This is a genomic window from Pandoraea pnomenusa (assembly GCF_040391475.1).
Lineage (GTDB): Bacteria > Pseudomonadota > Gammaproteobacteria > Burkholderiales > Burkholderiaceae > Pandoraea > Pandoraea pnomenusa_C.
This window is the reverse complement of the sequence record NZ_JBEBXS010000005.1, coordinates 226,137-267,071: the sequence shown is the minus strand read 5'-3', so window position 1 is coordinate 267,071 and position 40,935 is coordinate 226,137. Positions and strand designations below refer to the sequence as shown.

33 protein-coding genes and 1 pseudogene are annotated in these 40,935 nt (G+C 64.5%); 20 read left to right on the top strand and 14 right to left on the bottom strand.

All coding sequences use genetic code 11. The features are described from left to right. Positions 1-490: 490 nt before the first annotated feature. Positions 491-2,563 (bottom strand): OPT family oligopeptide transporter, encoded by a 2,073-nt coding sequence (locus ABWO90_RS08340; protein WP_353190736.1) that lies wholly within the window; start codon positions 2,561-2,563, stop codon positions 491-493. 332 nt (positions 2,564-2,895) lie between these two features. On the opposite strand from ABWO90_RS08340, the gene ABWO90_RS08335 reads away from it, so the two are divergent. Beyond that, positions 2,896-4,416 (top strand): MFS transporter, encoded by a 1,521-nt coding sequence (locus tag ABWO90_RS08335; protein ID WP_353190735.1) that lies wholly within the window; start codon positions 2,896-2,898, stop codon positions 4,414-4,416. Here ABWO90_RS08335 and ABWO90_RS08330 read toward each other — a convergent pair. Both ABWO90_RS08330 and ABWO90_RS08325 read right to left on the bottom strand, forming a co-directional pair. Continuing rightward, on the bottom strand, positions 4,370-4,849 hold the full coding sequence (locus ABWO90_RS08330) for a type II 3-dehydroquinate dehydratase (RefSeq protein WP_353190734.1): 480 nt from the start codon (positions 4,847-4,849) through the stop codon (positions 4,370-4,372). The genes ABWO90_RS08335 and ABWO90_RS08330 overlap by 47 nt on opposite strands. Before the next feature lie 33 nt (positions 4,850-4,882). Then, entirely contained in the window at positions 4,883-6,271 is a 1,389-nt protein-coding gene (locus tag ABWO90_RS08325) for an MFS transporter (protein WP_353190733.1), read from the bottom strand. Between the two features lie 231 nt (positions 6,272-6,502). On the opposite strand from ABWO90_RS08325, the gene ABWO90_RS08320 reads away from it, so the two are divergent. Further along, entirely contained in the window at positions 6,503-7,285 is a 783-nt protein-coding gene (locus ABWO90_RS08320) for an IclR family transcriptional regulator (protein WP_353190732.1), read from the top strand. A gap of 46 nt (positions 7,286-7,331) precedes the next feature. Here the strand turns inward: ABWO90_RS08320 and ABWO90_RS08315 are convergent, their stop codons facing one another. Then, positions 7,332-8,609 (bottom strand): serine hydrolase, encoded by a 1,278-nt coding sequence (locus tag ABWO90_RS08315; protein WP_353190750.1) that lies wholly within the window; start codon positions 8,607-8,609, stop codon positions 7,332-7,334. Positions 8,610-8,943: 334 nt separating this feature from the next. On the opposite strand from ABWO90_RS08315, the gene ABWO90_RS08310 reads away from it, so the two are divergent. The 3 genes and pseudogenes from ABWO90_RS08310 to ABWO90_RS08300 all read left to right on the top strand — a co-directional run bounded on the left by ABWO90_RS08310 (position 8,944) and on the right by ABWO90_RS08300 (position 11,321). Beyond that, the gene (locus ABWO90_RS08310) at positions 8,944-9,765 is read left to right on the top strand and encodes a MetQ/NlpA family ABC transporter substrate-binding protein (protein ID WP_353190731.1); all 822 of its coding nucleotides are present in this window, start codon (positions 8,944-8,946) and stop codon (positions 9,763-9,765) included. Positions 9,766-9,805: 40 nt separating this feature from the next. Continuing rightward, positions 9,806-10,603: pseudogene (locus ABWO90_RS08305) on the top strand (methionine ABC transporter ATP-binding protein); the annotation flags it as partial. Between the two features lie 73 nt (positions 10,604-10,676). Then, the gene (locus ABWO90_RS08300; protein WP_353190730.1) at positions 10,677-11,321 is read left to right on the top strand and encodes a methionine ABC transporter permease; all 645 of its coding nucleotides are present in this window, start codon (positions 10,677-10,679) and stop codon (positions 11,319-11,321) included. A gap of 111 nt (positions 11,322-11,432) precedes the next feature. Here ABWO90_RS08300 and ggt read toward each other — a convergent pair whose 3' ends face one another. Both ggt and ABWO90_RS08290 read right to left on the bottom strand, forming a co-directional pair. Then, positions 11,433-13,055 (bottom strand): gamma-glutamyltransferase, encoded by a 1,623-nt coding sequence (gene ggt, locus ABWO90_RS08295; RefSeq protein WP_502922573.1) that lies wholly within the window; start codon positions 13,053-13,055, stop codon positions 11,433-11,435. Between the two features lie 545 nt (positions 13,056-13,600). Continuing rightward, entirely contained in the window at positions 13,601-14,260 is a 660-nt protein-coding gene (locus ABWO90_RS08290) for a M24 family metallopeptidase (protein WP_353190728.1), read from the bottom strand. Positions 14,261-14,461: 201 nt separating this feature from the next. Between ABWO90_RS08290 and pdxR the strand changes: the two genes are divergently transcribed. After that, positions 14,462-15,934, top strand: a complete 1,473-nt coding sequence (gene pdxR / locus ABWO90_RS08285; protein WP_353190727.1) for a MocR-like pyridoxine biosynthesis transcription factor PdxR — start codon at positions 14,462-14,464, stop codon at positions 15,932-15,934. 51 nt (positions 15,935-15,985) lie between these two features. Here pdxR and ABWO90_RS08280 read toward each other — a convergent pair whose 3' ends face one another. The 5 genes from ABWO90_RS08280 to cyoA form a co-directional block, all read right to left on the bottom strand. Next, the gene (locus ABWO90_RS08280) at positions 15,986-16,843 is read right to left on the bottom strand and encodes an SURF1 family protein (RefSeq protein WP_502922567.1); all 858 of its coding nucleotides are present in this window, start codon (positions 16,841-16,843) and stop codon (positions 15,986-15,988) included. 12 nt (positions 16,844-16,855) lie between these two features. Continuing rightward, positions 16,856-17,260: a cytochrome o ubiquinol oxidase subunit IV gene (gene cyoD / locus ABWO90_RS08275; RefSeq protein WP_353190726.1), complete on the bottom strand. Its 405-nt coding sequence runs from the start codon at positions 17,258-17,260 to the stop codon at positions 16,856-16,858. Then, positions 17,257-17,925, bottom strand: coding sequence for a cytochrome o ubiquinol oxidase subunit III (gene cyoC, locus ABWO90_RS08270; protein ID WP_353190725.1), 669 nt, complete (start codon positions 17,923-17,925; stop codon positions 17,257-17,259). The genes cyoD and cyoC overlap by 4 nt, the downstream gene beginning before the upstream one ends. Beyond that, the gene (cyoB, locus tag ABWO90_RS08265; protein WP_353190724.1) at positions 17,918-19,909 is read right to left on the bottom strand and encodes a cytochrome o ubiquinol oxidase subunit I; all 1,992 of its coding nucleotides are present in this window, start codon (positions 19,907-19,909) and stop codon (positions 17,918-17,920) included. The genes cyoC and cyoB overlap by 8 nt, the downstream gene beginning before the upstream one ends. 65 nt (positions 19,910-19,974) lie before the next feature. After that, positions 19,975-21,024 carry a ubiquinol oxidase subunit II gene (gene cyoA / locus ABWO90_RS08260; protein ID WP_353190723.1) on the bottom strand — a complete coding sequence of 350 codons (1,050 nt, stop codon included), beginning with the start codon at positions 21,022-21,024 and terminating at the stop codon, positions 19,975-19,977. A 159-nt stretch (positions 21,025-21,183) separates the two neighbouring features. Between cyoA and ABWO90_RS08255 the strand changes: the two genes are divergently transcribed. After that, a complete protein-coding gene (locus ABWO90_RS08255; protein ID WP_353190722.1) occupies positions 21,184-22,518 on the top strand; it encodes an MFS transporter in 1,335 nt (444 codons plus the stop codon). Between the two features lie 74 nt (positions 22,519-22,592). Here ABWO90_RS08255 and ABWO90_RS08250 read toward each other — a convergent pair whose 3' ends face one another. Next, a complete protein-coding gene (locus ABWO90_RS08250; RefSeq protein ID WP_353190721.1) occupies positions 22,593-23,462 on the bottom strand; it encodes a LysR substrate-binding domain-containing protein in 870 nt (289 codons plus the stop codon). A gap of 115 nt (positions 23,463-23,577) precedes the next feature. On the opposite strand from ABWO90_RS08250, the gene ABWO90_RS08245 reads away from it, so the two are divergent. The 6 genes from ABWO90_RS08245 to ABWO90_RS08220 all read left to right on the top strand — a co-directional run bounded on the left by ABWO90_RS08245 (position 23,578) and on the right by ABWO90_RS08220 (position 30,925). Further along, positions 23,578-24,603: an ABC transporter ATP-binding protein gene (locus tag ABWO90_RS08245; protein WP_502922566.1), complete on the top strand. Its 1,026-nt coding sequence runs from the start codon at positions 23,578-23,580 to the stop codon at positions 24,601-24,603. Further along, positions 24,600-25,727, top strand: coding sequence for an ABC transporter ATP-binding protein (locus ABWO90_RS08240; RefSeq protein WP_353190719.1), 1,128 nt, complete (start codon positions 24,600-24,602; stop codon positions 25,725-25,727). Before ABWO90_RS08245 ends, ABWO90_RS08240 begins: the two co-directional genes overlap by 4 nt. Positions 25,728-25,777: 50 nt before the next feature. Beyond that, on the top strand, positions 25,778-27,277 hold the full coding sequence (locus tag ABWO90_RS08235; protein ID WP_353190718.1) for an ABC transporter substrate-binding protein: 1,500 nt from the start codon (positions 25,778-25,780) through the stop codon (positions 27,275-27,277). A gap of 10 nt (positions 27,278-27,287) precedes the next feature. Beyond that, complete coding sequence (locus ABWO90_RS08230) at positions 27,288-28,232, top strand: ABC transporter permease (protein WP_353190717.1); 945 nt, start codon at positions 27,288-27,290, stop codon at positions 28,230-28,232. A 108-nt stretch (positions 28,233-28,340) separates the two neighbouring features. After that, complete coding sequence (locus tag ABWO90_RS08225; protein WP_353190748.1) at positions 28,341-29,198, top strand: ABC transporter permease; 858 nt, start codon at positions 28,341-28,343, stop codon at positions 29,196-29,198. An 89-nt stretch (positions 29,199-29,287) separates the two neighbouring features. Continuing rightward, complete coding sequence (locus ABWO90_RS08220) at positions 29,288-30,925, top strand: gamma-glutamyltransferase family protein (protein WP_353190716.1); 1,638 nt, start codon at positions 29,288-29,290, stop codon at positions 30,923-30,925. Here ABWO90_RS08220 and ABWO90_RS08215 read toward each other — a convergent pair whose 3' ends face one another. Further along, entirely contained in the window at positions 30,926-32,290 is a 1,365-nt protein-coding gene (locus tag ABWO90_RS08215) for an MFS transporter (RefSeq protein WP_353190715.1), read from the bottom strand. Positions 32,291-32,397: 107 nt separating this feature from the next. Next, entirely contained in the window at positions 32,398-33,666 is a 1,269-nt protein-coding gene (locus tag ABWO90_RS08210) for a flavin-dependent oxidoreductase (protein WP_353190714.1), read from the bottom strand. A gap of 109 nt (positions 33,667-33,775) precedes the next feature. Between ABWO90_RS08210 and ABWO90_RS08205 the strand changes: the two genes are divergently transcribed. From ABWO90_RS08205 to ABWO90_RS08175, 7 genes are all read left to right on the top strand, one after another. Then, positions 33,776-34,717, top strand: coding sequence for a LysR family transcriptional regulator (locus ABWO90_RS08205; protein ID WP_353190713.1), 942 nt, complete (start codon positions 33,776-33,778; stop codon positions 34,715-34,717). Positions 34,718-35,027: 310 nt separating this feature from the next. Further along, positions 35,028-37,481, top strand: a complete 2,454-nt coding sequence (locus ABWO90_RS08200; protein ID WP_353190712.1) for an MCP four helix bundle domain-containing protein — start codon at positions 35,028-35,030, stop codon at positions 37,479-37,481. A gap of 136 nt (positions 37,482-37,617) precedes the next feature. Then, positions 37,618-38,346 (top strand): methyl-accepting chemotaxis protein, encoded by a 729-nt coding sequence (locus ABWO90_RS08195; RefSeq protein ID WP_353190711.1) that lies wholly within the window; start codon positions 37,618-37,620, stop codon positions 38,344-38,346. A gap of 32 nt (positions 38,347-38,378) precedes the next feature. Beyond that, on the top strand, positions 38,379-38,951 hold the full coding sequence (locus ABWO90_RS08190) for a hypothetical protein (RefSeq protein WP_353190710.1): 573 nt from the start codon (positions 38,379-38,381) through the stop codon (positions 38,949-38,951). A 39-nt stretch (positions 38,952-38,990) separates the two neighbouring features. Continuing rightward, a complete protein-coding gene (locus ABWO90_RS08185) occupies positions 38,991-39,632 on the top strand; it encodes a chemotaxis protein CheX (protein WP_353190709.1) in 642 nt (213 codons plus the stop codon). Positions 39,633-39,678: 46 nt separating this feature from the next. After that, entirely contained in the window at positions 39,679-40,044 is a 366-nt protein-coding gene (locus ABWO90_RS08180; protein WP_353190708.1) for a response regulator, read from the top strand. Positions 40,045-40,169: 125 nt separating this feature from the next. Continuing rightward, positions 40,170-40,694 carry a MarR family winged helix-turn-helix transcriptional regulator gene (locus tag ABWO90_RS08175; protein WP_353190707.1) on the top strand — a complete coding sequence of 175 codons (525 nt, stop codon included), beginning with the start codon at positions 40,170-40,172 and terminating at the stop codon, positions 40,692-40,694. The last annotated feature ends 241 nt before the right edge of the window (positions 40,695-40,935 follow it).

The window sequence follows — 40,935 nt, the reverse complement described above, 5'->3', positions numbered from 1 at the left end:
TCAAGGCGAACGCAAACGCCGAGCCGGTCACCCGCCACCCGCCACCCGCCACCCGCCACCCACCAACCGCCAACCGCCAACCACCAACCGCCAACCACCAACCGCCAACCACCAACCGCCAACCACCAACCGCCACCCGTGACTGGGAGACCATGCCTCATCAATGAACGAGAACATCGAGCATTGTCTTCGTTGAACTTCACGTCACCTACGATCCACAACAGATGAAGATCAAGGGCGAACGTAAAGTCGCTCCTGATCACGAGCCAAAAGCGATTGCGAGGCCATGCCCATCGATATCGGACGCACTCGAAACGACGGATATGCGATGTCGGCGCGTGAAGATTGCTGACCGGAGGCGGGACCGTCGAAACGGCAGATGTGTAGCAAGGGGATCAGGCGCGGGGAAGGGAGTCCCCGCTGCGAACCGCGATGTCCGAAACATCCACCAATCCGCAGCGAGTCAAACAACTACCAATACAACCGATGATCAACGTCCCGCAGCAAGCACGCGACGCACGATCGTAAAGCAGATTCCGGCAAAGACAATCAACGCCAGCCACTCCGCCGTCGGCGCAAAGCCACTGCCGACGATCGCCAGCGGCGCGTCCGATCCGGTAAAGCCGACGACCATCGCCATCGCAACGCCGACCAGGCTTTCGCCGACGATCAACCCGGAAGCGAGCAACACGCCTCGTCGTTCCGCAGCTTCGGCGAAAGCCGCACCGTCCTTACCTTGCGCCTTCGCTCGCGCCTTCAGCACGCGATGCGCAATCCAACCGAGCACGGCTCCGATCACCAGCACCGAGCCGACCGTCGGCGGCAGATAAATCCCGATACCCACCGCGATCACCGGCACGCGCGCCACGCCACCGCGCTTCGCCAACGCCGCATCGATCGCAATCAGTACGATGCCGAGCACCGCGCCAATGCCAAGCATCGACCAGTCGAGCTGATGCGTGAAAATACCCTTGGCAATCGCCGTCATCAGAATGGCCTGCGGTGCCGACAATGCCTGCGACGGATCCATGCCGGCGCGCGGCAGCGCATCCATGAAGCCATACGCGTTGTAAAGCAGGTTCAGCACCGGCGGAATCACTGCCGCGCCGACCACGCAGCCGACGAGCAGTGCCACCTGCTGACGCCAGGGCGTCGCACCCACCAGCCACCCGGTCTTCAGATCCTGCAGGTTGTCGTTCGAGATCGTGGCAATGGCAATGACGGCCGACGTCGTGAACAGCGCCAGTGCGATCCCGAGCTGACTGCCTTCACTGGTATCGAGCAGCCCGCTCGCCTGACTGACGCTCAGGATCAGCAGCGACACCAGCACCACCGCAACGATCCCGATGCCGGAAATCGGACTGGCGGACGATCCGACCAACCCCGCCATATAGCCGCACGCCGCCGCCACGAGAAAGCCGAAGACCACCGCGAAAACCACGCTGCAAACCACCAACGTGGCGATTGCGCCGAACGACAGCGGTGCGTCTGCCAGAAAGATGCCGAACGTCACGACCCACACGGCCACGCATACGAGCGTGAGACCGATGACCCAGTACGGCGACAGGTCCTGTTCGGTACGTCCAACTGCGGCGCCGCTGCCGGCGTTAGCCCCGCGGCCGCGAGACTGCCCCAATGCGGCGAACGACGTCTTCACACCGTCGACCATCGGCTTGGCGAGTGTGATCAGCGTCCAGATCGCGGCGACACCGATCGTGCCCGCGCCAATGAAGCGCACCTTGTGTTGCCACAGGCCATTGGCAAATGCGGCAATCGCCTGGCCGTCCGGATTCGGCGTGATGGATGTCAGCACCGGGACGGCAATGCCCCAACTGAACACAATGCCAAGCAGAATCGCCAGTCCCGACACAATGCCGATGAGATAGCCGGCACCGATCAATGCGAGCGAGAACCCCGTCGTCAGGCGGAAGACTGCCGTGCCCGCAGGAACCCACGCGGTGATGCTCTCGCCGAGCACCTTGAGGCCGGTCGTCGCGAAGGCAAACAACGCGGACACCACGCCGCCGAATGCGATTTCACGCACGCCACTCGAAGCTTCCTTGCCGTCCCGTTCCTGCTGGGCGGACGACACCCCGTCCCCCTCGCTGCCCACACGCAGGATCTCCGCCGCGGCAACGCCTTCGGGGTAAGGCAGATCGCTATCGACGACCATCGCGCGACGTAGCGGAATGGTAAACAGCACGCCGAGAATCCCGCCCGATGCACAGATCGCGAGTGTCAGACCGAACGGGAAGCCCTGCCAATGCCCGATCATCAGCAAACCGGGCAGTACGAAGATGATCGATGAAAGCGTGCCGGCCGCAGACGCCTGCGTCTGCACCATGTTGTTTTCGAGGATGTTGCCGCCCCGAAGCGCGCGAAGCACCGCCATCGAGATGACGGCCGCAGGAATCGACGAGGAAAACGTCAACCCGACTTTCAGGCCCAGATAAACGTTGGAGGCGGTGAACACCACGGTGATCAGCGCGCCGAGGATCATGCCGCGCACCGTCAGCTCCGGGAGCGAGACGGCGTCAGGAATTCGGGTCGGATGAGATGCCATGTACGAAATAGATAGGGATTTTTCGCCCGATGAGAATGTGGCGCAAATTGTATGCGGCCCCGTCATGCATCGCCAGTGTCGGTGCGCTTCGTAGAACACCCGTTCGAATCGCACTTTTCCGCGCAAGAACGCCTCGCACCTTCCTACTAATAGCGTTTTGAAGCCGCTGCTGCCAGTTCAATTCAATTTCATCTATTTAATAGATGCAATCCAACTTTTATTAATCGATTTATTGATGGATGATACGGGTTTTCCCCTAAATTAAAAGGAAAGTGCGCAGACGGAAAAAGGGGGCGGAATCACAACCGCTGCGCCATAAAAGGAGTTTCCCGATGTCCAGTCTGCATACTTCATCGAACCCGGTCACCCAGGCCCGCGGCGCACGCCGCTGGCTGGTGCTGGCCATCGTGTCGGTGGCGCTGCTGCTCATCGTGATCGACATGACGGTGCTGTACACGGCACTGCCTCGTCTGACCCACGATCTGGCAGCAACGGCTTCCGCCAAGCTGTGGATCGTCAACGCCTATGCGCTTGTCGTGTCGGGCCTGCTGCTCGGCATGGGCACGCTCGGCGACCGTCTCGGCCACAAACGCCTGTTCCTCGCGGGGCTTGCGGTCTTCGGCGTGGCGTCGCTTGCCGCTGCCTTCGCCCCCGACGCGGAGATCTTGATCGCTGCGCGTGCCTTCCTCGGCGTCGGTGCCGCCATGATGATGCCCGCGACACTGTCGCTCATCCGTCTGACCTTTACCGATGCCCACGAGCAAGCGCTCGCCATCGGCATCTGGGCGTCGGTCGCCTCGGGCGGTGCCGCATTCGGTCCGATCGTGGGTGGCGCACTGCTCGAGCACTTCTGGTGGGGGTCGGTCTTCCTGATCAATGTGCCGATCGTGCTGGTCGCCATTCCGTTGGCATGGTGGCTGATCCCGAAGGGGGGCGCGACGACGACCCAGCCGTGGGACTGGTACGGTTCGCTGCTCTTCATGGTGGGGCTGATCGGTGTGACGTACGCGATCAAGAGCGCGGGCAAGATGACGCCCGATTGGGCGACCGTGGGTATCGCGCTGGTCGTGGGCGCCGCGTTCCTGTGGGCATTCGTGCGACGCCAGCAACGCAGTGCGCACCCGCTGCTCGACTTCACGTTGTTCCGCAATCCGGCTTTCGCGGGTGCCGTGGCCGCCGCACTGATGGCCGCCGCCGCACTCATCGGCATGCAACTGGTGTTCAGCCAGCGCCTGCAACTGGTGCTGGGTTATACACCGCTGGAGGCGGGCTGGGCCAACATGCCGTTGTCGCTGGCGGCGTTCGTGGCCGGCCCCATCGCCGGACGGTTGTTGCCGCGCATGGGCAGCACGCGTCTGTTGCCGATTGCGCTGACGATGTCGGCCGCCGGCATGGCGGGCTACCTGTTCTTCCGCGACATGGGCCTCACGCTGTCGATCCTCTCATTGGCAACGCTCGGCCTCGGCGTGGGCGCCACCATGACGGCGGCATCGAGCACCATCATGCAGAGTGCTCCGCCCGAGCGCGCGGGGATGGCCGCGTCGGTCGAGGAGGTCTCCTACGAACTTGGCGGGGCGTTGGGCGTGACATTCATGGGCAGTTTGCTGACGTTCGTCTACGGTCGCGCGATGCATGTCCCGCAAACGGCCGCGCTTCCCGAAGTCGTGCGCGACAGCCTGGACGAGGCGCAACTCGTCGCGGAGCATCTGCCCGCACCGCTGGCCGACTCGCTCACGTCGCTGGCGAATACGGCCTTCAATCAGGGCTTCAACGCCGTGATCGGTGCGGGCGCCTTGCTGCTGTTCGCTACGGCAGTGTGGGGATGCTGGCACGCGCGGGCGCGTGAGCGCTAGCGAGCATGCCGGCCAAGGCGTGCAATGCCAGGGAATAGCCTTGCACGCCGAGCCCGCAAATCACGCCGGTCGCGACGCTCGAGATCAACGAGTGCCGGTAAATCTCCTCGCGTTTGTGGATGTTGGTGATGTGCACCTCGATCAGCGGGCGTCGCAGCAACTTCGCCGCATCGAGCACCGGAATCGACCGGAAAGAGAAGCCGGCCGGATTGAGCACGACACCGGCATCGGCTTCGAAGGCTTCCTGCAGCCAATCCACCATCGTCGCCTCACTGTTCGTCTGCCTGAACTCGCAACGCAGTTCCAGGCGGGCGGCGAGTGCGCGTGTGGCGGCCTCGATCTCGGCGAGCGTCGTGTGCCCGTAGAGATGCGGCTCGCGCTTGCCGAGCATGTTGAGGTTCGGGCCGTTGAGAATGTAGACAAGGTCGGACATGGTGTGCAATTCGATTCCAGGGAAAGACAACAATCAATGACGGTGGGGCATGCTGCCGTGCGCATCGAGCGGCGCGGCACTTGAGGCATCCCCCGTGAGCGCCTGCGCGGAATCGGTGCGGTGCATGTCGATGCCACGCGTCTCCGGCCCGATCAGGATGGCGGCGAGCGAAATCACATTGAGCGTCGCGCACAAGGCCACGACCGCCCAGGGGGAACCGTTGCTGATGGAGAGCAGCCAGACCGCCACCATCGGCATCGGGCCACCGGTCAGCAGGTTGGCGCCGGTATAGGCGAGCGCGGAGCCGGAGTAGCGGACGTTGGTCGGAAACGCTTCGGCGAACGCGACCGGCTGAATGCCGCTTTGGTACTGCGTGAAACCGAGGAACAGGCCCATGATGAGCAGCATCGGCACGAAGCTGCGCGTATCGAGCACGGAGAAATAGACGAGCGAGATCGCGAGCGTGGCGCACGAGCCGATGGCCAGCGCTTTCTTGCGGCCGATGCGATCGCTGAGGGCGCCGCCGATCAGCGCGCCGAAGATGGCGAAAACGTTGGCCCCCATGAGCAGCATGAACCCGGTTTGCTTCGGCACGCCAAGCGTCTTGGTGATGTAGCTCAACGAGAACACCACGATGAGATAGAAGATCGCGGCAGGCCCACAGAAGAAGAGCGTCCAGCGGATCAGCGGCTTGTAATGAAGGCGCACGGCATTGCGCAACGGATTGCTGACCTTGACGACCTGCGTGGCGGATTTCATCGCGGCAAATGCCGGCGTCTCATGCACCTTGAGCCGGATGTAGACGCCCACGATCACGAGCAGAAAGCTCAACACGAACGGCACACGCCAGCCCCACGACTCGAACGCCTCGGCCGAGAGCGATGCCGACAAACCGAACAGCGCGGCATTCGCCAGGATCTGGCTCACCGGCGAGCAAATGCCCAGCAGACCCGAAAACATGCCGCGTCGCTCGGGACTGGCGTGCTCGATGGCCATCAACTGCCCGCCGGTCGACTCGCCGCCGAGCGCGAAGCCCTGCACGATGCGCAGCACCACGAGCAGGATAGGTGCCCAGATGCCGATCTGCGCGTAGGTTGGCAGCAATCCCATGAGTACCGACGCCACACCCATCACCGAAACGGTCGCGAGCATCAGGTTGCGGCGGCCGAACTTGTCGCCCAGCGAGCCACAGATGATGGCGCCCAGCGGTCGGGCGGCCAGGCCCACGCCGAACGTGGCGAGCGACGCGAGCAATGCCGAGGTCGGCTCCATCGCCGGGAAGAAAAGTTTGGGCAGCAACGTCGCCGCCAGCGCACCGTAAAGCGTGAAGTCGAACCATTCGAGTGCGGTGCCGATCGTGGCGGCGGTGACCGCCCGTGTCTGCATCGACGTGTCCGACGCCGAGGTCGTTACGTGAGTCATGCCTGTCTCCTAGCCGTTATCTGTCGTTATGCCCCATCGTGGCAGCCGCACGGCGGCCTGAACATCGGCATCTGCCGCAGTCGGTTCCGCCGTCGCCGCATGTCGCTGGCGATCACATCGGGGGCCGCCCAGGACACCTCCGGGGCTGGCAAGCGTGATCTTAGTGAGAGTGGTGGAACACTATTCCAGACTGGAATTGAGTGTCACAATGCGGAAAACGGAGACGCAACGATGAACGGTGTGATGGAGCGAACGCTCGCAATTCTCGAACTGCTGGCGCAGCAAGTGGGGGGCACCCCGCTTGCGTTCATTGCGGACGAGCTCGATATTCCCCGCAGCGCTTGCCACCGACTGCTGACCGATCTGAAGTCGTTCGGGTACGTGCGGCAGTTGCGCGAGCATGGCGACTACGTGCTCACGACCAAACTGGTCGGACTGGGGCTGAGTTTCCTGAGCACGTCCGGCATCGTCGACATGGCGCAAACGATTCTGGATCGTCTGGCGGAGACCTCCGGCGAGCTGGTGCGCATGGCCATTGTCGATGGCGATCGCATTACGTGGGTCGCGAAGGCGCAGGGGGCGATCAAGGGATTGAAGTACGACCCGGACATGGGCATGGACACGGTGTTGTCGTGCTCCGCGACCGGGCATGCGTGGATGATGACGATGACCGACGAGCGGGCATTGGCGCTCGTGAGTCGTCAGGGCTTCGGCAAGCCGAGCGACTACGGCCCGAACGCACCCACGACCGTGCAGGGGCTGCTGGCGTTTCTGAGTGCGGCGCGTGAGCGCGGCTACGCCACGATCAATGAGGTCTTCTCACCGGGCATGACGGCGATGGCAGCGCCGATTCTGCGTCGGGGGTATCCGGCGCTCGGTGTGATCAGTATCGCCGGGCCGTTGATGCGTCTCGACGAAGCGCGGATGGCACAGCTTGGGCCCGCGTTGCTCGCTGCGGCCTCCGAGCTGGCGGCGGCAAGCCAGTCGTCGCCGCTGTTCGACCGTATTCGCTAGGCGCGCCGGGGCTGGCGAGGTTGTGGGGGAGCGCAACGCGCTCGCGTCAGCGCAATGAACACGACAGCCAGTGCGCAATACGAACGCCATCCAGGCGCGAGCCTTCCGGGGTGTCGCTGCCGAGCATCGTCACGATCACGGGGCGTTGCTTGTGCACCATCACGCGCATGACCATGTTGTGCCCCGATTCGTTGATGAAGCCGGTCTTCTGCACGCTCGCGTGGACTTTGCCGTAGCGCACGAGCCGGTTGGTGTTCACGTATTGCAGCTGTCCCTTGCCCGTTTGCACGCGCTGCTGATGATCGATGGAATAGCGGCGGATCAGCGGATAGCCGTTGGACGCACGTACCAGCCGCGCCAGTTCGCGCGCCGTCGACACATTGCGCGGCGAGAGTCCCGTCGAGTTTTCGAAGCGCGTGTTGGGCATGTTCAATGCACGCGCTTTCGCGTTCATGGCGGCGATAAACGCCGGACGCCCGCCCGGATAGTCGCGGCTGAGCGCAGCCGCCGCACGGTTCTCCGACGCCATCAACGAGATATGAAGCATCTCGGCGCGCGAGAGCGTCGAGCCGACCAGCAGACGCGAACGGGTGAACTTGAGCGTGTCGAGGTCGGCGTTCGTGACGGTCAATGGCACACGCATGGCCGGGCCGCTATCGAGCCAGACCACCGCCGTCATCAATTTGGTGAGCGACGCAATGGGCCGCACCTGATCGGCATTCAGCGCGAAGAGCGGCGTGCGTGTCTTCTCGTCGACGACGTAGACCGAGCGCGAGAACAGACGCTTTCGCGACGCCGCCGTGAACCCGCAACGCGCGAGCAGACGGGGTTTTGCGTCGGTGCTGAGTTGCGCCGCCTGTGCCTTCTTTGCGCCCTTTTTCGGTGAAGCCGCTGCCGCCGCTGCCGCTTTCGGCGCAGTCTTGCGATGCGCGACCTTCGGCGCACGCTTTACCGCCGCCTTCGCCTGACGCGGCGACTTGTGCACGGCCTTCCCCTTGACTGTCTTGCGCGCCGGCGCCGCCTTCGCGTGCTGGCTCGCCGCACGCTTGCGCGAAGTGCTGGCCGCAGCAGCCTGCTTCCGGTGCGCAGCCTTTGCCGGGGCCTTGGCTGTGGCTTTTTTCTTCTTGGTGGCGTCGTGACGACGTTTTCCCGTGCTCGTGGGGTGCGCGTTCGCAGCCAGCGCGTCGCTCACCGGCAGTCCGGCGATCAACAGGATCACGCCAAAAAGCATCAGACGCGCGAGCGCGATGACACGCGGCGACACGCGATAGAGACGGGGCAGGGCGGGATCGAAGGCGGGGTACTGGTGCCACAGGACAGACATCTTCACGCGATTCCGTAGTGAGCGGTTGATGGGCGGGGACGGTGCGTGCATGCAGGACCACACGATGTCGCGCGGGCCGGACGGCCGCCTCGCAACGCCTTGACGCAGTACACGGGGGAAACCTGTTGGACGGCGCGCTCGCGGTGAGTTCCTGAATTTCCCGTCGGCGTATTACAAAAAGTTACAAGTCCAGACGTTGCGGGGTGCGAAAGCTCTGCGCGGCCGCGGGTATTTGCTTTGCGCAATTGGTTATTGGACGTTGCGCAGGCCGGCTTCCTAGACTGTGCGTTCGCCTGTTACGGCATCACCCAAACCATTACAAGGGGAGTTCCTCATGCAACGCCGCCAATTGTTTCGACTGCTCGGCAGTCTCTCGCTCGCCCTGGCTGTCGGCGCGTTCGGTACGGTCGGCGCGCAGGCGGCCGACAAGCCGCTCAAGGTCGGCGTGCGCGGCGGCGTCGACGAGGAAATCTGGGAAGTGGTCACGAAGGTCGCGAAGTCGCGCGGCCTGAACGTGGAACCTGTCGTGATAACGGGCACGGCGAGCCCCAATGAGGCACTCAACAACGGCGATCTCGACGCCAACTCGTTCCAGCACATCCCGTTCCTGCGCGATCAGGTCAAGCAGCGCGGCTACAAGATCGTGGCCGTGGCCGACACGCTGATCTCGCCCATCGCCTTCTATTCGAAGAAGTACAAATCGCTCGAAGCGCTGCCGAACGGTGCGAAGATCGGGTTGCCGAACGATCCGAGCAATCAGACGCGGGCACTCGTGATTCTGCGCGATCACGGTCTCATCAAATTGCGCGACGGCTTCGATCCGTACACCGGCACCGCCACGCTCGCCGACGTGACCGCCAACCCGCGCAAGCTCGAGTTCATCGAAAGCGCATCGGTCGTGCTCGCGCGCTCGCTGCCCGACGTCGACGCCTCGGCCATCGTCAACAGCTTCGCCTATCAGGTCGGCCTCATCGCCACGCGTGACGGCATTGCGGTGGAAAAGCGCGAAAACAATCCCTACGTGAACATCATCGCCGTGCGCGAGAAGGACAAGAACGCGTCGTGGGTTGCGCCGCTCGTCAAGGCCTATCACTCCGAGGAAGTGCGCAAGTTCATCGAGACGAAGTACCAGGGCTCGGTCGTCCCGGCGTTCTGATCCACGCGCCAAACCGACATCGAACTGCGAGGACACCACCATGACGACCCGCCATGCCACGACTGCCCCGGTCACGCGTCTGCCCACGGCGGCCGCGCGTGAAGTGGCCCATATCACTTTCGACGGTCTCGGCAAGGTCTACGCCGGCGCGTCGAGCGCCGCACTGCAGGACATCTCGTTCGCGGTGCAACGCGGCGAGTCCTTCGGCATCATCGGCCGCAGTGGCGCGGGCAAGTCGACGCTGCTGCGCACGATCAACGCGCTGGAGCGGCCCAGTCATGGCCACGTCAAGGTCGATGGCGTCGATGTCGGCTCGCTCGACGAAGACGCGCTGGTCGGGCTGCGCCGCCGCATCGGCATGATCTTTCAGCACTTCAACCTGCTCTCGGCGAAGACCGTTTTCGAAAATGTGGCGCTGCCGCTGCGCGTGGCGGGCGTGCCGAAAGCGCAGATCGCACCGCGCGTGAACGCGTTGCTTGCGCTCGTGGGCCTCTCGGGCAAGGCCGACGCCTATCCCGCCATGCTCTCCGGCGGGCAGAAACAACGGGTCGGCATTGCGCGCGCGCTCGTGCACCGGCCCGAGATCTTGCTGTGCGACGAAGCCACGTCGGCGCTCGACCCGGAGACGACCGAGGCAATTCTCACGCTGCTCGGCGACGTGCAGCGCGAGTTCGGCCTGACGGTCGTGCTCATCACGCATGACATGGGCGTGATCCATCAGGCCTGCGACCGCGTGCTGGTGCTCGATCAGGGCCATATCGCCGAGCTTGGGCCAGTCGACGAAGTCTTCGCCAATCCGCTGTCGGAGGCCACGCGCGCGCTGCTTCGTCCGCTGCAACGCGCGTGGCAAGGCAAGCCCACGCAAACGGCCACTCGCGCGCAGGCGCAAGCCTACTGAATCCGGAATCCCTATGCTCGACAAATACCTTCGCGCGTTCGGCGAAACGTTGTTGATGGTGGCCAGCGCGTGCGCCATCGTCTTTGCGCTTGGCATGCTGCTGGCCGTGGTTCTGGTCGTGACCGCTCCGGGCGGCCTGGCGCCGCGCCCGCGCCTGAACCGGGTGCTCTCGGTCACCGTGAATCTGTTTCGCGCGGTGCCGTTCATTATCTTGCTGGTGGCGTTGCTCCCGGTCACCCGCTGGATTGTCGGCACGACGATGGGGACATGGGCGGCCGTGGTGCCGCTCGCCGTCCACCTGGTGCCGTTCTTCGCCCGCGTGACGCAGGTCGGTCTGCGCGAGATCGATCCGGGCCTGATAGAGGCGGCGCGCGCAATGGGATGCCGGCGCTGGCATATCGTGCGTCACGTGCTGTTGCCGGAGGCGCTGCCGGCGATTCTCGGCGGCGCGACGGTGACGGTGATCGCCATGGTCGGTGCGTCGGCGATGGCCGGTGCCGTCGGCGCGGGCGGGCTGGGGGATCTCGCGGTGCGCTACGGCTATGAGCGCTACGAGACCAGCGTGATGTTCAATGTGATCGCCATCCTGGTGGCGCTCGTTACGCTCGTGCAGTTCACCGGGGAACGGCTGGCACGCGCCGTCGATCATCGGCGTTGATGCCGTCGCCGCCAATGCCGGCGTGCTACAAAAGCACGGGGGCCGCGAAAGCGGCCCCCGTTGTCGATGTGTCGCGAGAGATCCGGACACTGCCCGGATCTGCCTGCGGCATCAGTACCCGAGTGCGAGACCCGTATTGCGACGCGGATCGTTCGCGCCGTAGTAGCGGTTCTTGCCGATCGGCTTGCCGCCGAGCGACGGCGCACCGACCAGAATTGCGGCCACGTGGTTCGCCGGTTGCGGGCCGGCAAACTTCTGACCCCAGCTCTCGAGGATCTTCTGCGTGTCCGGGCTCAGCGCGAACGCCTCGATGTTGGTCGCTTCAGGCATCCATTGCTGGTGGTAGCGCGGCGCATCGACAGCTTCCTGCAGCGTCATGCCGTAGTCGATGACGTTGAGCATCGTGAGCAGCGTGGCCGTGATGATGCGGCTGCCGCCCGGGGTGCCCACGACCATGACCGGCTTGCCGTCCTTGGTGACGATGGTCGGGCTCATCGACGACAGCGGACGGCGGCCCGGCCCGATGGCGTTCGCTTCACCCTGGATCAGACCGTACAGGTTCGGCACGCCCACCTTGGCGGTGAAGTCGTCCATTTCATCGTTGAGCAGCACGCCGGTGCCATTGGCCATGACCTTCGCGCCGAACCAGTCGTTGAGCGTGTAGGTGACCGACACGGCATTGCCGTCCTTGTCGATGATCGAGTAGTGCGTGGTATTGCTGCCCTCATGCGGCGGCACACCCGGCTTGATCTCTTGCGAGATACCGGCCTTCTGCGGGTTGATGGCGGCACGAATCTTGGCCGCGTAGTTCTTGTCGAGCAGGTGCGCGATCGGGTTGTTGATGAAGTCCGGATCACCCAGATAGCTGTTGCGGTCGACGTACGCGTGACGCATCGCCTCGATGGTGTAATGCACCCCCTGCGCCGAGTGATAACCCAGCTCCTTCATCGGGTAGCCTTCGAGAATGTTCATGATCTCGCAGATCACCACGCCGCCCGAGCTCGGGGGCGGTGCCGACACCACGTGATAGCCGCGATAGTCGCACTCGACCGGGGCCAGTTCGCGCGTCTTGTACTGATCGAGATCGGCCTGCGTGATGATGCCGCCGCCTGCCTTCATCGACGCGACGAGCTTGTCGGCCACTTCACCCTTGTAGAAGCCGTCCGTGCCCTTGGCGCTGATCAGCTTGAGCGTGCGCGCGAGATCCTTCTGCACGAGGCGCTCGCCCGGCTGGAACGGCTGGCCCTTGTTCAGGAAGATGGCGCCCGAGTTCGCGCGATCCTTCTCGAAGTCCTTGGTCGACGTCCACAGCATGTCGGCGTCACCCTGTTCGAGCACGAAGCCCTTCTCGGCCAGCGTGATGGCCGGCGCGATCAGTTGCTGACGCGTCTTCGTGCCGTACTTCTCACGCGCGTATTCCATGCCCGACACGGTGCCCGGCACGCCCACGGCCAGATAGCCGGTGGTCGAGGCGCCCTTGATGACGTTGCCGTCCTTGTCGAGATACATGTTGGCGGTCGCGGCCAGCGGTGCCTTCTCGCGGAAGTCGAGGAAGGTCTTGCGGCCGTCGGCCAGCTGGATCGTCATGAAGCCGCCGCCGCCGATGTTGCCCGCCGCCGGATACACCACGGCGAGCGCGTAGCCTACGGCAACGGCTGCATCGATGGCGTTACCGCCGGCCTTGAGGACATCGACGCCGACCTTCGACGCGATGTGCTGGGCCGTCACGACCATGCCGTTCTCGGCACCGACCGGCGCCTGCGAGGCGGCGTGAACGTTGAACAGCGCACAACTCAGGGCTGTCGCGAAAAGCGCTTTGGTGAACGTTGGATTTTTCATCGTCTTTCTGTGGTTCTTGTCTGAGCGAGATGGGCGAGATAAAGGAAGACTTCAACTGCGCCGACGATGGAGACACATGACAGGCAGCTCGCCTTCGTACCGTTGCCTGAGGCCGGCAAGGTTCCGGGGCGACGTCTCCGCTGCAAGACTGTCACGGGACTATGTTCCATCGACTATCGAACGGTACCGCATAACCGGTAATTGGGGAAAGATGCGTCAAAAGTCCTGACGACGGGCCACAACGCACTTTCGCGTGGCACTGGACAATTCGCACAACTGCCCGCACACGTTCACCGGCGTGCGCGAGAGGGGATATGGGGTCAGATGAGGCGGGGGGATTTCCCCGTCGAAATGACGGGGGAGGCGACGCGCAACGGCGCCCAAAGATCGGAAATGACCTCGGGATTGTTGCGCCGTCGCCACGCGGTCTGCGTCAGCGATCAGACCAGCAGATCTTCGTAGAAGGCGCCGAACGGACGCGTCGGGTGCGCGATCTGAATCTCGAGAATCCACAGGCCGCCGTTGGGCGTGTCGGCCAGATCACCGAGCTTGCCGCCCTTGTAGATGGCGTGCGGGAAGTCGCTCACGCGGTGCCCCTTGATGTCGAGGTTGAGCACCCAGCCCATGTCCTCTGCCTGCGCCTTGGCAAATTCGTACAGTGCCTGTCCGCTCACGCCTTGCGCGCGCCAGTGGGCATGCACGATGTCGAACAGACGCTTGGCGTCGTCGGCGCAGCGTTGCATTTCGGGATCGGTGCCGGTGGTGCGCGTAAAGCCACAATCACCTTCGTGCGCGCCGAAGACCACGCCGATATCGATGAAGTAGATGTCGTCGTCGCCGAGCACCGGATCGTTGTTGCTGCGTTCGCTGAACGTGCGCAGCGTGTTCTCGCCGAAGCGGATCAGCACGGGATGCCAGATGCGGTCCATGCCGAGCGTGCCGAGCAGCGTCTTGCTCGCGGCAATCGCTTCGGACTCACGCATGCCGGGCTTGATGAGGGCCGCGATCTTCTCCGTCGCTTCCCATGTGAGGGCCTGGGCGCGCTGCATGGCGGCGGCGCTGTACTTGGCCCCGACCGCTTCTCGTTGTGCCAACTCCATCGAATCTCTCCACTGATCTCTTGATTTGGGGGGAACGCCTGCCGCGTTGCAGTCTGCGGAACCTGCGTCATGTCGATAAGGATAAGGGCTAACTTGTATAATTCGAAGCGCCATTTGTCGCATGTCCGATTGGGCCACTTTGTTGGCCGTTTCGGGAGCAGGTGCGTGGCAATTCCATGACGCTTCCCGACGACCGCCACCATGCGCCGACGCCATTTCAGCCCCTCGCTCGAATTGCCGCTCTCCAGCCGTCATGAGAAGGAGACCCGCCAGGCGTGGGTTTACCGCTGTGTGCGCGAGCGGATTCTGGCCGGGGAGTTGCGACGAGGCGATCGTCTGCCGTCCACACGCACGCTGGCCGAGCGATGGGGCGTGTCGCGCGGGATCGTGGCGCTTGCGTTCGAGCAGCTGACGCTCGAGGGCTATGTGGCAAGCCGTGTGGGTGCGGGGACCGAAGTGGTGGCCGACCTTGTGACAGGCGTCGCATCGAACGAGGCGACCCGCGATGTCCGAGACGCCGAGGATACGACTTCACAGGCGGCGCCTTTGCCTGAGACTGCGGCGTCGCTTGCGCTCAAGACCGGCCGCTCGGTCGACACGGCACTGTTCTCGCTCGGCGCGTGGCGGCGGCATATGAACCGCGCACTGCGGGCCGTTACGCCGGAATTGCTGGCAGACACCGACCCGCGTGGCTATTTGCCGCTGCGCGAGAGCATTGCGCGCTACGTGCGCATGACGCGCGGCATTGCGTGTGAAGCCGACGAAATCGTTGTGACCACGGGCATTCGCCACGCCATCGATCTCGTGACCGACGTGCTCGCCAACGACGAGACGATGTTCTACCTCGAAGACCCTGGCTACAAGAACCTGGCGTCGTTGTTGTCGCCGTTGCGTGCCTCGCCGCAGCGCTGCCTGAGCGTGCCGGTCGACGACGAGGGCTTCGACGTCGACGCCGCCGAGCGGGTGGGGGCAGGACGTCCCGGCATCGCCTACGTCACGCCGGCCCATCAGGCACCGCTGGGCAGCACAATGTCGATCAATCGCCGCATGCAACTGCTGTCATGGGCGGCAGCGCGTGACGTGTGGATCGTGGAAGACGACTACGACAGCGAGTTCAGCTACGGCAGCGCGCCGTTGCCGGCGCTCAAGGCCGTCGACGCGCAGGGGCGGGTGATCCATTGCAGCAGTTTCAACAAGTCGCTGTTTCCGTCGCTGCGCATCGGCTATCTGCTGGCACCTCCCGCGTTACTCGCGCGCATTGCGGGTCTGCGCTCGGCGTCGGGGCGCGCCAACAGCCTTGTCGAGCAGATGGCGCTCGCCAGTTATATCGACGCGGGGGATTTCGCGCGTCATCTGCGCGCTTCCCGCAGCGTGTATTTGCGGCGGCGTAACCTGCTGCTCGACGCGCTGCGCGCACGATTGCCCGTGCCCTGCCGAATCACGGGCGAGCATGCCGGATTTCATTGCGTGCTGTGGCTGCCGCCACATGCCGACGAGGCGGCGCTGGTCGCCACGCTGCGAGATCAGGGCGTGTTCGTGGAGGGATTGGGGGAGTTCACGCGGTCGCAGGCCACGGGGCCGGGACTGGTGCTGGGCTACGCCGCGCTCGACGACGCGCGGCTGCCGGAGATTGCGACGCGAATCGCGACTGCCATTGCGGCAGCCGCGGTGTGAATCCGCGTCGCGGGTGAGGGCGGCGCCGCCATCGATGCAGCACCCGATGCGTCAGTCGGCGCGCTTGCGCAGCTCCATGCGAATGACGAACCAGCCTGCCACGGCCGACATGATCGCGAGCGCGTACCACGTCAGCAGATAGCTCATGTGATTGTTCGGGAACTGCACGACGGTCAGTCCGCCCACCGGGTAATCGCGCGCCGGGGCGGCGCTGGTCATGGCTTCGGCGTCGCCGCGCACGGCGTTTTGTGCCCCATTTGCAGCGTTCGCCCCAGGCGCGGCGTCAGCGTCGATGAAGAACGGCGCCACGTCGCTTGCGCTCAACCCCCGTGCGGCCGCAATGGCCTGCACGTCGCGCGAATACCAGAGGTTCTCCGACGGTGCGTTCTTGCGCAGGAAGCCGCCGCCGGTCTCGGTCATGCGCAGCAGGCCGCTCACGGTAACTTCGCCGGCCGGCGTCGCCGGTACCGCTTCCTTCCAGCCCGGCGGCACGAAACCGCGGTTGATCAGCACGTCGGTGCCATCCGGCGTGCGCAACGGGGTGAGTACCCAATACCCGCCGCCCAGATCGGTCACGGCCTGCACGAGGGTGTCCTTGTCGAACGCAAAGGTCCCGGTCAGCGAGACGTGACGGTACTCATCGTCGGTCGCGTTGACCGTTGGCCACTGCGCTCGCCCGGGGGCGGGCGTGGCCGGGGCATGGACCCGCGAGTTCACACGCTCGATCAGCTCGAGCTTCCACGCGCGGCGATGCAGCTGCCACGTGCCGAGCGAGGCGAAGACGGACACCAGCACGAGCGTGATGACACCGAGGATGACCAGCCGGAGGGGGGAGGGGCGGGAGGGCGCACCGGAAGTGCGCGGGGGACGCTGTGCGCCCCCCGAATCATGAAGTCGATTGCTGCTCAAGGGAAATGCCGTTCAGGGTAGGTTCTTCGTATCCTGCATCATACCCGGCATCATGTTCTGGTTCAGGTGATACATCACCCAGAGCGAGCCCGAGAGCGTGATCACGACGAGCACGATCGTGAAAATCAGCGACAACAGGTTCCAGCCGCCCTCGGATTTCCCGTTCATGTGCAGGAAGTAGATCATGTGCACGATGATCTGGATGCCGGCGAGGAACAGGATCAGGATCGCCGTCGTGCTCGATCGCTCGAACACGTTGCCCATCACGAACCAGAACGGAATCGCGGTGAGGATGACCGAGAGGATGAAGCCCGTCGCGTAGCCGCGCAGTGTGCTGTGCGGGCCTTCGTCGTGATCGTGGTCATGGTCGTGGCCATGACCGTCGGCGTCGTGGAGGGTCGAGTCGTGGGTGCTCACGGCAGCACTCCCATCAGATAGACGAACGTGAAGACGCCGATCCAGACGACGTCAAGAAAGTGCCAGAACATCGACAGGCACATCAGTCGGCGGCGATTCGCCGGCATGAGGCCGTGCTTACCGACCTGCACCATCAGCGTGATGAGCCAGACGATGCCGAACGTCACGTGCAGCCCGTGGGTGCCCACGAGCGTGAAGAACGACGACAGGAAGGCGCTGCGCTGCGGCCCGGCACCTTCGCGAATGAGGTTCGCGAATTCGTACAGTTCCAGCGAGAGGAACGCCGCGCCGAGCATCCCGGTAATGGCGAGCCAGCCGAGCGTGGCGCCCTGATGGCGCTTCTGCATCTCCAGCATTGCAAAGCCGTAGGTGATCGACGAGAGCAGCAGGAAGGTCGTGTTGATCGCCACGAGCGGCAGTTCGAACAGCTCAGCGCCGGTCGGCCCGCCTGCGTAATTGCGTCCGAGCACGCCGTACGCGGCGAACAGGCAGGCGAACACGAGACAGTCGCTCATCAGGTACACCCAGAAGCCGAGCAGCGTGCCATTGGGCGGATGATAGTCGCTCGTCATCATGAACTTCAGCTCGCCGTCGCGCGGCGGCGCCGGCGTGTGGGCGCCGAGCGGGGCGCCGCCTGCCGGGAAGGGTGCGGTCGTATCAGACATGCTGGGTGAGCAGTCGCGTGCGCGCTGCCTCCGTGTGTTCGACCTGATCGGCCGGGATGTAGTAATCGCGGTGATAGTTGAACGTGTGACCGATGGCCACCGCCAGCATCGCGACGAACGCCACGATCACCACCAGCCACATGTGCCAGATGAGTCCGAAGCCGAGGACCGTCGCCAGCCCGGCGAGGAAGATGCCTGCGGACGTGTTCTTCGGCATGTGAATCGGAATGAAGCCGTCCTGCGGGCGCTGGAAGCCGTACTGCTTCATCTGCCACCAGGCGTCGTTGTCGTGTACGAGCGGGGTGAAGGCGAAGTTGTAGACCGGCGGCGGCGACGAGGTCGACCACTCGAGCGTACGGCCATGCCACGGATCGCCGGTGTCGTCGCGCAGTTGCTCGCGGCGCATGAAGCTCACGATCAACTGGATGATGAAGCACCCGATACCGATCGCGATGAGCACCGCGCCCACGGCGGCGAGCTGGAACCAGATCTGCAGCGACATGTCGTCGAAGTGGCTCAGGCGGCGCGTCACGCCCATCAGGCCCAGCAGGTACAGCGGCATGAAGGCCACGTAGAAGCCGATGAACCAGAACCAGAACGAACACTTGCCCCAGAACGGTTCGAGCCGGTAGCCGAACGCTTTCGGGAACCAGTAGGTAATGGCCGCCATCACGCCGAAGATCACACCGCCGATGATCACGTTGTGGAAGTGGGCGATCAGGAACAGGCCGTTATGCAGCGAGAAGTCGGCGGGCGGCACCGCGAGCAGCACGCCGGTCATGCCGCCGATCACGAACGTCACCATGAAGCCGACGGTCCAGAGCATCGGCACTTCGAACCGGATCCGGCCGCGATACATCGTGAACAGCCAGTTGAACATCTTCGCGCCGGTCGGTATCGAGATGATCATCGTCGTGATACCGAAGAACGAATTCACGCTGGCGCCCGAGCCCATCGTGAAGAAGTGGTGCAGCCAGACGAGGTACGACAGCACCGTGATCACGACCGTCGCATAGACCATCGACGCGTAACCGAACAGGCGCTTGCCGGAGAACGTGGACACCACTTCGGAGAACACGCCGAACACCGGCAGCACGAGAATGTAGACCTCGGGGTGGCCCCAGATCCAGATCAGGTTCACGTACATCATGGCGTTGCCGCCGAGATCGTTCGTGAAGAAGTTGAAGCCGGCGTAGCGATCGAGCGCGAGCAGCGCCAGCACGGCGGTGAGTACCGGGAAGGCGGCCACGATCAGCACGTTGGTGCACAGCGACGTCCACGTGAAGACCGGCATGCGCATCATCGTCATGCCGGGCGCGCGCATCTTCACGATCGTCACGAGCAGGTTGATCCCCGAGAGCAATGTCCCGACCCCCGCGATCTGCAACGCCCATATGTAGTAATCGACGCCGACGTCGGGGCTTTGCAGCACCCCCGATAACGGCGGATACGCGAGCCAGCCGGTGCGCGCGAATTCGCCGACGAAGAGCGACATCATCACGAGCACGGCGCCGCTCGCCGTCATCCAGAAGCTGAAGTTGTTGAGGAACGGGAACGCCACGTCGCGCGCACCGATCTGCAGCGGCACCACGAAGTTCATGAGGCCGGTCACGAGCGGCATCGCCACGAAGAAGATCATGATCACGCCGTGCGCGGTGAAGATCTGATCGTAGTGGTGGGGTGGCAGATACCCCATGTTGTCGCCGAACGAGACCGCCTGCTGCATGCGCATCATCGCGGCGTCGGCGAAGCCGCGCAGCAGCATGACGATACCCAGGATCACGTACATCACGCCGATCCGCTTGTGATCGATGCTCGTGAACCACTCGCGCCACAGGTAGCCCCACAGCTTGAAGTAGGTAAGGGCCCCCACCACCACCACGCCGCCGATCGCCACACCCGCGAACGTGGCGAGCAGAATCGGTTCGTGGTACGGGATTGCCTCGATCGTGAGGCGGCCGAAGATCAGCTTGACGATGTCCATAAGCTCGAACCTGGGATCATTCGCGCACGAGGCGCATCATTGTCGAGGGTTGGGCGTGGCGCGCATCACTGCGTCAGTCCGACACCCGGCGCACGTCCGTTAATCGGGGTCTGCGCCGCGAACTGCACCGTGTTCTCGGCGGTGCACATGGCGTCGGCGAGCAGTGCGTCGGCCTTGCCGTTCCGGATCGTGGTGCTCGCGTGCCGATGGTTGGGCTGATCCATCATGTCCTTCAGACAGGCCTGCCCGGGCAGCACGCATCGGTTCAGGATCGCGCTGTAAAGGTTGGGGGCCACATCGCCGAAGTAGTGCACCGGCACCCATTCGCTCGGCTGCGCCAGCGCCTGATACTTGTCGACCGTGAGGTTGTCGCCCTTGGTCTTGACCTGCTGCACCCAGGCGTCGAAGGCTTCCGGCGAGAGACCGTGGAACTTGAAGCGCATGCCGGAGAAGCCTGCACCGCTGTAGTTCGCCGAGAAGCCGTCATAGATGCCGGGCCGGTTGATGACTGCATGCAGCTTCGTCTCCATGCCAGGCATCGCGTAGACCTGACCGGCCAGTGCGGGCACGAAGAACGAGTTCATCATGGTCGTCGACGTGATCTCGAAGCGAATCGGCCGGTCCACTGGCGCTGCCAGCTCGTTGACGGTCGCGATGCCCTGATCGGGATAGAAGAACAGCCACTTCCAGTCCATCGCCACGACCTGCACCGTGAGCGGACGTGTGTCCGGCGGAATCTCGCGTCTGGCGTCGATACGCTCGAGCGGGCGGTAGGGGTCGAGCTTGTGCGTGCTTACCCACGTCAGGGCGCCGAGCGCGATGATGATGAGCAGCGGCGCCGACCAGATCAGCAGTTCGAGCAATGTCGAGTGGTCCCACTCGGGGGTGTACACGGCGTCCTTGTTCGACGCCCGGTATCGCCACGCGAACAGCAATGTCAGCACGATCACCGGCACGATGATCAGCAACATCAATACGGTTGAGATGATGATGAGATCCCGCTGCCTTACCGCGAGATCGCCGGATGGCGACATCAATACGGTATTGCAACCGGATAACAGCGCGGCGGCGGCGGGGAGCAAAAGTACCCCGCGGAGGAACTTGGGGGAAGTCATGCTGCGATCATGGAACCGTAGCCTTAGACCGTACCCATCATGGACTCGCCTCCCTGATGCATCAATTTAGGGTAAACCCTATGGCGGCGACGCGCGATACCTGCGATGCTTTTCTGGCACGAGTGTGTCATCGTCACCCGATCCGAAGGGGGTCCGATAATGTCAAGCAGTGCTCATCAATCGCCCACGCCACCGGGTGCTCCCGCTGCAGCGGGGCCGCACGATCATGGGAGCAAGTCTCGCATCGCGCCGGAGGAAATCGCTGTCGGGGTGGTGGTCGGACGGGCCTCCGAGTACTTCGACTTCTTCGTGTTCGGCATTGCCGCGGTCCTTGTCTTTCCTCACGTTTTCTTCCCGTTCGCCGACGACCTGCACGGTCTGTTGTACGCGTTCACGATTTTCTCGTTTGCCTTTATCTCGCGGCCATTCGGTACGGCGCTGTTCATGAGCGTGCAGCGCCGCTGGGGGCGCAGCGTGAAGCTCACGGCCGCGTTGTTCGTGCTCGGCACCGCCACAGCCGGCATGGCATTCCTGCCCGGTTACGCAGTCCTCGGCGAGCGCTCGATCTGGCTGCTGGCGTGCTTCCGGCTGGTGCAGGGCATCGGCTTCGGCGGCTCGTGGGACGGCCTGCCGTCGCTGCTGGCGATGAACGCGCCTCCGCAGCGACGCGGCTGGTATTCGATGATGGGGCAACTGGGGGCGCCGATCGGCTTCATCATCGCCGGCGGTCTGTTCCTGTTCCTTCACTGGAGTCTCGAGCCGGACGACTTCCTGACGTGGGGCTGGCGCTACCCGTTCTATGTCGCCTTCGCCGTGAACGTCGTGGCGTTGTTTGCGCGACTGCGGCTCGTGGTGACGCACGAATACACCGAGATGCTGGAAGAGGGGCAGCTTGAGCCGATCAGCACGCGCGAGATGGTGCGTTCGCAGGGCTACAACATCTTTCTCGGCGCCTTTGCCGCGCTGGCGAGCTACGCGTTGTTCCACCTGGTCACGGTCTTCCCGTTGTCGTGGATTTCGTTGCAGAACACGCAGGATCTCGACAGCGTGCTGATCGTGCAGTTGTTCGGCGCGGCGATTGCCATCGTCTGCACGGTGATCTCCGGGCGCATCGCCGACCGCATCGGCCGGCGCACCACGCTGGGCCTGTTTGCCATCTTCATCGGGATCTTCGCGCTGTTCGCACCTTTCCTGATGGGCGGCGGCTCGACCCGGCAGGACATCTTCATTCTGGTCGGCTTTGCGCTGCTCGGGCTGTCGTACGGACAGGCGGCAGGCACCGTGACATCGAACTTCGAGCAACGCTTTCGCTACACCGGGGCGGCGCTGACGACCGACTTCGCGTGGCTTCTGGGTGCGGCGTTCGCACCGCTTGTCGCGCTGGGTCTGTCGTCCGAGTTCGGGCTGATCGCGGTGAGCGCCTACCTGCTCTCCGGCACTATCTGCACGCTGCTGGCGCTGCGCATCAACAAGGCGCTCGAAACGCGGGATTGAGCGAAAGTCAGCGACTGCCCTGTGGTATCCGGCCAACGGCGCGACGAAGTTCGCGCCGTTGTCACATTCACTCGCTAGGCATCGTGCAGCATGCCGACGATCGCGGCCGTGATGTTGTGAGTGCGCGCGTCGTGTTCGCGATGAATCATGCCGACGGTGCGCAGCAGCGGCGGCGCCGCAATCGGGACGATGCGCAACAGGGGATCGGAATGCCAGTCGCCGCGATGCAACAGCGGCAGTACCGACACGCCGACATTCTTGCGCACGAGCGCGACGATGGTTTCGATGGAGTTGAGTTCCAGATATTCGGTCACGCCGAGTTTCGCCGCGCGCAACGCGTGCTCGACGACGAGCCCCGTGCGCACCCGCCGGTCGAAGCGCAGGAACGCGTGCGCATCGAGAATACGCTGCGGGTCCTCCTCGTCAACATCGCGATTGACGACCATGACCATCGGCTCGGTGTAGAGCGGTGTCCAGACCAGGCCGTCGGCGCGCGCATCGTCGGCGCGCGCAACCACCGCTGCGATATCCACTTCCCCTTGTTCGACGAGATCCGTCAGTTCGTCCGAGCGTGCCGATGTGAGCCGCACGTCGAGCCGTGGATGCGCGGTCTTGAGCTCTGCCACGACGAGCGAGAGCGCCCCAATGACGGAGACCACCGCACCGATGGTGACCGGGCCCTCCATGGCATCGACGGGCGTCGTCGTCAGGTCGGCCGTGAGCGCCAGAATCTGTTCGACGCGCGGGAACAGGTCGCGCCCCTGCCGCGTGAGCGTGATCTGCCGCCCGCGCCGGTCGAACAGCCGCTGGCCGACGGCGTCCTCGAGGCCGCGCATCTGCAGGCTGACGGCGGCCTGCGTCAACGCGGCGCGCTCGGCGGCAGCGGCAAACGAGCCGGTCTGCGCGACCAGCCGGAAGGTCTTCAGCATGCGTAACGTGAGCATGGTGGAACTTAAGATAAATTTACGAATGAAAAAGAAATATTAATATTTACTTTGCTAGTGTGGGAGACATAATCGTGTCACGCATAACATTCATGGCTGCCCACACCCGATGACCATGCCCGCAGATGCTGGGCCGGTGCTAGATGTCACCGGACTGTCGCTGAAGTTCTCCAAAGCACCCGAGGCGCCCAACCTGATCGACGGCGTCTCGTTTGCCGTGCATCCCGGCAAGACGCTGTGCATCGTCGGGGAATCGGGCTGCGGGAAGAGCGTGACGTCGCTCGCGCTGATGGGGCTGTTGCCCAGCCCGCCGGCCAATCTGGTGGCGGGCCGCGCCCGGTTCGAAGGGCACGATCTGCTCGCGCTAGACGAGCGCGATTTCGCCGATCTGCGCGGTAATCGTCTGGCGATGATCTTTCAGGAGCCGATGACGTCGCTGAACCCGGCGTTCACGATCGGGCATCAGATCGAAGAGGGCATTCGCCGCCATCGCGGTCTGGACCGCCGCGCCGCACGCGCCGAAGCGCTCGACATGCTCAAGCGCGTGCGCATTCCCGCGCCCGAGACCCGGCTCGACAACTATCCGCACGAACTCTCCGGCGGCATGCGCCAGCGCGTGATGATCGCGATGGCGCTGGCCAATCGTCCCGCATTGCTGATCGCCGACGAGCCGACGACCGCGCTCGACGTCACGATCCAGGCACAGGTGCTTTCGCTGATTCAGACCTTGCAGCGCGAAACCGGCACAGCCGTCGTGCTCATTACGCACGATCTGGGCGTGGTCGCCGAAGTGGCCGACGACGTTGCCGTGATGTACGCCGGGCGCATCGTCGAGTACGGCACCGTCGACGAGATCTTCGACGATCCGCAGCATCCCTACACCATCGGCCTGATGGGCGCGATTCCGTCCATCGGCAAGCGCGAGGGCACGCTCGTGACCATTCGCGGCGCAGTGCCGCCGCCCGAGCGCATGCCCGCCGGATGCCGGTTCGCGCCGCGCTGTCCGTTTGCCGAGCCGCGTTGTACGCGCGAGGTGCCGGTCGAGCGCACATTGTCGGGTTCGCACCGTGTGGCGTGCTGGCTGGCGCCCGTCGAAGCGCTGACGCCACCCCCCGCTCCGAGAGAGGAGGCCGTCGCATGAATGCCCAGGCGAATGCCCCGATGCCGCTGCTCGAAGCGCGCGATCTGACCAAGCACTTCGGCGGCCATCGCGTCGGGTTCTCGCGCGCGCCGACCGTCTATGCCGTGAACGGCGTGTCGTTCGCCGTTCAGGCGGGCGAGACGTTCGCCATCGTCGGCGAATCCGGCTGTGGAAAATCCACGCTCGGCCGTCTGCTGCTGCGCCTGATCGACGCCACGCGCGGCGAGGTGCGGTATCAGGGCGAAGACATCATGACGCTGGGCGCGGGGGCGATGCGGCGACTTCGGCGCGAATTGCAGATTGTTTTCCAGGACCCGTTTGCATCGCTCAACCCCAGCATGACCGTGGGCGGCCTGATCGGTGAGCCCATTGCGCTGCACGGTCTGGCCCGCGGACGAGCGCGCGACGAGCGCGTGGCCGAATTGCTGCGCACTGTCGGCTTGCAACCCGACTACGCCCAGCGCTTTCCCCACGAGTTTTCCGGCGGCCAGCGCCAGCGCATCGGCATTGCGCGCGCGCTGGCGGGTGAGCCGCGCGTGATCGTGGGCGACGAACCCGTCTCGGCGCTCGACGTCTCCGTGCAGGCGCAAGTCATCAACTTGCTCGAGCGCCTCAAGCACGAGTTCGGCCTCACGCTCATCATGGTGGCGCACGATCTCGCCGTGATTCGCCATATGAGTGATCGCGTCGCGGTGATGTATCTCGGGGAGATTGTGGAACTCGCGAGCGCCGACGCCCTGTTCGACAACCCGCTCCACCCGTACACGCAGGCGCTGCTGCAGGCCATTCCGGCGAGCCGCCCGCACCTGCGGCGCGAACGGGCGCCGCTCGGCGGCGAGTTGCCCAGCCCGACGGCGCCACCGCCCGGCTGCCGCTTTCATCCGCGCTGTCCGCATGCGCGCGCAGCGTGCCGGGAGCAACGGCCGATCGACGAAGTGCTGCCCGACGGTCGGCAAGTGGCTTGCCACTTCTGGCGCGAGATTCAGAACGCGGGCGCCAGCCCGTCGCGGGCCGCACCGCCGAGCGACAAGCTCGGCGCACGGCTGGCGCTCTACCGCACGCGGCAGGCGCAGGCCGACGCCGCAGCCGCCGCGAACGCCAACGCCAACGCAGTTCAGTCATGACTCATCGCAACGCACCTTTACAACATCACGACATACAAGGGGTCTCACGCATGCGCAAGGTTCTGCTCGATATGGCTGTGGCGGCGATTCTCGCGACTGGCGCCGCTTCCGCGATGGCGCAATCGACTATCCGGATCGGCTTGCAGGAAGACATCGGCTCGCTCGACCCGGCGCGCAGTTCGCAGGTCGTCGACCGCATGGTGTTGCGTTCGCTGTGCAGCTCGCTCGTCGATATCGGTACTGACCTCAAGTTCGTGCCGATGCTTGCCACGTCGTGGAGCGTGAGTGCCGACGGCAAGACGTGGACGTTCAAGTTGCGCCAGGGCGTGAAGTTCCACGACGACGAGCCGTTCAACGCCAAGGCCGTCAAGGCCAATCTCGACCGCGCCCGCACGATGGCCGCGAGCAATCGCAAGAGCGAGTTGTCGTCCATCGACCATGTCGACGCCGTAGACGATTCGACGGTCAACATCGTGCTCAAGGCGCCGGATTCCGCGCTGCTCGCCACGCTGTCGGACCGGGCGGGCATGATGCTCGCACCAAAGACACTCGCCGACGACGCCGCCGTGCAGTCGCGTCCCGTGTGCTCGGGACCGTACAAGTTCGTGCAACGGGTACAGAACGATCGCGTGGTGCTGGAGAAATTCCCCGGATTCTGGGAAGCGGACAAGTATCCGATCCAGAAGGTCATCTATCTGCCGATTCCGGATACGACCGTGCGCCTGGCCAACGTTCGCTCCGGCTCGCTCGACATGCTCGAACGCCTCTCGCCCTCCGATGTGAAGTCGGTCAAGCGCGACGCCAACCTGAACTTCGTCACCATCGACGGTCTGGGCTACTACGGCCTCACGTTCAACGTGGCGGCCAATGCGCCGAAGGCCTTGCGTGACAAGCGGGTGCGTCAGGCGTTCGATCTGGCGATCGACCGCGATGCCATCAACCAGGTGATCGGTGGTGGCATCTTCACCCCGGCCAATCAGGCGCTGCCGCGCTCCGGCCAGTACTACGACACGTCGATCAAGACCACGAAGCGCGATGTCGCCAAGGCCAGGGCGCTGCTGAAGTCGGCCGGCTTCGAGAAGGTCGACGTCACGCTGAGCTTCGGCAACAACACGGTCGCGAACCAGATGGCGCAGATGTTGCAGGCCATGCTGGCGGAGGCGGGCATCAACCTGAAGCTGCGGCCGATGGACTATGCGGCGGCGCTCGACGCGGCGCATCGCGGCGATTTCGACGTGCTCTACAACGGCTGGTCGGGCCGCGTGGACCCCGACGGCAACCTGCATCAGTTCGTGACCTGCAAGGGCAATCTGAACTACGGCCAGTACTGCAATGCGGAAGTCGACAAGTTGCTCAACGACGGCCGCGTGAAGTCGAGCGTCGCCGAGCGCAAGCCGATTTACGATGCCGCCAACAAGATCCTGTCCGACGAAGACCCGATCCTGTACCTGTACGTGCAGCCGTGGCCGTATGTGCTGAGCAAGAAGGTGCAGGGCTTCGTGGCCTATCCCGACGGGCTGATCCGCCTGCGCGGCGTGAGCCTGAAGTAAGGGAGCCGTCATGCTGCGCATCGTCGTTCATCGCGCGCTGGTCGCCATTCCCACGCTCATCATCGTGTCGATGATGATCTTCGGGCTGCAGAAAATGCTGCCCGGCGATCCGGTGCTCGCGATGGCCGGCGAAGACCAGAATCCGCAGGTCATTGCCGAACTGCGCGAGAAGTATCACCTCGACAAGCCGCTTCCCACGCAGTACGCGCTGTGGATCGGCGACGTGCTGCGCGGCGACCTCGGCAATTCGCTGCGCACCGGCGAGCCCGTGACGACGCTCATCGCGCAGAAGCTGCCTGTCACGCTGCAACTGGCGCTGTTCGGGCTGGTGATCGCCATTGGCATCGGGATTCCGCTCGGCATCCTGTCGGCGGCCAATCGCGGCAGCGCCGTCGACTACGGCGCAAACGTGCTGGCGCTCTCTGGTATGTCGATCCCGAACTTCTGGCTCGGCATTCTCCTGATCTTTCTGGTCTCCGTGCGCTGGCAATTGCTGCCGTCGTCGGGCTACGTGTCGCCGGGCGAAGACCTGTGGATGAGCATCAAGACGATGGTGATGCCCGCGTTCGTACTCGGTGCGGCGCTCGGCGCGCAACTGATGCGCCACACGCGCAGCGCCATGCTCGGGGTGCTGCGTACCGACTATATCCGCACGGCCCGGGCGAAAGGGCTGTTGCGTGGCACCGTCGTGCTCAAGCACGCGCTGCGCAATGCGCTGATTCCGATCGTGACCGTGTTGGCCTTGCTCTTCGGCGAGTTGCTGGCGGGCGCCGTGCTCACCGAACAGGTCTTCACGATCCCGGGCTTCGGCAAGCTGGTCGTCGATGCGGTGTTCAACCGCGACTACGCGGTGGTGCAGGGCGTGGTGCTCGTCACGGCGGTGAGCTTCATCGTGCTGAACCTGCTGGCCGATGTGCTTTACGTCTTGCTCAATCCGCGTCTGCGTCGCGCGTGAGACTCTCCAACGTCAACTGAACGTATTCCGGACATGGCCGCATTGCCCACGACTTCTTCCTCACCGCAGCCTTCGCCGAGCGCCGGCGGGCAGCGCGCCGCTGCGCCGATGGCCGGTGCCGAGCGTCTGCCGCGCCGTCGCTATCGCGGCTTGCGCAAGTTCGCGCGCAATCGGGCCGCGCTGGCCGGTGCCGTCATCGTGGCGTTCGCCGTGCTCGTGGCGATATTCGCGCCGTGGCTCTCGCCGTACGACCCGATTGCCACGAGCTTCATGACAGTGCGACAGGCACCGAGCGCATTGCACTGGTTCGGTACCGACGAGTTGGGCCGCGACGTGCTGGCGCGCATGATCTTCGGCGCACGCGCCTCGCTCGCGGCGGGCGTGGTGTCGGTCGGGATCGCGGTGATTGTCGGCGTGCCGCTGGGCTTGCTCGCGGGCTACTTCGGCCGCTGGGTCGACGCCATCGTGTCGCGACTGGCCGACGCGTTGCTCTCGATCCCGTTCCTGATCCTGGCGATTGCGATGGCCGCATTCCTCGGCGCGAGCCTGACCAACGCGATGATCGCCATTGGCGTGTCGGCGATGCCGCGCTTCGTGCGCCTGGCACGGGCACAGGCGCTGACGGTCAAGGCGGAAGAGTATGTGGAAGGCGCGCGCGCCATCGGTTTGACGGATACGCGCATCATCGTGCGCTACATCCTGCCCAACGTGCTGCCGCCGATCATCGTGCAGGCGAGCCTCACCGTGGCGACGGCGATCATCGCCGAGGCGAGCCTGTCGTTTCTCGGGCTGGGACAACTGCCGCCGTTGCCGTCGTGGGGCTCGATGCTCAACACGGCCAAGGACTTCGTCGAGCAGGCGCCCTGGATGTCCATTTTCCCCGGTATCGCCATTTTCCTGACGGTACTCGGTTTCAACCTGCTGGGTGATGGTCTGCGCGACGCGCTCGATCCGCGCGAGCAATAACGACCCCTCACAACAACAGAGACGTTACCGACGTCTGCACCCGGCAGCTTCACTCCAACCATTCGAGACAGAGGTCAACAGGTAGTCCCATGACGCAATTCAATTGGCAGAACCCGTACCCGACACCGCGCCTGCCGGTGTTCGCCCGCAACATCGTGTCGACGTCGCATCCGCTTGCGGCGCAGGCCGGCCTTCGCATTCTCTGGCAGGGCGGCAATGCCGTCGACGCCGCGATTGCCGCCGCCGCGTGCATGACCATCGTCGAGCCGGTCTCGAACGGTCTGGGCGGCGATTGCTTCGCGCTGGTCTGGGACGGCAAGCAGGTCCACGGCCTGAACGCCTCGGGTGTGGCGCCCGCCGCGTGGAACGTCGACTATTTCCGCAAGAAGTACGGCGAGCAGCACGGCATTGCGAAGCAGCCGGTGCGTGGCGTGGACACGGCGACCGTGCCCGGCGTGATCGCCGGCTGGGAAGCGCTGCATGCGAAGTTCGGCAAGCTGCCGTTCGCCGACCTGATGGCACCGGCCATCGAGATCGCGGAGCGCGGCCATGCGGTCGCGCATATCGTTGCGCGCAAGTGGGCGGCAGCGGTGCCCGAACTGAAGGACCAGCCAGGCTACGCACAAACCTTCATGCCGAATGGCCGTGCGCCGACGACGAGCGAGATGATGCGCATGCCGGGCCATGCGCGTACTCTGCGCATGCTTGCCGAGCAAGGTCCGCGCGCGTACTACGAAGGCCAGATCGCCGAGCGCATCGCCGCCTGGTCGGCCGAGCATGGCGGCGCGATGACGACCGACGATCTGCGCAACTACCGCGCCGACTGGGTCAAGCCCATCGAGAAGGACTATCGCGGCTACACCGTGCACGAGATTCCGCCGAACGGGCAGGGCATTGCGGCGCTGATCGCACTGGGCATTCTCGACAAGTTCGACGTCTCGAGCCTTGCGGTCGATCGCGTGCATTCGCAGCACTTGCAGATCGAAGCGATGAAGTTGGCGTTCGCCGACCTGTACAAGTACGTGGCCGATCCGCGCTCGATGGAAGTCACGCCGGAACAGATGCTCGACGATGCGTATCTGACCGAACGCGCCAGGCTGATCGATCCGGACAAGGCCACGCATTTCGACTTCGGCATGCCGAAGTCGGGCGGCACGATCTACCTGACGGCGGCTGACGAGCAGGGCATGATGGTCAGCTTCATCCAGTCGAACTACATGGGCTTCGGCTCGGGCGTCGTGGTGCCGGATCTGGGCATTGCGTTGCAGAACCGCGGCTGCGGCTTCTCGATGGATCCGAAGTCGGTCAACGTGGTGGAAGGCGGCAAGCGGCCGTTCCATACGATCATTCCGGCGTTCCTCACGCAGAAGGTCGACGGCAGGCACGAAGCCGTGATGAGCTTTGGTGTGATGGGCGGCGACATGCAGCCGCAAGGGCATCTGCAATCGGTCGTGCGCATGCTCGACTACGGCCAGCAGCCGCAGGCGGCTTGCGATGCACCGCGCTGGAAGGTCAACCGCGACTTCACGGTCGATATCGAATCGACGATGGATCGGGAAACGGTCGCCGGGCTGGTGGCGCTGGGCCACAAGCTGAAGTCCATCGACGATCCGTACATGGACTTCGGCTCGGGCCAGTACATCTGGCGTCTGGATCGCAACGATCCGGAACGCGGCTACGTGGCCGCGAGCGACAGCCGCCGCGACGGCCTCGCTGCGGGCTACTGATCAGGCACGCTCGCTCGACGCGGGCGTGGGCCGGGCTGCGCGGCGCATGTCGCGCCGCGCGCCCACGCTGATCGCGAATGCCGCCACGCTGGCGATGAACACCGGCACGGCGGCGATCATGAACAGGTGCTGCGGGTCCCAGTGCAGGGCCAGCAGCACGCCCCCGACGATCGGCCCGACAATGGAGCCGATGCGGCCGATGCCGAGCGCCCATCCCACCCCGGTGCCGCGGATCGCTGTCGGGTAAGTGCGCGCCGCCAGCGCGTTGGCGCCGATCTGGCCGCCCACCACGCAGAACCCCGCCCCGAAGATCGTTGCGCCGAGCACGGTCACCGACGTCCCTGCCAGCCCCACCAGCACGATGCAGAGCGCCGCACAGAGATACACCGCCGCGAGCGCCCTGAAGGGCGGCACGCGGTCGAACACGCGTCCGAGTGTGAGGGTGCCGAGCGTGCCGCCGATCTGGAGCATCGACGTGATGAGCGCGGCGGTGTCGAGCGGGATGCCGGCGTCGTGAATCACCGTTGGCAGCCAGCTCGACAGGAAGTACAGATCCATCAGGCTCATGAAGAAGATCACCCACAGCAACAGGGTGATGCGAACCCGCTTGTCCGCGAAGAGCGCGCCCACGCCGGCGTGACCGGTGGCATGCACGTCGGCGCCGCCGTCGATTTGCGCGTCGGCGGGCAGATCGGGTGCGAGCTTGCGCATGACCGCGCGCAGACGCGCCGGATCCTGCGCCTTCACGATCAGAAAGCGCGGCGATTCGGGCAGGTAGCGCCAGGCGACGAGCGCGAATGCAAGCGGCAGCACGCCACCCACGATGAACACCGACGGCCAGCCGTAGTCGCGAATCAGCCCGGCGGCGGCGAGTCCGCCGAGTGCGGCGCCCAGCGAGAAGCCGCAGAACATCACCATGATCGCGGTCGAGCGCACACGCTCCGGGGCGAACTCACCCGTGAGTGCAATGGCGTTGGGCATCACGCAACCGAGGCCGATGCCGGTGGCCAGGCGCAGTACCAGCAGTGCCGTGACCGAGGGCGCGAACGCCGTCGCGAGCGACATCGCGCCGAAGATCAGCATGCCGGCAATCAGCACCGGACGGCGGCCGACACGATCCGAGATCGGTCCACCGATGAGGGCGCCGAGCGTGAGGCCGACGAGGCTTGCCGAGAACACCGGACTTAGCGCCGAACGCTCGATGCCCAGCGCATGGACGATGGCGGGGGCCACGTAGCCGATGGCCTGTGTGTCGAAGCCGTCGAGAAAGACGATCAGCGCGCAAAGCGCCGTGACGAATATCTGATAGCGGCCGAAGGGCCGTTCGTCGATGAGCGCACGCAAATCGATGCGGGGGTTAGGCATGGCACTGTCTCCGTGATCGGCCTCGTTCGCGAGGCTCTGTCAGAAAAGGCAAATGCGTGCGCACCCGGCGGCGCGCACGCATGATCGGCGATGGATTGCCGTTGGGGTCAGCGAGTCGCTGGCGCGGCGTTGGCGGCGTTGAGCGTCTCCCGGTTCAGGCCGGCAACGTTCTTGTAGCGATTCGAGATCTCCGCGAGATCGGCGGCGCTGATGACGTCGTCGATATGCGTGAAGGGTTTGTCGCCGCTCAACTCGTGCACGGTTTGCAAAATCGCGTCGGGCGGCGCCTTGCGGTTCATCAGCACCACGTCGGCGGTCGCCTTGCCGCGAATGCGCTCGTACGCTTCGAGCGCGGCGGGAGTAAGACCGTGTTCGCGCAGCTGTGCCGCGAGACACGGTGCGTCGAGAATGGCCTGTCCTGCGCCGTTCGACCCCCGCGGCACCATCGGGTGCGCGGCGTCGCCGAGCAGGGTCACGCGCCCGAAGCTCCAGCGCGGCAGCGGGTCCTGATCGACCATCGGATACTCCAGAATGGTCTCGGTCGCCTCGATCATGCCGGCCACGTCGAGCCAGTCGAAATGCCAGTCGGCGAACGCGGGGAAGAAGTCTTCGAGACGGCCGATGCCGTTCCAATCGCGCCGCGCGGGGCGGGGCGCTTCGATCTCGGCCACCCAGTTCACCAACTGGTTGCCCTTGCCGTCGACGTTGTTGCGAATCGGGTAGATCACCATCTTGCCGACCGACAGCCAGCCTGCGCGCACCATCGATGCGCCGGTGAGGAACGGCGGCAGCACCACGCTGCCGCGCCACATGTTCACGCCCGAATAGCGGGGCGCGCCCTCGGTAGGATAGAACTGCTTGCGCACGACCGAGTGGATGCCGTCGCCTGCGATGAGCAGCCGCGCCGTGACCGGCGCCAGCGAGTCGCCGTCGGGCGATTCGAACGAAATGGTGACTTCGTCGTCGTCCTGCATGAAGCCGGTGCAGCGGTGCCCCTCGACCACGGCGTCGTGACCGAGACGCTCGCGCACGGCGGCCAGCAACACGCCTTGCAGATCGCCGCGATGGATCGAGTACTGCGGCCATTGGTAACCCGCGTACTCGCCGGCCGGCTCGCTGTACACGAACTGACCGAAACGATTGAAGAAGGCCGATTCGCGCGTCGTGACGGCCACCTCGCGCAGCGCGGGCGTCAGGCCGAGGCCGTCGAGCACGCGCGAGGCGTGCGGCAGGATGTTCACGCCCACGCCCAGCGGCCGAATCTCGGATACGGCTTCATAGACACGGCAGGCGACGCCCGCTTCGTGCAGGCTGAGCGCGAGGGTGAGGCCGCCGATTCCGGCGCCGACGATAGCCACATCGATCGATGAGGACATGGGGGTGTCTCCTGAGTCGTTCTTGAATGGCCACCATTAGAGCGCGTCGCCAGTCATTAGGGAATTTTGACTATCATATGAATTCATATTCAACGGTTATTAGTTCACGATGAACATCTCGCTGCGTCAGTTGAAGGCTTTCGTGCTGGTGGCCACGCTGGGCAACTTCACACGGGCGGCCGAGCGGCTGCACATCACGCAGGCCGGGTTGTCGGTGATGATGCGGGAGATCGAGACGCAACTCGGCAGTCGTCTGTTCGACCGCACCACCCGCAGCGTGACGCTCACGCAGGCCGGTCACGCGTTGCTGCCCGTGGCGAGCGCGGCCGTCGGGCAACTCGACGCCGTGGCCGGCCAGATCGCCGCTTTCGGACAGGCGTCGCGCAAGACACTCCGGATCGCGGCCACCCCGCTGGTGTCGTCGCACCTGATGCCGGAATGGTTCGGCACGTTTCAGCAGGCGCATCCCGATGTGGATCTGCGCTTGCACGAGGCCGAGCTGTCGCAGGTGCACACGCTCATCGAGCAGGGGGACGCCGACATCGGATTCGGCTTCTTCACGAAGGCGTCTCACGGCATCGAGCGAACGCTGTTGCAGTCGTTTCGGCTGATGAAAGTGAGTGCGTCGGCGAAGCGCACGCCGCGCAAGGGGAGTCAGGGCGACGCGCCGGGCGGCGCTGCGTGGAGCGCCTTGAGTGGCGAAGCGCTTATCGGCCTGCCGCCGGACAATCCGATACAGCAATTGGTGGAGACGCATCTCGCCCGCATTGGCCGTGCGGACGAGCCGCGTCCGGTGTACCGCCGGTTCGAAACGCTGATCGGCATGGCGGAAGCGGGACTTGGAACCGCCATCATGCCGACTTTCGCCCTGCCGGCGTGCCGCCATCGCGCCGTACGTTGGGAGGTGCTCACTCACCCGGAGGTGACGCTCGGATTCCATCGCATCGTCAAACGCGGCCGCGCGAAATCCGAGTTGTGGCGGCAATTCACGGAACTGGCGGTCGCCTCGATGCAGCGTATCGACGCCATGGCAGACATGCCGCGCGGCTGACACGTTCTTTTGCCAGCGCAGTGGCTGCTCACTCGCAGCAGGCGCGTCGGTCCCTCGCTTCCCCGGGGGGGACCCCAGGAGGACGCAGGCGCCGGATCGGCCACCGTTGGTGCGCACTTACTCATCTCGGATTCCTACACGGTACTGCCGCAACATGGCAACGTGAAGATTCCGTTGATTCATCGAACCGTCACAGTTCACCCGCAATAATCACGGCGCACGAGGCATCTACAAACTAATTCGGCGGCCGATCTACTGCGTCACATAACGCGGGGCACCGGGCGCCGGTGCGACCCGGGGAAATGACGCAATGACCATCCGTCATCGAATAACGCTATTGGTGATCCTGACGTTTGTCGCGCTCTCGATCATCGGCGGCTACGCGGTCTACCAGACCCGCGCGAGTGCGCAGAAGGTGCGACAGGTAACGGAAGGCGTGGTGCCCAGTGCGCTGGCGTCCGCCGATCTCGTCTCGCAGGTCAAGGCGGTGCAGATTGCCACCATGACGCTGGTCTACGCGCCCGACGAGACTGTCGTCGAGCAGTCGCTCGAGAATCTCAAGAAGCTGCGCGGCGACATTGATCAGTCGCTTGCCCGCCAGGCCGATGGCGCTGCGAGCGACGCGCAGAAGGGGCTTGTCGAGCAAGCTCGCGAGAGTGTCGACAACTACTTCAACGCCATCACCGACACCGCCAAGCTCAAGCAGGCGGGCAAGACCGAGATGGCGCAGGCGTTCATGTTCGCGATGGTTGCGCAATATCGCGACGAACTCGAGGGCGTGGTCAACACGCTGCGTGTCGAGAAGAACCGCCAGAAAGACGCCGCCATCGCCACGCTCAACGACACGCTCTCGACCACCACGACGGCCATCGGCATCGTGACCGGGCTGGCGATCGTGCTGCTCACGGCCATCGGCGCGCTGCTGTACCGCCAGATCACGCGTCCGCTCTCGCGCATGCAGGGCATGATGAGCGAGATCGCCAACAGCCAGGACTTCACGCGTCGCGTGCCGGTCGGCCGCATGGACGAGATCGGCCACTCGATCGTCGCGTTCAACGGCATGATCGAGAAGATTCAGGAGCGCTCGGCGCAACTCAAGCAGAAGACAGCCGATATTCAGGCGATGTTGCAGAACATGCAGCAGGGCATTCTGACGGTCGTCGACGGCTCGAAGATCCACGGCGAATACTCCGCCTATCTCGAAGCGATCTTCGAGACGCAGGACATCGCCGGTCGCGGCGTGATGGACCTGGTCTTCGGCGACAGCGACCTCGGTGCCGATGCGCTGTCGCAGGTCGAGGCGGCCATCGACGCCTGCATCGGGCAGGACGCCATCAACTTCGCCTTCAACGAACACCTGCTCGTCGGCGAAATCGGCAAGCGCATGCCCGACGGCCGCATGAAGCAGCTCGACCTGACGTGGTCGGCAATTACCGACGAGACCGATACGATCCTGCGCCTGATGCTGTGCGTGCGCGACGTGACCGAACTGCGCGAACTCGCCGCCGAAGCCAACGAGCAGAAGCAGCGTCTGGAGATGATCGGCGAGATTCTGGCCGTGAGTCAGGAGAAGTTCCATCACTTCATCGAGAGCTCGTCGGACTTCATTCGCGAGAACGAACGCATCATCCGCAAGCATTCGCAAGCCGACAGCGCGGCGATTGCCGAGCTGTTCCGCAACATGCACACGATCAAGGGCAATGCACGCACGTACAACCTGCAGTACCTGACGAACGTCGTGCACGAGACCGAGCAGCGCTATCACGAGCTGCGTCAACCGGAAGTCGCCCGCTTGTGGGATCAGGACGGCCTGATGCGCGAGCTCGAGCGCGTTCGCGACGCTGTCGATACGTATGCGCACATCAACGAGATGAGTCTCGGCCGCAAGGGGCCGGGCCGCACGGCCGACGAGCTGTCGATGGTGGTCGACCGTGGCCACATTCGCGCCAGCCTTCGCATGCTCGAAGCGGCCGATCCGAACGATCTGCACCAACTCGTGGCCATGCGCGACGCCGTGCACCAGACGCTGCGCCTGCTTGGCACCGAAGGCGTGGGCGAAGCGCTGGGCGGCGTGCTCGACTCGCTGCCGTCGCTCGCGGGCGAACTCGGCAAACCCGCACCGGCCGTGCGCATCGACGACAACGGCTACCGTTTGCGCTCGCCGGCCGTGCGCATCCTGCGCGACGTGTTCATGCACTTGCTGCGTAACTCGATGGACCACGGCCTGGAAGGCGCCGACGAGCGCCGCGCCAAGGGCAAGCCGGCCGCAGGCATGATCGATATCGAAGTGGGCCTCGATCACAACATGCTGCAGGTCACCCTCACCGACGACGGTCGCGGTCTGGCATTGCATCGCATCCGCAGCATTGCGGTGCAGCGCGGCTGGATCACGCCGGAAACCTACGTGACCGACGAGCAGATCGCACAGTTCATCTTCCGTCCCGGCTTCTCGACGGCTTCGGAAGTCACCGAAGTCTCGGGGCGCGGTGTTGGCATGGACGCGGTGCAGGACTTCGTGCGTCGCGAGCACGGCCGCATCGAACTGCGCTTCACCGACGAGCGCAAGGGCGCGGAGTTCCGTCAGTTCCAGACGGTCGTGTGCCTGCCCGACAACCTCGTGGTCGACGGCTTCGATCTGAACAGCGTGGCGGCCGACGCCGTCGATCTGCCGGCGCTTCCCGCCAGCGAATCGCAAGACGCGCCGATCGGCCTGAACGGCGCGTCGGCGTCGCGTGGTGATCTGTCGCAGGCGGACAAGGTCTGACAGGCAAGGCGCCAATCACTGCCCGTGTGGCGTGATTGGCAACGACGCAAGAATCGAGAGACGAAGCACGATGGGCAAGGCGGCGCAGACCTGAAGGGGCTGCGGCCGCCGCGCCGCTTTCGGAGATGATGTGAGCATGGAAGCAGTGGAATGGCTGGCGGCGGGTGCGCTCGCCGGGGCAGTAATCGTCGGCGTCGCGGGGTTCGTGGTGCATCGCGTGCGCATGGCGCGAGCCACGGCGCACTGGCGCGCATTGACGAAGACGCACGACGAGGCGCTGGCGCAGGCGTTGGAGCGTGAGCGCGTGGCGCTCGCGGACAAGGCTGCGCTTTCGCAAGCGAACGACGACGCCATCGCCGGGTTGCAAGCGCAACTGGCACAGGCCGATCACGACCTGCAAGCCGCGCGCAAGTCGGAAGCGTCGGTGCTTGAAGCCAAGGCCATGTGGCAGTCGGAAGCCGAACGCATTGCCGGAGAAGCCGCGCGGCTTCGCGGGCTGGCTGCGACTTTCGAGCGCTGGCATGAGCAGATGATCTCGCTCATGACGCAAAACCAGGACATGCATGCGAAGAACCACGAGCTGGCATCGATCGTGCGGCACGTGCTGATCGTGTCGCTCAATGCGTCCATCGAAGCGGCCCGTGCGGGCACGGCGGGGCGGGGCTTCGGCATCGTGGCGAGTGAGGTCCGTGCGCTTGCCACGCGCTCCGAGGAGCTCTCGAAGAGCTATCGCGACAGCCTGCATCGCAACGACGTGACCACGACGGCGACGTTTCAGGACATTCAGGCGGGTGGCAAGATGATTGCGGCGTCGCTCTCGAGCGTCGAGTCGCTCGCGCAGCAGTTGCATTCCCGTCTTCACTAGTTTTCGGCACTCACCAGCAGGCAGGTTTCGTTGTGATCAGCGCTCACGCACGCGACAGTTTCGAACGCATTTTGCACAAGGCGGCACGCACCCGTCTCGCTCGCTCGGCCGAGGCGCCGTGCGAGATCGTGCCGTTCAAGTCCGATTCGTCCGAGGGGGGGGACGACACCGGGCGCGAAGTCGAACTCGCAGCCCGGCATGCGAACGTGGTCGTGCTGACGATCTCGTCCATCGGCTTTCGCATGCTGCTCGTGCTGCACTACGACGAGGACGACGCGACCACAGCCTACTTCGCGGGCGAAGACGCCGACCGGCCATTCAGCGAAGTCTTTCTCGAGATCAGCAACCTGTGTTGCGGGGCGATCAATCAGGCGTTGCTCGATCACTTCCCGGATCTCGGCATGTCGACCCCGTACGTGCTGAGCGCGCGCTGCGTGCCTCACCTCATGCAGCTCAAGCCGAATCATCTGGCGTCGTGGGACATCACACTCGACGGCTCGGTACGACTCGCCGCCACGCTGTGCGTTTGCGCGCACGCACCGCTGGATTTTTACGCCGATGTGAACGAGACGCAGGACAGCAGCGGCGAGCTGGAATTGTTTTGAATCGGCATTGCTCTTGTTAAGCCTTAGGAAATTACGATAATGAACCGAAGCACCCCCCGCGAGTCGGTCAGCCAGTTCCTGATCCTCGACGACAGCGTCGAACACGAATATCCCGAAGCGCTCGTGCGCGGCATGATCGACATCACCGAAGGCGTGTTTCGCGGCCTGTTCGGCGACATCGAGCTGATGTGCGAGTCGCCCAGCGTGGTGCGCGACCGCATCATCTTCGGCGAAGTCTTCAGCCTGATTCCGCTCGAAAGCGCCTGGTGCCGTGGCTACATGATGATGCAGGCCGAGCAGGTGCCGTTCATGCAACTGCTCGAGCACACCGAGCGTTGCGAGGGACAGGCCGGGTTTCGCGAGCTCAACGGCATGCTTGGTGAATTGACGAACCTTATCTGGGGCGCGTTCAAGAACCGCTACCTGGGCGATCCGTCGGCCGTCGACCGCGCGCAGGTGCAGGTGCCGCTGCTCATCAATCACAAACAGAAGTACATCTCGTTCGGCACCGACAACCCGCAACTGTGTTTCGTCTACCGGATCACCGACCCGGTGAACGGCCAGACGGTCACGCTGCATCAGCATTTCGTTTTCAGTCTCAACTGGTCGCCCGATGCGTTCCGCGAAGCGGCGCAGGCACCGGCTGAACCCGTCGAGACCGGGGCGCTGGAATTATTCTGAGATCCCGGCTCGGATACTTCATCTCTTACACACAAAGGACAACATCATGTCGAAGATTCTCGTAGTCGACGATTCGAGCACCGTGCGCGACGAAGTCGCCGGTTTCCTGCGCAAGAACGGCCTGGACGTGGACACTGCCGTCGACGGCAAGGACGGTCTGGCAAAGATCAAGGCCAGCCCGGGCGTGAAGCTCGTCATCAGCGACGTGAACATGCCCAACATGGATGGCCTGACGATGGTCGAGAAGATTCGCGGAGAGCTGGCGAATACGGCCGTCAACGTAGTGATGCTGACCACCGAGAGCAGCCCGGCCATGAAGGAGCGCGGCAAGGCCGCCGGCGTGAAGGGCTGGATCGTCAAGCCGTTCAAGGGCGACGCGGTGCTCGAAACCTTCCGCAAGCTGGCCAGCTGAGACGTCGGGGCCACGACGCGCATTGCCGGATTGAAGCGCGGGGGAGTCGCCGCCACCGTACGGCGGCGTTACACTGCTGACTTTCCCGCACCACGCGAAGATCTGCGCATTCTCGCCCTCTGACCATGAGCGTCGTACCCCAGAAGAAAAAGCCGTCCGTTGATAACGCCACACCCGAGGCGGGCAGCGAGGCCACCGGGACGCCCGGCGCCGCTGACACGCGCCCGCGCCGCTCCAAGCTGCGCCTGACCTACGTCATCGCCAGCCTCGATCGTCTGCTGCGTCGCCACATGTCGGAGGCGCTCGCGCCGCTCGGCCTCACGCTCGCCCAGTTCACCGCGCTGTCGGTGCTCGACGCACGTGGCAAGCTTTCCAACGCACAACTCGCACAGCGCTCGTTCATCACGCCACAGTCGGCCAACGAGGTCGTGAGCGTGATGGCGGCGCGCCATTGGATCACGCGCGAGCCCGATCCCAACCACGGCCGTATCGTGCTGTTGCAACTGACCGACGAAGGCCGTCGCGTGCTCGCGCAATGCGAAGCCGTGGCCAAGGACATCGACGCCCGCATGCGCGCCGACGTGAGCCGCGAAGACGCCGCGGCCGTGCAGCGCCACCTCGAAATGTTCGTGCGAAATCTGCGCGACTGACTCCGGGTTTGTCCCGACCTGCCGATTGCTTGTATTGTCAGGTAGCTTGATATTAAATGGAGTCCGTCGCCGCCTCGTCGCGCGCGACCGAATCCCCGTGACACGGTAAGACGAAACGACGCGCCGCGCCTGCGGCATCGTCGTGCGCGTCGCACTTGCGTCTTTAATATCAGGTTACCTGATTAAATGGGTGCTTCATTACCGATGTCGAAGGGCGTTGCGTCAGGCGCCGTCCGATCGG

What these genes read in the sequence shown, in the direction of transcription:
- ABWO90_RS08320 (WP_353190732.1), top strand. Translation starts at nt 6,503, where the DNA reads ATGAACGGTGTGATGGAGCGAACGCTCGCAATTCTCGAACTGCTGGCG.
- ABWO90_RS08205 (WP_353190713.1), top strand. Translation starts at nt 33,776, where the DNA reads ATGAACATCTCGCTGCGTCAGTTGAAGGCTTTCGTGCTGGTGGCCACG.
- ABWO90_RS08235 (WP_353190718.1), top strand. Translation starts at nt 25,778, where the DNA reads ATGCGCAAGGTTCTGCTCGATATGGCTGTGGCGGCGATTCTCGCGACT.
- ABWO90_RS08325 (WP_353190733.1), bottom strand. Translation starts at nt 6,271, where the DNA reads ATGACTCACGTAACGACCTCGGCGTCGGACACGTCGATGCAGACACGG.
- cyoC (WP_353190725.1), bottom strand. Translation starts at nt 17,925, where the DNA reads ATGTCTGATACGACCGCACCCTTCCCGGCAGGCGGCGCCCCGCTCGGC.
- ABWO90_RS08245 (WP_502922566.1), top strand. Translation starts at nt 23,578, where the DNA reads ATGCCCGCAGATGCTGGGCCGGTGCTAGATGTCACCGGACTGTCGCTG.
- ABWO90_RS08180 (WP_353190708.1), top strand. Translation starts at nt 39,679, where the DNA reads ATGTCGAAGATTCTCGTAGTCGACGATTCGAGCACCGTGCGCGACGAA.
- ABWO90_RS08300 (WP_353190730.1), top strand. Translation starts at nt 10,677, where the DNA reads ATGCTCGACAAATACCTTCGCGCGTTCGGCGAAACGTTGTTGATGGTG.
- ABWO90_RS08335 (WP_353190735.1), top strand. Translation starts at nt 2,896, where the DNA reads ATGTCCAGTCTGCATACTTCATCGAACCCGGTCACCCAGGCCCGCGGC.
- ABWO90_RS08250 (WP_353190721.1), bottom strand. Translation starts at nt 23,462, where the DNA reads ATGCTCACGTTACGCATGCTGAAGACCTTCCGGCTGGTCGCGCAGACC.
- ABWO90_RS08195 (WP_353190711.1), top strand. Translation starts at nt 37,618, where the DNA reads ATGGAAGCAGTGGAATGGCTGGCGGCGGGTGCGCTCGCCGGGGCAGTA.
- ggt (WP_502922573.1), bottom strand. Translation starts at nt 13,055, where the DNA reads ATGGTCGTGACGGCCCAGCACATCGCGTCGAAGGTCGGCGTCGATGTC.
- ABWO90_RS08330 (WP_353190734.1), bottom strand. Translation starts at nt 4,849, where the DNA reads ATGTCCGACCTTGTCTACATTCTCAACGGCCCGAACCTCAACATGCTC.
- ABWO90_RS08290 (WP_353190728.1), bottom strand. Translation starts at nt 14,260, where the DNA reads ATGGAGTTGGCACAACGAGAAGCGGTCGGGGCCAAGTACAGCGCCGCC.
- ABWO90_RS08315 (WP_353190750.1), bottom strand. Translation starts at nt 8,609, where the DNA reads ATGTCTGTCCTGTGGCACCAGTACCCCGCCTTCGATCCCGCCCTGCCC.
- ABWO90_RS08215 (WP_353190715.1), bottom strand. Translation starts at nt 32,290, where the DNA reads ATGCCTAACCCCCGCATCGATTTGCGTGCGCTCATCGACGAACGGCCC.
- cyoA (WP_353190723.1), bottom strand. Translation starts at nt 21,024, where the DNA reads ATGACTTCCCCCAAGTTCCTCCGCGGGGTACTTTTGCTCCCCGCCGCC.
- ABWO90_RS08185 (WP_353190709.1), top strand. Translation starts at nt 38,991, where the DNA reads ATGAACCGAAGCACCCCCCGCGAGTCGGTCAGCCAGTTCCTGATCCTC.
- ABWO90_RS08200 (WP_353190712.1), top strand. Translation starts at nt 35,028, where the DNA reads ATGACCATCCGTCATCGAATAACGCTATTGGTGATCCTGACGTTTGTC.
- pdxR (WP_353190727.1), top strand. Translation starts at nt 14,462, where the DNA reads ATGCGCCGACGCCATTTCAGCCCCTCGCTCGAATTGCCGCTCTCCAGC.
- ABWO90_RS08255 (WP_353190722.1), top strand. Translation starts at nt 21,184, where the DNA reads ATGTCAAGCAGTGCTCATCAATCGCCCACGCCACCGGGTGCTCCCGCT.
- ABWO90_RS08175 (WP_353190707.1), top strand. Translation starts at nt 40,170, where the DNA reads ATGAGCGTCGTACCCCAGAAGAAAAAGCCGTCCGTTGATAACGCCACA.
- cyoB (WP_353190724.1), bottom strand. Translation starts at nt 19,909, where the DNA reads ATGGACATCGTCAAGCTGATCTTCGGCCGCCTCACGATCGAGGCAATC.
- ABWO90_RS08210 (WP_353190714.1), bottom strand. Translation starts at nt 33,666, where the DNA reads ATGTCCTCATCGATCGATGTGGCTATCGTCGGCGCCGGAATCGGCGGC.
- ABWO90_RS08230 (WP_353190717.1), top strand. Translation starts at nt 27,288, where the DNA reads ATGCTGCGCATCGTCGTTCATCGCGCGCTGGTCGCCATTCCCACGCTC.
- ABWO90_RS08340 (WP_353190736.1), bottom strand. Translation starts at nt 2,563, where the DNA reads ATGGCATCTCATCCGACCCGAATTCCTGACGCCGTCTCGCTCCCGGAG.
- ABWO90_RS08220 (WP_353190716.1), top strand. Translation starts at nt 29,288, where the DNA reads ATGACGCAATTCAATTGGCAGAACCCGTACCCGACACCGCGCCTGCCG.
- ABWO90_RS08240 (WP_353190719.1), top strand. Translation starts at nt 24,600, where the DNA reads ATGAATGCCCAGGCGAATGCCCCGATGCCGCTGCTCGAAGCGCGCGAT.
- ABWO90_RS08225 (WP_353190748.1), top strand. Translation starts at nt 28,341, where the DNA reads ATGGCCGGTGCCGAGCGTCTGCCGCGCCGTCGCTATCGCGGCTTGCGC.
- ABWO90_RS08310 (WP_353190731.1), top strand. Translation starts at nt 8,944, where the DNA reads ATGCAACGCCGCCAATTGTTTCGACTGCTCGGCAGTCTCTCGCTCGCC.